Origin of the sequence: Dysgonomonas gadei ATCC BAA-286, from assembly GCF_000213555.1 — a bacterium.
In the GTDB taxonomy this organism is placed as follows: Bacteria; Bacteroidota; Bacteroidia; order Bacteroidales; family Dysgonomonadaceae; genus Dysgonomonas; species Dysgonomonas gadei.
Map to the genome: position 1 here is coordinate 1 of NZ_GL891981.1, position 57,671 is coordinate 57,671.

General features: G+C 39.4%; 35 protein-coding genes (1 of these 35 running past the window's edge). 24 read left to right on the plus strand and 11 right to left on the minus strand.

From position 1 onward, the window contains the following. Positions 1–427: 427 nt before the first annotated feature. The 10 genes from HMPREF9455_RS06875 to HMPREF9455_RS06920 form a co-directional block, all read right to left on the minus strand. Positions 428–841 carry an Abi-alpha family protein gene (locus HMPREF9455_RS06875; RefSeq protein WP_006798910.1) on the minus strand — a complete coding sequence of 138 codons (414 nt, stop codon included), beginning with the start codon at positions 839–841 and terminating at the stop codon, positions 428–430. 45 nt (positions 842–886) lie between these two features. Beyond that, positions 887–1,189 (minus strand): hypothetical protein, encoded by a 303-nt coding sequence (locus tag HMPREF9455_RS06880; RefSeq protein ID WP_006798911.1) that lies wholly within the window; start codon positions 1,187–1,189, stop codon positions 887–889. Further along, entirely contained in the window at positions 1,176–2,597 is a 1,422-nt protein-coding gene (locus tag HMPREF9455_RS06885; RefSeq protein ID WP_006798912.1) for a DNA modification methylase, read from the minus strand. Before HMPREF9455_RS06885 ends, HMPREF9455_RS06880 begins: the two co-directional genes overlap by 14 nt. A gap of 854 nt (positions 2,598–3,451) precedes the next feature. Continuing rightward, complete coding sequence (locus HMPREF9455_RS06890) at positions 3,452–4,123, minus strand: hypothetical protein (protein ID WP_006798913.1); 672 nt, start codon at positions 4,121–4,123, stop codon at positions 3,452–3,454. A gap of 59 nt (positions 4,124–4,182) precedes the next feature. Further along, a complete protein-coding gene (locus HMPREF9455_RS06895) occupies positions 4,183–4,938 on the minus strand; it encodes a hypothetical protein (protein ID WP_148401853.1) in 756 nt (251 codons plus the stop codon). A gap of 112 nt (positions 4,939–5,050) precedes the next feature. After that, positions 5,051–7,039 (minus strand): hypothetical protein, encoded by a 1,989-nt coding sequence (locus HMPREF9455_RS06900; protein WP_006798915.1) that lies wholly within the window; start codon positions 7,037–7,039, stop codon positions 5,051–5,053. A 3-nt stretch (positions 7,040–7,042) separates the two neighbouring features. Beyond that, the gene (locus tag HMPREF9455_RS06905; protein WP_006798916.1) at positions 7,043–7,957 is read right to left on the minus strand and encodes a S49 family peptidase; all 915 of its coding nucleotides are present in this window, start codon (positions 7,955–7,957) and stop codon (positions 7,043–7,045) included. Positions 7,958–8,011: 54 nt separating this feature from the next. After that, on the minus strand, positions 8,012–8,380 hold the full coding sequence (locus HMPREF9455_RS06910) for a hypothetical protein (RefSeq protein ID WP_006798917.1): 369 nt from the start codon (positions 8,378–8,380) through the stop codon (positions 8,012–8,014). Between the two features lie 115 nt (positions 8,381–8,495). Next, positions 8,496–8,978: a hypothetical protein gene (locus HMPREF9455_RS06915; protein ID WP_006798918.1), complete on the minus strand. Its 483-nt coding sequence runs from the start codon at positions 8,976–8,978 to the stop codon at positions 8,496–8,498. A gap of 283 nt (positions 8,979–9,261) precedes the next feature. Beyond that, entirely contained in the window at positions 9,262–11,274 is a 2,013-nt protein-coding gene (locus HMPREF9455_RS06920; RefSeq protein ID WP_006798919.1) for an AAA family ATPase, read from the minus strand. 499 nt (positions 11,275–11,773) lie between these two features. Here HMPREF9455_RS06920 and HMPREF9455_RS06925 point away from each other — a divergent pair, with 499 nt between their 5' ends. The 13 genes from HMPREF9455_RS06925 (at position 11,774) to HMPREF9455_RS06985 (ending at position 32,615) form a co-directional block, all read left to right on the plus strand. After that, entirely contained in the window at positions 11,774–14,872 is a 3,099-nt protein-coding gene (locus HMPREF9455_RS06925; RefSeq protein ID WP_395858095.1) for a SusC/RagA family TonB-linked outer membrane protein, read from the plus strand. Positions 14,873–14,891: 19 nt separating this feature from the next. Then, positions 14,892–16,625 carry a RagB/SusD family nutrient uptake outer membrane protein gene (locus HMPREF9455_RS06930; RefSeq protein ID WP_006798921.1) on the plus strand — a complete coding sequence of 578 codons (1,734 nt, stop codon included), beginning with the start codon at positions 14,892–14,894 and terminating at the stop codon, positions 16,623–16,625. A gap of 27 nt (positions 16,626–16,652) precedes the next feature. Further along, positions 16,653–18,056: a DUF4960 domain-containing protein gene (locus HMPREF9455_RS06935; protein ID WP_006798922.1), complete on the plus strand. Its 1,404-nt coding sequence runs from the start codon at positions 16,653–16,655 to the stop codon at positions 18,054–18,056. Positions 18,057–18,068: 12 nt separating this feature from the next. Beyond that, positions 18,069–19,658 carry a glycoside hydrolase domain-containing protein gene (locus HMPREF9455_RS06940; RefSeq protein ID WP_006798923.1) on the plus strand — a complete coding sequence of 530 codons (1,590 nt, stop codon included), beginning with the start codon at positions 18,069–18,071 and terminating at the stop codon, positions 19,656–19,658. A 49-nt stretch (positions 19,659–19,707) separates the two neighbouring features. Next, positions 19,708–21,924: a glycoside hydrolase family 32 protein gene (locus HMPREF9455_RS06945; RefSeq protein ID WP_006798924.1), complete on the plus strand. Its 2,217-nt coding sequence runs from the start codon at positions 19,708–19,710 to the stop codon at positions 21,922–21,924. A 12-nt stretch (positions 21,925–21,936) separates the two neighbouring features. Next, a complete protein-coding gene (locus HMPREF9455_RS06950) occupies positions 21,937–23,100 on the plus strand; it encodes an MFS transporter (RefSeq protein WP_006798925.1) in 1,164 nt (387 codons plus the stop codon). A gap of 32 nt (positions 23,101–23,132) precedes the next feature. Continuing rightward, positions 23,133–24,020, plus strand: a complete 888-nt coding sequence (locus HMPREF9455_RS06955) for a carbohydrate kinase family protein (RefSeq protein ID WP_006798926.1) — start codon at positions 23,133–23,135, stop codon at positions 24,018–24,020. A 91-nt stretch (positions 24,021–24,111) separates the two neighbouring features. Further along, positions 24,112–26,859 (plus strand): hybrid sensor histidine kinase/response regulator transcription factor, encoded by a 2,748-nt coding sequence (locus tag HMPREF9455_RS06960; RefSeq protein ID WP_044215670.1) that lies wholly within the window; start codon positions 24,112–24,114, stop codon positions 26,857–26,859. A 491-nt stretch (positions 26,860–27,350) separates the two neighbouring features. After that, a complete protein-coding gene (locus HMPREF9455_RS06965; RefSeq protein ID WP_006798928.1) occupies positions 27,351–28,748 on the plus strand; it encodes an RtcB family protein in 1,398 nt (465 codons plus the stop codon). A gap of 34 nt (positions 28,749–28,782) precedes the next feature. Next, positions 28,783–29,406 carry a peptide chain release factor H gene (gene prfH / locus HMPREF9455_RS06970; RefSeq protein WP_006798929.1) on the plus strand — a complete coding sequence of 208 codons (624 nt, stop codon included), beginning with the start codon at positions 28,783–28,785 and terminating at the stop codon, positions 29,404–29,406. Between the two features lie 12 nt (positions 29,407–29,418). After that, the gene (locus tag HMPREF9455_RS06975) at positions 29,419–30,012 is read left to right on the plus strand and encodes a hypothetical protein (RefSeq protein WP_006798930.1); all 594 of its coding nucleotides are present in this window, start codon (positions 29,419–29,421) and stop codon (positions 30,010–30,012) included. Continuing rightward, positions 29,966–32,065, plus strand: a complete 2,100-nt coding sequence (locus HMPREF9455_RS06980) for a hypothetical protein (protein WP_044215674.1) — start codon at positions 29,966–29,968, stop codon at positions 32,063–32,065. The genes HMPREF9455_RS06975 and HMPREF9455_RS06980 overlap by 47 nt, the downstream gene beginning before the upstream one ends. A gap of 1 nt (position 32,066) precedes the next feature. Next, a complete protein-coding gene (locus HMPREF9455_RS06985; protein WP_006798932.1) occupies positions 32,067–32,615 on the plus strand; it encodes an RNA 2'-phosphotransferase in 549 nt (182 codons plus the stop codon). A 490-nt stretch (positions 32,616–33,105) separates the two neighbouring features. Here HMPREF9455_RS06985 and HMPREF9455_RS06990 read toward each other — a convergent pair whose 3' ends face one another. Next, positions 33,106–37,182 (minus strand): hybrid sensor histidine kinase/response regulator transcription factor, encoded by a 4,077-nt coding sequence (locus HMPREF9455_RS06990; protein WP_006798933.1) that lies wholly within the window; start codon positions 37,180–37,182, stop codon positions 33,106–33,108. A 456-nt stretch (positions 37,183–37,638) separates the two neighbouring features. On the opposite strand from HMPREF9455_RS06990, the gene HMPREF9455_RS06995 reads away from it, so the two are divergent. The 11 genes from HMPREF9455_RS06995 to HMPREF9455_RS07045 form a co-directional block, all read left to right on the plus strand. Further along, a complete protein-coding gene (locus HMPREF9455_RS06995; RefSeq protein ID WP_006798934.1) occupies positions 37,639–40,767 on the plus strand; it encodes a SusC/RagA family TonB-linked outer membrane protein in 3,129 nt (1,042 codons plus the stop codon). Between the two features lie 14 nt (positions 40,768–40,781). Continuing rightward, on the plus strand, positions 40,782–42,440 hold the full coding sequence (locus HMPREF9455_RS07000) for a RagB/SusD family nutrient uptake outer membrane protein (protein WP_006798935.1): 1,659 nt from the start codon (positions 40,782–40,784) through the stop codon (positions 42,438–42,440). Positions 42,441–42,485: 45 nt separating this feature from the next. Beyond that, a complete protein-coding gene (locus tag HMPREF9455_RS07005) occupies positions 42,486–43,619 on the plus strand; it encodes a SusE domain-containing protein (protein WP_006798936.1) in 1,134 nt (377 codons plus the stop codon). Positions 43,620–43,684: 65 nt separating this feature from the next. Then, positions 43,685–44,881 carry a glycoside hydrolase family 76 protein gene (locus tag HMPREF9455_RS07010; protein WP_006798937.1) on the plus strand — a complete coding sequence of 399 codons (1,197 nt, stop codon included), beginning with the start codon at positions 43,685–43,687 and terminating at the stop codon, positions 44,879–44,881. 21 nt (positions 44,882–44,902) lie between these two features. Continuing rightward, entirely contained in the window at positions 44,903–46,102 is a 1,200-nt protein-coding gene (locus HMPREF9455_RS07015) for a glycoside hydrolase family 76 protein (protein WP_006798938.1), read from the plus strand. Positions 46,103–46,135: 33 nt separating this feature from the next. Next, positions 46,136–47,620, plus strand: coding sequence for a glycoside hydrolase family 125 protein (locus tag HMPREF9455_RS07020; RefSeq protein WP_006798939.1), 1,485 nt, complete (start codon positions 46,136–46,138; stop codon positions 47,618–47,620). A 74-nt stretch (positions 47,621–47,694) separates the two neighbouring features. Next, the gene (locus tag HMPREF9455_RS07025) at positions 47,695–50,337 is read left to right on the plus strand and encodes an alpha-L-rhamnosidase (RefSeq protein ID WP_006798940.1); all 2,643 of its coding nucleotides are present in this window, start codon (positions 47,695–47,697) and stop codon (positions 50,335–50,337) included. Between the two features lie 86 nt (positions 50,338–50,423). Continuing rightward, entirely contained in the window at positions 50,424–52,577 is a 2,154-nt protein-coding gene (locus HMPREF9455_RS07030) for a GH92 family glycosyl hydrolase (protein WP_006798941.1), read from the plus strand. A 542-nt stretch (positions 52,578–53,119) separates the two neighbouring features. Continuing rightward, positions 53,120–54,469 (plus strand): IPT/TIG domain-containing protein, encoded by a 1,350-nt coding sequence (locus HMPREF9455_RS07035; RefSeq protein WP_242052454.1) that lies wholly within the window; start codon positions 53,120–53,122, stop codon positions 54,467–54,469. Positions 54,470–54,491: 22 nt separating this feature from the next. Next, positions 54,492–57,569 carry a SusC/RagA family TonB-linked outer membrane protein gene (locus HMPREF9455_RS07040; protein WP_006798943.1) on the plus strand — a complete coding sequence of 1,026 codons (3,078 nt, stop codon included), beginning with the start codon at positions 54,492–54,494 and terminating at the stop codon, positions 57,567–57,569. A 13-nt stretch (positions 57,570–57,582) separates the two neighbouring features. Then, positions 57,583–57,671, plus strand: partial view of a RagB/SusD family nutrient uptake outer membrane protein gene (locus tag HMPREF9455_RS07045; protein WP_006798944.1) — the beginning only. Its footprint extends 1,996 nt past the window's final position; 89 of the gene's 2,085 nt are visible here — the first part of the coding sequence; its start codon is at positions 57,583–57,585; its stop codon lies beyond the right edge, outside the window.

Sequence of the window (57,671 nt, forward strand, 5' to 3'; positions counted from 1 at the left end):
ATTTTTCGTTCTTAAACGTAAACAAGAATATGTCAACTGCGTCGTCTGAAAATATACGATCCTATAATGTAAACAGCTTTTCACATGAGAGATAACACTATCGTCCTCGTGCAGCTTTAAAGTCTGCTTTGCAAAATCTGTGACTCTCGCCTATGTAAACTAATACAGGGATTTGCAGCTCCCAAACTATTGGAAGTCTGCTGTGGGAAGTCTGTTTACTATAGGATTAAAGATTGGGTTTTTCGAGCCATATAGACAATATCAGTAATACTGAAAAGGGAGATAGAAAATCCATCTCCCCCAATAGCATTACTGCATATCGTCAGGATGTTTATTGCTGACAGGTTGCTCCCCAGCAGTGCCTGTTTCCTCTTAACATCCTGACATAAAGATAAAAAATAAAAATTAATCATTAAAAAATTTGGATTTAAAATGGGAATCGAGGATGAACTTTATCTGCTGTGTTTTTATTCATTGACGTGGCTAATAGATTGGCAAACATTTCTCTTAGATTATCATTTTCTCCGGTAAAACGCATAGCTTCTATCATTGGTCCAGCAATATTTATAGGAGGTGTTGTTATATCTTCTTGAGGTATGTTTTGCAGTTTTTCAGACAATTTATTTTCTAACCATAGAGCAATTTTATCGTAACCCCACACAAGACCAGAAACAGGGGATAAAGCTATATTTACTAATTTAGTAATATTACCTAAAGCTTTTCCAATTTCTTTAGCAGCAGGTTGAACAACATCCTGATATATAGGAACAGCTTTTACTAATTCTGTGACTACTTCAACAGATTTATTTACCTTAGATTCATTAGCGCTATTATCTTCCATTATTTGTAAATTGAATAAACACAAATGTAATAAAAAATTAATCTATTAAAGTTGAAACCGCTCATAAATTGCCGCTTCTATTCTTTTACGTTGCTGGCGTTGGTTCAGCTTCTCATTCGAGTCCGAATTCATTGCCTTGGCCGAATCAAACAAGGCTTTGTCCATTGTATATTGACCTGTGATTTTACCTTTTTGGTATGCCTTGGATATCGGATGCTCCGGATCCTGAATATCCTTCAGGAATTGTTCCTCATTTTCCGGTTCTACCAGGTGAATGATTTCATGCGGTGGATAGCCCAGAACGCCGAAGGCCCGGACTTTTTCCAGAGTGGCGCTATTGTAATTCATATTCCTTTAGTTGTTCTTTGGTTAATACTACACCGTTCTTTTTCACTATACATGGTTTCCCTGCATTCCGGCAATAGCGGATATATCTTCGAACGTTCAGGTCACAATATCCAGGACCGAGATCTGCTACATAGGCAACACGTTCGGTCTGATCAGCTGCGATAATAGTTGTTCCGGATCCGGAGAATATGTCGAGTATGATGTGTCCGATCAGGCTGCAATCCATTATTGCATCCGCTACGAGTTTTACGGGCTTTGGAGTAGGGTGATCCTTGGTACTAACGTCTGCAGTCTTATTAAATGAACTCGCACCGGGATAATCCCAGACATTTGTCCGATATCGGCCTGTTTGTCCGAGCATGAAGTTATTTACATTACGTTCACGCCCATTCTTAAACACAAATATCAGTTCGTGATGTGCCTCATAGCCTGTTTGCTCAATATCTGTTATCCTGGCATCGAGTATTTCTTCCGGTAAATCCTGATTGTTTTGGAACATGAAGATCAGCTCATGTTTAGATCGGTAGAAACTACCCATCCCACCGTTAGTCTTATTCCAGACTATCATATTCTTATATTCCGAATAGACCTTTCCTGCAGCTCTGATCTCGAGTACATGCTTCCAGTCCATACAGACATAGTGAATAGAACCTTTAACAGAGTGCCGGATCAGGACTAAGAAGCATTTTTTCAGGAACTCTGTGAACTGTTCTTCCGACATTTCACCGACACCCATAGCGAATGTTTGTGCCTCATTTTTCCCGAATCCGGAGAATTGTTCCGGAGCCAGGTTGTATGGAGGATCGGTAAATACCATATGTGCGTATTGTCCTGCCATTAAACGGCCGATTACATTCACATCGGTACTGTCTCCACATATAAGCCTGTGTACGCCCAGCTCATAGAGGTCATCTACCTGAGTGATGGGATTCTTCGGAGGCAGATCGTTGAACTCGTCCTCTATGATTTCACGTTCTGCATCCTTACTCCGGGTTACCTGTTCAGCTGATGGGAGAGCTGTGTCCTCTATCGATGGCAGCTCATTGACCATAATATCTTTGTAGATATCCCCGAACTCTTCCTCCAGCTTCACGAGATCCCACTTGCCTGCATGCGTATTAGCTAGTAGCATGTATCGCTTGACTTCATCCTCAGTCAGCATCCGGGACGGAACACGAACGTCTATTTCTTCATCTATCCGGTTGCGCTCTATATAATACTCCAGCCTGCGATGGCCCGATATAAGGGCATTGTCCAGGTTGATGACCGGTGTATCTACCAGGCCGAACGCATCCATACTTTCCTCCAGGACTGTCTGGCCCTTCTGGTCCTTCAGCCTGGGATTGTAGTCCGAAGGGATGAGATCTCTCACCCTTCGTCTTTCAGTTGTCCATTTCAATTGATTCATTTAGCTTTATTTTATGATGTATTACAAAGCTATTCGAGGGGAGGGGAGGAATAAAGGACAACCAATCGAGGTGTTTTAGGATTCAATCCGATGCTTTTTGAGATATCCGATTTTAAGTATCGAAAAATGCAAATTTTCCGCTATTTTTAACATTTAAACGCGTGATATTTAACATATTGCGTCATATAACCCTTTTTTTGCCCTTTTTTGCATTACAAGCCGCCAACACAGCGGCACGGGCAGCGGGCGCATACTAATTTTTATTTTCAAAAAGTTGGAATATAACTTTGTTTGAAAATCAGGATTTTAGATATATAAAAAATATCATTCCTTTAAAATTGGAGTATTTTAGAATTAAAAAGAATACTAAAAGCAAAAAATAAGCCCAATTTTTTAGATTTATATATTTTACATCAACTCTATTATGATTTGACGCTTTATTTTGGCTTTTTCAAGGTTTTCGAGCCATGATTGAAGTTCTACTTCATCTTTGTACTTCTTTGTGTTTATTTGGCTGGTAATTCGTCTAATATTTTGATTTAAGTTGGTAATTTCATTCAGGAATGCTTCCGGGTTCTCTTTCTTTAATCTTATTAATTCATCACGCTGGGTTTGTTTATATCTGCTGTTGGCTGTTAATGAATGTATGTATAGAAATTTCCCGGTATCGTTGAATGATTGTAGTTCCTTGTGGGCCTGCTGGTTTCTGATATCAAGTAGAACAAATTCGTAGGCCTTTTCTGTCTGATCATCTAATATAGCATCAATCTCCTGCAGGCGATGGTAAGTGTTTACTCGGTCGTCATACAGGAGAATGCATAATTGAATATCCGAATCAGTGTAACTGGTCCAGTTTATTTTTTGGAATTCTTCGCTTTTGCTTCTTTTTTTTTATCAGCTGGAGCAGGTGTTTCGACCTTCGTTGATTTCACCGGTGTTTCCACTTTGGCTGTCTTTACTGATTTCGCTACTCCAGGTACTGTCTTTGGAATTTCTTCTTTCACTGGTGTGTCCAGCGCTTTACCTCCGGTACCATCTCCGGAACTGTTTTCTCCGGCAGTACTGTCACCATCGTTGTCGTTTTCATTTTCGCCTTCTTTGGCTGGACGAAGTGCAGCAAAGAACTTTTGTACAGCGACTTTTATATCTTCATCATCCTTAGTTGTAAGGAACTGGAGATAATCTTCGCCAATCTGTTCAATGTCTTCTTCAGTGAGGCCCAGCTGTTCGATTAGCAACGTTTTAACATCATCCAATGTTTTGACACCTGTAGATTCCGGTAACTTCACCTGTTCTTTTTCTGTCCGGTTTTCCAGTATTTCCTTCATTTCCACGACGCTCAGTAATTCGTAAAGCATCTGCCCATCCAAACGATCATATGAAAATTCATTAGCCCTTGCAAGTTCATTGATCAGTGCGTGAGAAGGAAAATGCTTATTGAATAATTCCAGGTCTTTAAAAAAGAACTTTTTATTTTTATGTCTTATAACAAGACTGTTTTTTTCTGCGAAAGATATTTTTCTCATATTTCAAATATTAAAAATAAAAGCCACATGATCGTGGCTTTTATATGTGAATACAATGGTTAAGCCCGGTGTACCTCGTAGAATGCATATCCGGACGAGCCGATTTTGCTTATATAGAAGCTGATCCGGTTACTTGAAGTCGCAACAAAATCAATCCCCTTCTGCAAAATAAATTTAGCTGAAGGACTTATTTTAGTTGCATTAGTGGATCCGGCTCCGAGTATTTCTATAACTCGCCCTACATCTGAATCAGACACACCACTGATATCAGTCAATACTTTTGCTGCAGTATTATCCGTCAATTGATATTGTGATTTTTCGGTTAACGTAAATGTTGTTGCATCTGCAGGCACATATGTCGGAGGTTCAAGGGGAAGCGGCCCTTTGTAAAACCAGAATGGATTTGGACATTCACCACCTGTTAATGCTGTAGCTATACCGGCAAGACCTCCTTCAAGTTCACCTATTGAGGTATAAGAGAGTTTTAAGCCCCCGGAGCATGGATCTCCTGCAATGAATCGTTGGCCATCAGAACAACGTTCCCAAACTACGAGAAAATCTAAACCAACATTGTCATATATCCATTGCAAGGTTTCCTCTGAAATACCCTCGATAATAGGATTAAGAACAATCTTACCATTAAATGGAGATTCTCCGGGTTCCGCATTCGGTTTTATAGATTGCGCTTTTGCATCCAAAAACTTAAAGAATGCACCGGGCTTCAAGACATTCGACAGAATTGCGCCTCGGATTGCCTGGGGGAAATTCAATATGTCTACATCTGTCATAAGAGCCAGGTAAATCCTGTATCTCATGGTATGCAATTGAGAATTTTTATCCCCTGTTTTTTCTAGATTATTTAATATCATATTTATTTAGTCTATTAAGAGATAGTAATATCCGGAGCCCTGAAGCTCCGGTATAAATTTAAGCTGAGACTTTACGTTCAAGCTCCAAGAAGTTTCCGGTAGGACGGGTCGCAGTGTAGGTTTCTCCATCTTCAGTCGTTTCCTGATAATCTTCCAGTTCAGCATATACTTTGATGTAATCCCCTACTTTGGTTGGAGCAAACTGAGATTGTATTTTTGCAAATTTGCCAGTTTTGTTGACTTTAGTAGCATTGTTCAAAGAGCCACACACGATTTTGTACACCCTGTCTTGCTCGAAGTTCTCTATATCAGTTATCACTGCAGCTGCAGTATTTTCTCCGGTAAGGAACAGTGTGTTCAGACTGCCGTCGATCTTCGATGCGTCCGGATCCAAATCTGTTGCCGGGAAGTTGGTGAATACATACTGATGCTTGAAGTTCGATTTCTTCAATAGCTCGAGGTCTTTATATCTCACTCCAGCCTGGCGAAGTCCGGACCCTTCTTTCCAACGAGACATAACGCCCAGAGACTCCCAGTCACGTTCAAAGTAGAACATTACCATTTCGTTCGGCCTATCCTCATAATTCTCCATATTACCCGGGAATGTAAGAATTACCTTGTAGTCGGTATTCTTCATATTTGGAACCCAGATGATTTTTTCCGGGGAGATATCGATAAGGCCTTCTTTTACTCCTGTGAAGTCATTGTCTTTACCATATTTGGCGCGGAACAAACGAGTGTAGGCTCTTTTGTGTTTTCCATTTGCATAGAAACTCATTCCTTCCATCGATGGCAGGATCTGTTCAACCCGATCGTATATTTCTTCGAAATAATCGAGTATTGTACTGTTATCATATGTTTTCATGTCCAGGAACGGAAGTACCTTGTATTGTTCTTCCACTCTTTCCACTGCTCTCAGGATACCATCTGCCCCAAACATGGCAGGATTGTCTTTTACATTTTGTTGTGGAACACGTACACCGATTACACGGCGCTGGTTACGTTCATTATGTAGGATCTGTCCGAAGTGAACCATGATCCATTCAATGAATGTCCACTTGATAACGTTGGAGCCTTCACGGTTCAGATATCCAATATATTGTTTCTCCAAGTCGATCAGGTCTTCAAATAAAAATTTGAACATCAGATCGTTTACTGCATAAATTTCAGCAGTAAAGTTTGCCCGGCCCTTATATATTTTGCCTTTACGGTATCCTTGGGATAGTTCCCCGAAGTGAGCTCCCGGAACAATTTCCTTGTTTTGCACATTGGAAACCATCGGGAAGATATGATCCACACTTGGGAGTGACCGCAAATAAGCCAGGATTATGTCGGTACGGCGAACGATGTATTCCCCAGCCTGTCCAAATAAGTCGGAATAATCGATTGATCCCTGGCCGGATACCAGCTTCTCAAAATCGAGAAGATCCAGCATATTATTCTGGTTCAGATAATCGACACGATTTCTCAACTCTGTAGAAAGTGCCGTTACAGCTTCTTTGAATTCAACACTTTGTTCCGGAGTGATATCGGCTTCCGATTCGTGTGCTTTTCTGGCTACCATCAGGTTGTTATACCACTTAGCCCGGGCGAAAGTAGGACTTTCAATTCCGAATAGGTATGCAGTAGAGTGTGCAGACAACCCTAAAGTGGTAGCAATAACCTGAGTAGATGGTTTCTCTGCCTTTACTTTCTCTAATGGGGTGTCGTCTTCAGGTTGCTTGCCAAGGTCCTCAATCGTCTGGCTCTGTTCCTTTACTTTTTTTGTTAGGGCAGGAACAGCTTCTTTTGCTGTCTTCGGAGCTTTGTCTTCTCCGAAGATTGAAGCCAGTTGCATTTGTTCTTCAGCTGAGAGAACACTCTGACTTTCTTCGTCATCATCTTCGTCTGCTTCTTTATCTGCAGCGAATGTCAGGCCATAGGTAGATTCGTACTCAGTGAAAAGCTGTTTTTGTTCGTCAGCTGTCAAAGAGCCGGCTTTCATCTTTTCACCGAATCCTAGTTTGCTAACTAAGGACATCAATCGCTTTTGCCATTTTTTTTTCATTTTCTATTTTTTAAAAGGTGAATAAATTGATTGTTTTTCTGTATGGAGAATTCTTAATAGTTTGACCGCACCTTCCAGATTGGTTATGGCATCTATCAGTCCGTTCTTTTCAGCATCCTGGGCATAAAAGTCTTTTCCTTCGATAATTCCTTCAACTGACAAATCCAGATTAGGTCTGTTTTGTTTGATAATGTTCTGGAAGTGGATGGCAAAAGGAGAAAGGGATTCTTCTATCAGTATTTTGGTATTACCATTCTTTGCTTCAGTATAAGCGAGGTTTTTATATTTGGATTCCGGAGGATAGACAGATATAAATTCCACACCCTGATTTTCGTACCACTTATCATCATTGATAATTTGATTGTAAACTCCGATATTTCCAATTACGCACATTGGATTGGTTGCAGTTAACCTGTCACAAAATGAAAGGGCATAGATACCTCCCGAACAACAATGCCCGTCAATAAGCCCGACACTTGGTTTTGTCCGGTTTCGCATAGCATCCTCCAGTTGGATGATAGATTGAGAAGTACCTCCGGGAGTATTGCAAAGAAGAATTGTTCCAATGATATTGGGTGATGCATCTGCTAACCTGATAAGATCTGCAATATCATCCATTCCATAACTCCACCATGAACTGTATTTAAACATTGAGCCGATAATGGGAATTATTGCTACAGAGTTTTCGTCCAGGTCAGCGAACGGATCTTTTTGGATATAGCTGTCAGCAGGAGTGACATATTTTGCACAACTGAGATTGTTTCCGGGTAGGAGGTTTACCCGGGATAATGGTTTGTCCGGTTTTTCTATTTTATCCGGATGCCTTAATATTTGAATAAGGCTATCCAAACTATTGAGTGATGATGGGTGCATCAATAGCTTGGATGATATGATTTCTTGTAAAAGGAGTTCAAACATTGCAATGAAGTTTTATGCAATGTTATCTATATAAGGAGGGGTTATAAAGGACTATTAAAGCGGTCTCGAAGCCTTAAAAGTAAGATTTACATATACCTTATCATCTTTGAATGTTAGTTCTGCAGGGTAGTCGAGAGAGCCGACTATAAATGCTCCGGCATCTGTGTAAAGCCGGATAACGTAATATCTTAGTGGAAACTTTATTATATATGATTCCTGAGTGAGCCTTATTTTGGCTGTTACAGTTTCATTTACTACTGGTCCGGCATCCGGAGTTTGCGATTGACTGCTATATTCAGCCTTTCCTTCAAGTATTAACTGGGTGAATGTTTTACCGGGTTTTAGCGTTACCTGGTCAGCATACATTTTATCGATGTCTTGAACATGGACGATCTCGAGCCTCTTACAAATTACCTTATTCATAGCATAATGTATTGTATATCAACAAACCCGCACTTTTGCCGCACTTTTGCCGCAAAAAAAAGGACAGGAAGGTAAGGTTTGTCGCTGTGTTTTAACTTTAATTAACTCACTCTTTTTATCTGGTAGCATAGGCCTTTTTTCTATTTCTTACTTTCTGTCTCCATCTTGAATAATTCTTTGTTACAGACTCCGAATCAAAGGACTCAATTCCTAGTTCAGCGACAAACATGAAGCCGGCGTCTTTGTAGGATATTCCTTCTTCGTGTTTTTTGTGATCCAGGTATTCATGTAAATCAGCGCGAAAGAAGAGTTTAAGTGACTTATTAAATAATTTTGCACCTTTCTTGCTGACATAGCTATATACTTCGGGTTTCTTGTTACCCTCTCTGCGGTGTGGAATAACTATTTCCAGATTCCCCTCTATTTCCTTAATATGACGGGGCCTTTTTATTGTTATAGAGGATAATATGTCATATAGATATATATTCTCTGGGATTCTAACTACGGATGTATGATTTCCATCCTTATCTTTCACTCCCCATTTACCTCGGAGATATTCGGCCAGATAATCTTCAATCGTAAATTTGGTAGTATGCATTTTCTTTATAATCTACTTAAAATATAATAATCAGTAAATAATAAAAATATCAATAGTTATTATTTTGTTGACATATACAAATGTAATAATTAATATAAATATTTTATAATCAATTTATTATATATTTAAAATATTAGGACTGAAAATCCTTGTGTCCCCGGTCCGATTCCTGGTGGCACCACTGAAACAAAATTGTAAAACGCTGTAATTGGATAAATTACAGCGTTTTACAATTTTAGTTGGGTAAACATAGGTTAAACATTTATTGGTGTGTTACACACTATTAATCCTTGTTTTTACTTTCTCTTAGTTGTTGCGCAATCTGGTAATGTTTATCTGATAATTCAAAATTACCAATAGCTGCATAGGCTTCAGCTAAATAATCGTGACAGGAAGCATGGCGGGGCTTCTGTTGGCAGGCTTTTATCAGGTCGGTAAGGGCTAACTCCGGTTCATCTACCTTAAGCCTGTTTTTTCCTCTGTTGTATAATGCCTTGAAAGATGATGGACTTAATTCTACAGCTCTGTTGAAACACTTCATGGATTCATAATAATCCTCCTGATCATAATAGGTAACACCTTTTCTAATCCATGCGTCAAGATAAGTAGGGTCTAAGTCTAGTGCTTTATTAAAGTTTGCCAGTCCTGCACGGTAATCTTTGTATGCGACAATACATTCATTACCCATCTGGTAATATTCTTGCGCCAATTTCTTTAAAGTCTCAGCCTGATTATATATCCTGTCTTGTAACTCCCTGTTTTTTGTTTTAAGTTTATTTATAATGCTCAGTTTTTTTCTTATATATCTTTGCTGTAATGGTTTCTCAATATCATAACGGGCATGGATGGCTTTAAAGAAGTGATTTAGGAAATCATCAAAATTTCCCTTATCAAATTGCTCTATTGCTTCTTTGTAAAGATAATTGGCACCTGATTCTTTCAGGGCTTTATTTATTAACTGCTGATTGTTGAATTGCTTACTGAATTCTACAATTTCAGGACGTATAAATATATCTGTCTTATTTATATTCTTTTTAAGTATAAGGCCTTCCAATGAAGTACAACGACTTAAAGCAACATAAGCTTGTCCTCCGGCAAATACCCCCCCGCTAAAATCCACAATCACATTATTAAAAGTAAGGCCTTGGCTTTTATGAATAGTGATCGCCCATGCCGCCTTCAGAGGCAGTTGTGTATAAGTTCCTATGATCTCTTCTTCTATCTTCTTTTCCTTCTCATTATACCTGTATCTGTAATTTCGCCATGTTTCCAGTTCCACTTTTACTTCAAAGCCATCGTCTTTGAGGACATATACATGCCCTTCTTCATCTATCCCCGATATAATACCGATAGTACCATTCACCCAACGACGGGGCCATTGCATATCGTTACGGATAAACATAACCTGTGCATGCTCCTTGAGTACTAATTCCTGAGCGGTAGGAAGTGATGATTCAGGGAAATCTCCTTCTTTTATACCATAACTTATAAACTCAGGAGTATTGAGTTCGCCCATCTTTTTTTCATTAATATAGTCGACATTGTCGCGTTTGGTAGCCAAAGTTATATACATATCCTCTTCCCGGGGATTAAAACCTGGGTTTACCCGACTATTGAGCAAAGTGAGGTCATTATTGTTCGATTTTCCATTTCTGATATTATTCAGAATAGTAATAAACTTTTCGTCTGTCTGGCGATAGATTTTAGTAAACTCGATGGGAACAAGATTTATCTCACGGAATACATTAGCTGAAAAGAAAAAAGCATTGTGGTAAAATTTGCTGATTATCTCTCTTGTATCGGGGGTAACAACTGGTTCGAGCTGAAACACATCTCCAACGAAGACGAGCTGTTTACCTCCAAAGGGAATACGCATATTATTTGAATAAACACGTAGTATCCTGTCAATACAGTCTACCGTATCAGCTCTTACCATTGATATTTCATCAATGATTATAAGTTCTACTTCCTGAATAATCTTTCTATGTTCTTTCCGGTACTTGAAGAATTCGAAGATACGACCATTAATCAGGCTTAAGTCGGCATCATCGGGAGCCATCGGCCTGAAAGGTAATTTGAAAAAGGAATGTAGTGTCGATCCTTCTGCATTTATAGCTGCTATACCTGTTGGAGCAAGCACAACATATTTTTTTCTTGTTGTCTGACAGAGATGCCTCAAAAAAGTGGATTTTCCTGTACCAGCCCTGCCTGTAAGAAACACTGACTGGTTGCTTCGTTCAATCAGGTCGAGAGCATTCTTAAATTCTTTATTGGATGTATCTATTGATGCTGTCATAATAATACAACAAAAATATACATAAAGTACAAAATAGGATTAAGATTGGCTGATTATTAATATCGCACAATTATACATAATTGCAATATTAAATTTAATCTCCTTGTTTATCAATTGTTAGTCACATATTAATGTATACTCATTCGTTTGATAATGAGTGTTTTATTTGTAAGCAATGCCATTGCTTTACAATGAAAAGCAACATTTTTGATAGCTTTTGACCATTTTTTTATAGCCCTAATGGTTTAATAAAAAGTTCTTTGTATACAGATTAATTTGTAATAGTAAAAAATAACCAATTTTCTAAATTCATACCATGATGAAAAAAATAAGAAAAATCTTTTTAATGTTCCTTTTCTCATACAGTGGGACTATTTATACCTGAGATCAGAGACAGAAGGAGTGTTAACGTCACAGACTAATAATAATCTTCTTAATAGACGTCGATCAAACTTAACTATTTGAAACATTAATATAACAGAATCTAAGAATGGAAGGCATGAAAAAATCACTTCTATGTGCACTCTTCCTTTTAATGTGCACGATTGTTCAGGCGCAAACCCTGACAGTACAAGGAAAAGTGGTTTCCAAAACTGATGGAGAACCAATTATTGGAGCTACAGTGCTGGATACTAATAAAAGAACAAATGGAACCATTACAGATGTTGAAGGTAACTTTACATTATCAGTTGAGAATGGTGCAGAACTTCTTATTTCTTATGTCGGATTTAAAGCCGTTCAGGTAAAGGCGGAGGCTATACTGAATATTGTTTTGGAAGAAGACCAGGAAATGTTAAAAGAAGTAGTTGTAACGGGATATACCACTCAGCGTAAAGCCGATCTGACTGGTGCTATCTCTGTAGTCAGTATGGATGAAATTGCAAAGCAGAATGAGAATAACCCGATGAAGGCTTTGCAAGGACGGGTTCCGGGAATGAATATTACAGCTGATGGTAATCCGAGCGGTAATACTACCATCCGTATCCGGGGTATAGGAACATTGAACAACAACGACCCTCTTTATATCATAGATGGTGTACCTACTAAATCGGGAATGCACGAATTGAATGGTAATGACATTGAGTCTATTCAGGTTTTGAAAGATGGGGCTTCTGCTTCTATCTATGGGTCTCGTGCTGCAAATGGCGTTATTATCATTACAACTAAGAAAGGCAAAAACGGGCAGTTGAAGATTAATTTTGATGCTTCTGTTGCTGCTTCCATGTATACCAATAAGATGAAAGTGTTGAATGCCGAAGGATATGGACGCGCTATGTGGCAGGCTTATGTAAACGAAGGACAGGATCCTAATACCAATGCTTTGGGTTATAAATACAATTGGGGATACGATACAAACGGTTATCCGCAGCTAAACAGTATCAGTATGTCTAAGTATCTTGACTCCGGCAACATAGTTCCGGCAGCAGATACAGATTGGTTTGATGAAACTACCCGTACCGGCCTCATCCAGCAGTACAATGTGTCAGTAAGCAATGGCTCGGAAAAAGGAAGTTCTTTCTTTTCTTTGGGTTACTATAAGAATTTAGGTATCATAAATGATACTGATTTTGAACGCTTTTCGGCTCGTATGAATACCGAATATAACCTGATCGGTAAAATGTTAACTGTTGGAGAACATTTCACATTGAACCGCACTTCGGAAGTACAGGCTCCGGGAGGATTCTTACAGAATGTATTACAGTTTAACCCTTCTCTTCCTGTTTATGATATCAATGGAAAATATGCAGGTCCGGTAGGAGGTTACCCTGACCGTGAAAATCCGGTTGCAAGATTAGACCGTAATTCAGATAACCGTTATACATACTGGCGTATGTTTGGTGATGCTTATGTAAATCTGAACCCATTCAAGGGATTTAATCTGCGTTCTACATTCGGATTAGATTATTCTCAGAAATCACAACGCATCTTTACTTATCCGATCACAGAAGGAAATGTTGCCAACAACAAGAATGCCGTGGAAGCCAAACAAGAACACTGGACTAAATGGATGTGGAATGCTATTGCCACTTATAATATAGAAGTAGGCAAACATAGAGGTGATGCGATGATGGGTACGGAACTTAACCGTGAAGATGATAGCTATTTCTCTGGCTATAAAGAAGATTTTTCTATTTTAAATCCCGATTATATGTGGCCAAATGCAGGTTCGGGTACGGCACAGGCTTACGGTTCGGGAGAAGGTTTCTCTTTGGTTTCATTCTTTGGAAAGTTGAATTATACTTATGATGATAAGTATCTGGCTTCTTTGACTCTACGCCATGATGGCTCTTCCCGCTTCGGGAAAAACAACCGTTACGCAACTTTCCCTTCTTTTTCGTTGGGTTGGCGTATGAGCAGTGAAAACTTTATGAAAGACCTCACTTGGATCGATGACTTGAAAATCCGTGGTTCATGGGGGCAGACAGGTAATCAGGAAATATCCAACATTGCCCGCTATACTATCTATGTCCCTAATTATGGTGTAACAGAATCGGGAGGACAAAGTTATGGAACGTCCTATGATATTGCCGGAACCAATGGAGGAAGTATTCTCCAGTCAGGGTTCAAGCGTAACCAAATAGGCAATGATGACATAAAATGGGAAACAACGACCCAAACCAATCTCGGGCTTGACTTTTCGGTTCTTAAACAGAGTTTATACGGATCATTCGATATGTTCTATAAGAAGACTACAGATATTTTGGTGCAGATGGCAGGTATTGCTGCAATGGGAGAAGGCAGTACTCAATGGATTAATGCCGGCGAAATGAAAAATAACGGCTTCGAGTTCAATCTGGGCTATCGCAATAAAACTTCTTTTGGTTTGAAGTACGATTTAAATGCAAATATATCTTCTTATCGGAATGAAATTACAGCATTGCCGGCTACTGTTGCAGCAAATGGAACTTTTGGAGGTAATGGTGTTCGGAGTGTGATTGGACATGCTAATGGTTCTCAGGTAGGTTATGTAGCCGATGGTATTTTCAAATCTCAGGACGAAATTGATAATCATGCAACACAGGAAGGTGCTGGTTTAGGTCGTATACGCTGGCGCGATCTGGACAATAATGGTGTGATTGATGAAAGAGATCAACAATGGATTTACGATCCTACTCCGTCTTTCAGCTATGGACTTAATATCTATCTGGAGTATAAGAATTTTGATTTTACTATGTTCTGGCAAGGGGTACAAGGCGTAGATGTAATTAGTGATTTGAAGAAAGAAACTGATCTGTGGAGCGGCCTTAATATAGGTTTCTTGAATAAAGGAGACCGTGTACTTGACGCCTGGTCTCCAACTAATCTCAATTCAGATATTCCTGCACTGTCACGTAGTGATTTAAATAATGAAAAACGCGTCTCTACTTATTTTGTAGAGAATGGCTCTTTCTTGAAGCTACGCAATATACAGCTCGGTTATAATGTTCCTGAAGACTTTGCTAAGAAATTGAAAATGAGTCGTCTTCGTTTCTACTTTAGTGCACAGAATGCATTGACTATTAAAAGTAAGACTTTTACAGGTGTAGACCCTGAAAATGCAAACTATGGTTATCCTATTCCGATGAATTTGACTTTTGGGTTTAATGTCGGTTTTTAATAAAATAAATCAGTTTCTTATGAAAAAAATAATATATACAGCAATTCTAGGACTTTCATTTATATATAGCGGTTGCTCCGGTTTCCTGGAGGACCAGGTGCCTCAGGGAACTATCAGTGATGAACAACTTAAGGACCCCGCGTATATTGATAATCTGGTTATATCAGCTTATGCGGTATGGATTACCGCCGAAGATATTAATTCTTCCTTCTCTATGTGGAACTATGATGTACGTTCCGACGATGCCTATAAGGGAGGTAACGGAACGGAAGACGGAGATGTATTTCATGCATTGGATGTTTCGCAGGGAATCATGACTACAGCCTGGAATATCAGCGATATGTGGCAACGCCTCTACAATTGCATATCGCGTGTCAATACATCTTTACAATTACTGGAACAAGTTGATGGGAACGCATATTCACTGAAACAGCAACGTATTGCTGAAATGCGTTTTCTGAGAGGACATGGTCATTTCTTACTAAAACGCCTATATAAAAATATTGTGTTTGCTAACGATGCCGGTTTGTCGCCGGAAGAATATAACTATCTGTCTAATACAGCTTATACAAATGATGAAGGTTGGCAGCTGATTGCTGATGATTTTCAATTTGCCTATGATAACCTTCCTGTCAAACAATCTGAGAAGGGACGTCCCACCAAAGCTGCGGCAGCTGCATATCTGGCAAAGGCTTATTTATATAAGGCATACCATCAGGACAATGCTAAAAGTCACGAAGTGACAAGCATCAAAGCAGAAGATCTGTTGCAGGTAGTGAAATATACAGAAAACAGTATTATGTCGGCAGGAGGCTATGCGTTAGAGCCAGACTTCCACAACAATTTCCGTCCCGAACCTCAATACGAAAATGGACCGGAATCCCTATGGGCAATGCAATATTCAATGAATGACGGTACTAACAATGGTAACTGTAATTGGTCTTATGGCTTGATTGTTCCCAATATTCCCGGAGTAACTGACGGTGGCTGTGACTTTTACAAACCAAGCCAGAACTTGGTAAACGCATTCAGAACAGATAATAACGGCTACCCTTTCTTCGATTCATTCAACAATAAGGACTATGATCCTAATTCCGATTATGCTGACCCTCGTTTATTCCTGACTGTGGGTATGCCGGGATTTCCTTACGAGTTCAATAAAAATTATATGATGGATGAGTCCACCACATGGAGCCGTAGTAATGGGCTTTATGGCTACTATGTAACATTGAAACATAATGTTGATCCTGATGGCGATTATTTGATCAAGGGTTCATGGTGGGGTTCGCCTATGAATCGTATTGTGTTGCGCTATGCTGATGTATTATTGATGCGTGCCGAAGCTTTGATCCAGCTAAACGATGGCCGTGTAAATGAAGCTATCAGTCTGATAAACCAGGTGCGCAGCCGGGCAAAACAGAGTACTGCGATGATCTCAGATTATGAAATGGAATATGGTGTTCGTTTCAATATTCAGACTTATACGGGAACTTATTCACAACAGGAAGCTCTTAATTTATTGAAGTTCGAACGCCGCGTGGAGATGGCTCTCGAATCAGAGCGTTTCTTCGATTTAGTTAGATGGGGAGAAGCCGCGGAGGTATTGAACAAGTTTTTTGCGCAAGAGGCTAATGATTGTACTATCTATTCCAGCGCTTCATTTACAAAGAATAAAAATGAATATCTGCCTGTCCCATTTGCTCAAATGAGTGCCAGTAATGGAAAATATACTCAGAACATAGGTGGATGGTAATAATAATCTTTTTATAATCGCTAATATATGAAAACGATAATAAATAAAATAAGCTTGCTTATTCTGGGCAGTGCAATCATGTTTGTTGCTTCAGGATGTAGTGATGACAATAAATCTGATCTCCAATTGGATGGAGATACATGGATTTCCTCTTTTACTCTGGATGACAATTATCCGGGAGTAATAGACCGTACTTCAAAAACGATAACAGTAGGAGTGCCTGAAGTATATGATACAGATGCCATGACTGTTACTGCTATCGAGTTCTCCGATGGAGCAAAAGCGTCTGTAAAGGCTGGCGATGTTCTGAATTTCTCTTTTCCTCAGGTCATAAAAATTACCAATGGCGATGTTTTTATGGACTATACCGTGAATATTAAGCATGATGAAGCCAAAATTCTTACATTCAAATTGAATGATATATATGCCGGAGTTATCGACCAGGTAAAACGTAACATAACAGTACGTGTTCCTGGCTCGGTTGATGTAAAGAATTTAGTTCCGGTAATAACTACTTCTGATGGTGCTGTTGTAACACCGGCATCGGGACTGGCTGCTGATTTTACCAATCCTGTCGATTTTACAGTGACATATAATACAGCATCAGCAGTCTATACCGTAACAGTCATCCCTACGGATGCACCAAGTGCTGTATATGTCGGTTTAGCTGCATCGATGGATCTGCTGAATGCTGAAGAGAAAGAGGCAGCTACCTGGATGCTCAATAACATTGCAAATTCACAATATGTCTCTTTTGAAGATGTACAGGCTGGAAGAGTAGACTTGAGCGAATGTAAGATCATGTGGTGGCATCTGCATATTGATGGAGGAATTGATTCAATGACCAAATTTGATGCAGCAGCTCCTGCAGCGGTCAACGCTTTGGTTAAGATGAGAGAACTCTATAATAATGGAATGAACTTGTTACTTACCCGCTATGCAACTTTCTATGCTGCAAAAATAGGTACGACCCTGGATGGCAATAATCCTAACAACTGCTGGGGACAGTCCGAAGAAACAGGGGAAATCACCGGTGGCCCATGGAGTTTCTCGATGAAAGGCCATGAAAACCATCCGCTTTATCAGAATCTGGTGATGGTGAACGGTGAAACAAGCAATGTATATACATGCGATACCGGATACAGGATTACGAATAGTACAGCACAATGGCATATAGGTTCTGACTGGGGAGGCTATGCGGACAATGAAATATGGAGACAAAAAACGGGAGGCGTTGATTTAGGTTATGGTGGCGATGGTGCTGTCGTAGCATGGGAATACCTACCGGCAGATACCAGGGGAGGTATTGTATGTATCGGTTCGGGATGTTATGACTGGTATGCTTTTGGTGTAGATGTTTCAGCGGATAAATACCATGGAAACGTAGCCCGGATGACAGAGAATGCAATCAACTATTTAATGAGTAAATAAAAAACATAATCTATGAAAACAATGATATATTCACTTGCTTTAACTGCCTTGCTGACTTCTTTTGCAGGTTGCAGTGACAACAATGATCCGGTGTTGACTCAGAAAGACTGGGAGGGAACAGCTACTTATTTTAAATCTACTGATGCGAAGGGTTTTGATACCTATTATAAGCCTTATGCAGGTTATGTGGGAGACCCTATGCCTTTCTATGATCCGGTTGCAAAGGATTTTAAGATAATGTATTTACAAGAATTCCGTCCTAATCAGGCAGGGACTTACCATCCGATTTGGGCGTTAAGTACTAAAGATGCAGGTAATTACACTGCTTTAGGAGAACTGATCTCTTGTGGTGGATTGGCCGAACAGGATGCTGCGATTGGTACAGGCAGCACTATTTATAATCCTGTAGATAAATTGTTCTATACTTTTTATACAGGTAATAAATATAGGCCTACGTCTGCGGAAAATGGTCAGGTTGTAATGGTTGCTACCTCTAGCGACTTCACGAACTGGACTAAAGACCATAATTTCTATTTGAAAGGTGATACCGATGGTTATAGCAAGAACGATTTTCGTGATCCGTTTGTATTTGAAGGGGAAGACGGGAAATACCATATGCTGGTATCCACCACCAAAGATGGAAGAGGCGTATTGGCCGAGTACACATCCACTGATATGAAAGACTGGGATCATGCAGGTGTATTTATGCCAATGCACTGGGATCGTTTCTATGAGTGTCCCGATGTATTTAAAATGGGTGACTGGTGGTATCTCGTTTATTCGGATATGTCCAAATGGTCGCGTAAAGTTCAGTATTTTAAAGGGCGCACATTGGATGAGTTGAGAAAATCATCAGATCCTCTTGCCTTTCCTGACAGCAAAGAAGGAGTTTTAGACTCTCGTGCCTTTTATGCAGGGAAAACAGCCTCGGACGGAACAGACCGCTATATCTGGGGATGGTGTCCGACTCGTCCGGGCAATGATAATACGGATGTTGGCGCCGATAATGAACCGGAATGGGCCGGAAATTTAGTTGCCCATAAGATTGTTCAACATCAGGATGGCACAATATCTTTTGGGTTGGTAGATGGTATTAGTCAGAAATATAATGTTGAATCTGCCGTGAAAGTAATGGAAAAGAGTGAAGGTGTATCTGAAAACGGTGGAAGTTATACTCTGGCCGGCAATTCGTATGCGCTTTTCAACCGCTTGAATGCGCATAATAAAATTTCATTTACAGTGAAAACGGCAAGCAATGCCGACAAGTTTGGTTTTTCTTTTGTCCGTGGTACGGATTCTGCAAAGTATTATACAATTGTTGTGAGTCCGGAAGATAACAACAATAAGAGAAAAATAAACTTTGAAGAAGAAGGTGAAGCGGGAAAAGGTTTCATTGCCGGAATAGACGGTTATCTGTTCGACACTCCCGCTGATAATGTGTATAATGTGACTATCTTCACAGACAACTCGGTTTGTGTAGTATATATCAATGATAACGTAGCTTATACAAACCGTATTTATGGGATACAAAAGAATCCTTGGTCTATAAATAGTTATTCAGGAACTGTCGACGTGAGCAATCTCAAAGTCAGTTATTATTAATTGGACATGAAACTTTGTTTGAAGTAAAACCTTTCAAAACAGGATATAAATGAATAATAAATTAAAAATATATAGTGGTCTTCTGGCTCTCACCCTTATTGGTTGTGCCACAAAATCAGATATTATTATAGAAGATTTTGAATCCGGGACTTATAATAAGTGGACAGTCGAAGGCGATGCTTTCGGTGCAACACCTGCTACAGGAAGTTATGCCGGGCAACAGAATGTAGAAGGCTTTGAAGGTAAACATCTGGCTAATAGTTTTAGCGGAGGAGATGACTCCCGGGGAACTCTTATATCACAAGAATTCACTATTGAGCGTGATTATATCAATTTCCTGCTAGGTGGAGGAATGAATCAGGACACTTATATCGAATTAGTTATAAATAATAAAAGTATTCATAGATCGCGTTCTGTTGTAGAAACCGAAACATTGCAATGGATGACATGGGATGTGAAGGAATATACCGGACAAAAAGCGGTTATCCGCATTGTTGATAATCAGCGCGGAGGATGGGGTCATATACTGGTAGACCAAATAGAACAAAGTAATACGGAAAAAAGTGTATTTATGGTCGATTATGAATTAACTTTTGATGCCGACAAGAAATATATTCTTGTCCCTATCGACGACGACAGTCCAGAGTCTGTTATAACACTTGTCGTAGACGGCGCAAGAATAGGTGTACCGATGTATATAAGAGTAGCTCAGACCGAAAAAATAGATTATTGGGTTCCCATTGACATTGACAAATATAAAGGCAAAAAAGTAACTCTGACATTTGCTCATGCAAAAAAGACGGATAAGCATTTGAATGATATTAAACAGTCCGATTCTTTTAATTTTAATTATGATGAAACATATCGTCCATCATATCATCATACTCCGCTGTACGGATGGATGAACGATCCTAATGGTATGGTTTATTTCGATGGTGAATATCATTTGTTTTTCCAATATAACCCATATGGATCGAAGTGGGCAAATATGCACTGGGGGCATAGTGTGAGCAAAGACCTTAAAAAATGGGAATATCTGCCGGTTGCTTTAGCTCCCGACTCGCTCGGTTCAATCTTTTCAGGCAGTGCCGTTATTGATAAAAATAATACGGCAGGCTTCGGTAAAGACGCAATGGTGGCTATATATACTTCAGCCGGGAAAACTCAGACACAATCTATAGCATATAGTACGGATAAGGGGCGCACATTCACCAAATATGACCATAATCCTGTATTGGCAGATCCTGATATTGCGGATTTCCGCGATCCGAAAGTGTTTTGGCATGATGCTTCGGGGCAGTGGGTGATGTCTTTGGCCACGTCACAAACGATTACATTTTATGGCTCAAAAAATCTCAAAGAATGGAATAAACTAAGCGAATTTGGTGAAGGTATAGGTTCGCATGCAGGGGTATGGGAATGCCCTGATTTGCTCCCTTTGACATATGATGGACAAACGAAATGGGTATTGTTTGTAAGTATCAATCCCGGAGGGCCTAATGGGGGCAGCGCTACCCAGTATTTCATAGGTAGCTTCGATGGTAAAACATTCCGGGCCGATGATCTCAGTTATCCTTTATGGCTCGATTATGGACGGGACAATTACGCAGGAGTGACATGGAATAATGTTCCGGCAAAAGATGGGCGTCATTTGTTTATGGGGTGGATGAACAACTGGGATTATGCGAATTCTGTTCCTTCGTTAAACTTTTCGAGCGCTAATACATTAGTGCGTGAATTGAAACTGGTACACAACGGTGAGCATTTAGTGGTGGCTAATCCTCCTATTGCAGAAATGGCGGCCCTAAGAAGAAACGGAGAAAAGATCGGAAACAAACAAGTGAATAAAACATACACCCTTGAGAAATTATTGAAAGACAACCAAGGAGCTTATGAAGTTGAATTTTCAGTAAAACCGAGAGGTGTGAATAGTTTTGAGTTTAAATTGGTAAACATCAAAGGAGAAAACATTCGTTTCATATTCGACCTGAAGAAAAATACCCTTTCTGTCGGCCGGGCGAAAAGCGGCCTGATTGATTTCTCCAATAATTTTGCTACGGCACTTATTAATGCACCGTTGGTTGCCAAAGATTCTTATAAAATAAGACTGTTTGTTGATAAAGCTTCTACCGAATTATTTGTTAATGACGGAGAGTTGGTGCAAACGAATCTTGTTTTTCCTACCGAGCCGTATAACTCGCTGGTATTCGCAACTGATGGGGGGGCATTTGAAGTAGAAGATATCAATATCTATAATTTAAAATAATAGCAATCTGAAATGAAACAAAAAAGTATATATACAAGCATATTGCCTGTGATGCTGGCCTTCTTCTGTATGGGGTTTGTTGACCTGGTGGGCGCTGCATCTAATTATGTAAAAGCAGACCTGGTACTGACTGATACCGAAGCGAATATTTTCCCGTCGATGGTTTTCTTCTGGTTTTTACTTTTCTCGGTACCTACAGGAGTATTGATGGGTAAAATTGGCCGGCGCAGAACTGTAATTCTAAGCCTCATTATAACGGCAACATCATTAGTTATACCTATTATCACTTATTCATACATTTCTATGCTCATTTCTTTCTCCTTATTAGGAATTGGTAATACCTTGATGCAGGTTTCATTAAATCCATTGCTGTCGAGCATCGTAAAGGGAGATAAACTGGCAAGTTCACTTACTTTCGGACAATTCATAAAAGCGATCGCTTCTTTTACAGCGCCTATCATAATGGCCCGGGCAGCACTTATGTTCGAGAATTGGCGTTTACTATTCCCTCTGTTTATGGTAATAGCTGTTATTGCAATCCTTTGGCTTGGATTCACGTCGATATATGAAGAAAAGGAAGATAGTAAGAATGCATCATTCAGGGAGTGTTTTGCATTGCTGGGTAATAAATTTATACTGCTTTGTTTTCTGGGAATAATGTGCCATGTGGGTATTGACGTGGGCGTTAATGTAACAGCTCCTAAGATATTGATGGAACGTTTGCGAATAACCCTTCAGGACGCGACTTATTCGACGAGTGTCTACTTTCTGTTCCGTACAATAGGGTGCTTTAGCGGAGCAATTATATTAGCACGTTTTTCTCCTAAAAAATTCTTTGGGATAAGCGTCATTTGTATGATTTTGTCAATGCTTGTATTTTTTACTTTCGATAATAAGATTGCATTATATATTGCGATAGCTTTGATCGGCTTCGGTAATTCAAACATTTTCTCTATAATCTTCTCTCAAGCCTTGCTGCACAATCCTGATAAGAAAAATGAGGCATCAGGACTTATGATTATGGGACTTTTCGGAGGGACCGTTTTTCCTTTCTTCATGGGACTAGCTACCGACACACTGTCTTCGCAGACAGGAGCGTTGGCTGTAATGAGCATAGGCATTGTTTACCTGTTGTTTATGTCGTTTAAACTGAAGGGAAGTGCAGCAACTGCATAATATAGAATTGAAATAATAATAGATAGAATAAAATGAAAAATATTGTAGTAGGATTAGGCGAAATCCTTTGGGATGTATTCCCGGAACGTAAAGTTCTGGGAGGAGCACCCGCTAATTTTGCTTATCATGTATCTCAGTTCGGATTTAATGGATATGCGGTCAGTGCTATTGGTGAAGACCTTCTGGGCAAAGAGATTTTATCAAGCTTGGAAGAGAAAAAACTCAACTATCTGGTAGAAAAAACCGACTATCCAACCGGAACAGTACAAGTTACGCTTAATAAATCGGGCGTGCCGCAATACGAGATTTGTGAAAATGTGGCTTGGGATAATATCCCATTTACGGCCCGTACCGAGAATCTGGCAAAGAATACACAGACCGTATGTTTTGGCTCTTTAGCCCAGCGAAGTGCTGTTTCGCGCGATACTATCCGTAAGTTTCTGGCTGCTATGCCCGAAGATAGTCTGAAGATATTCGATATCAATTTACGTTTAGATTATTACACCAGAGAGATCATAGAAGAATCGTTGCAGATGGCTAATATGATGAAGATTAATGATGAAGAGGTTATTAAAATCGCAGCCCTTTTCGACTGGAATGGAGAGGAGCAGGATATATGTAAGAGGCTTCTTGATGAATATGATCTTAATATTCTTATCCTGACTAAAGGAACTGAAGGCAGCTTCGTATTTACTCCCCGCCAGACATCATACCAGTCTACGCCGAAAGTCCATGTTGCAGATACTGTGGGTGCCGGAGACTCTTTTACTGCAGCTTTTGTTGCGGCATATTTACATGGAGAGCGTATAGAGGATGCCCATCAATTGGCAGTAGAAGTGTCGGCCTATGTCTGTTTGCAACATGGGGCAATGCCGAAACTTGCTGATGCTTATTTAGAGCTCTTTCACAATAGAGGTTGACCCCTCCTATATACTGTTAAAAAAGCACCATTACATATTAAATATAATAGTGCTTTTTGTATTTTTATTACCTTGTTCTATATTTGATGCCATGAAAATTAGAATCTTACTCTGTTTTATTCCTTTATTTCTTTTCTTCGCTTGTAAGCGAGACAAGGATGTACGCTATACCATAGGTGTATCACAGTGTAGTGATGATCTGTGGCGTGAAACGATGAATAATGAGATGCAACGGGAAATCGGATTTCATAAGGATGCAAATATCATCATCCGGAGCGTAAAGGATGACACACAAAAGCAAATAGAGGATATCGAATGGCTAATAGAACAAGATGTAAATCTCCTGATTATATCACCAAACGAATCGAAAGCCCTGACACCGGTAATACAAAAAGCCTATAAAAGCGGTATCCCTGTTATATTGGTCGATCGAAGAATAGATACAGAGGATTATACAGCTTATGTAGGTGCCGATAATTATCAGATTGGCAAAGAAGTCGGGCTTTATGCAGCGGGTATACTCAATGGAAGAGGAAATATAGTTGAAATAAGAGGCTGGAATGGCTCTACTTCCGATGCTGAACGTCATGCAGGATTTGTTGATGGGTTAAAGAATTATCCTGATATACGGATTATAGCTGAAGCCCGTGGTAATTTTCTGAAAGAGGAAGCTAAACTTCAGATGAGTAATATCTTAAGTGAATATGATCATATAGACCTGGTCTTTGCCATGAATGATCCAATGGCAGCAGGAGTATACGAAGCATCCCGGAAATATACCGGTAAAACTCCATTTATTATTGGGGTTGATGCCCTATCCGGTGAAGGCGGAGGCATTCAGAATATACAGAATAATATTCAGGATGCATCTTTCATTTATCCTACGGGAGGAGATAAGGTTGTTGATCTGGCAATGAAGATATTGAAAAGCCAGCCGTTTGATAGGGAAAACACACTCTACACTACTGTTGTTGATAAAAGCAACGTGCGGGTATTGCAGTTGCAGACTGAACAAGTCGCTGAACAGCAGTCGAAAATAGATTCGATAAATTCGTCTCTAAACGATAGTCTGGAGAGGTATACCAATCAGAAAACCTTATTTTATATTTCTATTATAGCCATTGTTCTTATTTCTTTCTTTTTACTCATTTCATTTCAAGCTTATCGGGCTAAAAGTAAAGCAAACCGGCTGCTTGCCCATCAAAACGAAGAAATAAAACGTCAGGCAGAAGAACTCAGGGAGCAGAAAGAGCAATTGTTGACTATATCGAAACAGTTGGAAGAGGCAACGCATGCCAAACTAGTCTTTTTCACTAATATTTCACATGAGTTCAAAACCCCGTTGTCACTCATATTGGGGCCTGTAGAATCTTTGCTCAGCGAAGGATGTCTGACGAAGGATCAGCACGAACTACTTACTTTGGTTAAGAAAAATAGTAACCGCTTACTGTATCTCATTTCTGAAATTATTGAGTTTCGGAGTTATGAAAATGATAAGATGAATATGCATTTTTCGGAAGGGAACCTGAAAGAATTTATAGAAGATGTAAATCCATTATTTAGTGATTGGATCAAACGGAAGCGGGTAAATTTCAGTTTTGTGACAGATGATAATTCGTTTGATATGGTTTTTGATAAGGAAAAAGTAGAAAAGATATACTTTAATCTCATATCAAACGCATTGAAGTTTGTAAACATATCAGGGGAGGTTAAGGTTGAGTTAAAGAAGAAGATACTGGAAAGTGGGGATTATGTCGAATTATCAGTATTTAATAGCGGGTCATATATACCACCCGAAATATTGAGAAATGTCTTCGATCGTTTTTATAAAGTAGATCAGAGTAATGAGGGTACAGGTATAGGACTTTCATTGACGACTGCGCTTGTAGATGCACATAAGGGAAAAATAGATGTGTGGAGCGACGAAGACAAGGGGACTACATTTTGTGTACTGTTGCCGCTTGCTTTGGACGATCTGACGATATCTGATTTGTATGTTCCAGGATTTATTGAATCCAGGCTTGAATTAGAGACAGATGAATTTGAACCAGGTCTGGAGCAAGAAATCTCAGGAAATGAAGATAAGCCAATAGTACTGGTTGTCGAGGATAATTATGATATGCGTAAATTCATAAAACACATACTCTATAAAGAATATGATATTATTACCGCAGATAATGGAGCAGATGGCATTAGCAAAGCAAAAAAATTCATTCCTGATATTATTATCAGTGATGTAATGATGCCTGAAAAAGATGGCTTTGAGCTATGTAGTCTGTTAAAAGAAAATGTGTCGACAAATCATATACCTATTATTTTACTCACAGCGTGTTCGTTGGATGAACAGAAGGCTATTGGATTTGAGAATGGAGCAGATGCTTATATACCCAAGCCGTTCAATGCACACCTGCTGAAAATACGAGTGCGTAAACTGATAGAGAACCGTCAGAAAATAAAAGAAGCCTTTGGTAACAACCTGATCAATGATTCAAAAAAAGAATCGTTGGGAGAGATAGAACAGAACTTTATCAATGATTTCCAAGCTTATGTTGAGAAATATATTACCAACCCGGAATTGAGTGTAGACGAGTTGGCGGATCATCTCAAACTTTCCCGTTCGCAACTCTATCGAAAGATAAAATCATTGACAAACTATTCTCCTAATGAATTAATCAGGATCGTAAGGCTTAAATATGCAAAGCAAATGCTCAATAGCAAAATTAAGTCGATCTCCGAAGTGGCATATGAGGCCGGATTTTCTTCACCATCCTATTTTGCTAAATGTTTTAAAGATATTTATGGTGAAAGCCCCACCGAATATCTCGAACGGTTGGAATAATTAAGCTGATAATTTGATCATCTGTTCGACGTAGTTCTAAACTTTACGAAAGTCTCCGGTTCTCCATATTTATTGAAGTAAATGATTATTCCTTTAACCCACGCTTTGTGGATAATATATCTTTTTATTCTAAATATTTGTTAATTGAAAAAGTCTTTATATATTTGCATCCGTAAAAAAGAATACTAACCCTTAAAAGTTTTAGAGAAAGGGTATAATTATGTTGGTCAAAAAATAGAACACAAAAGCACAGGAAACTAATTTGGGCTATCGGGATGATGACCCTTACAATATTTGAACAGATCTATCACAATCAACGGCTGCAAAGTTGATAGACATGGGTTAGTTTCACAATCACAATTTTAATTTTTTATTATCAATGCTGATTCATTGGCAGTTATAAATCTGTCCATGTGTCACTCAGGAATATGACCTGCCTCCGGCAAATATTGTTTGTCCGGTTCAGCGCGTATTCATATCATAAAACAATTATGGGCATACAACCAAAAGAATTAAGTAAACTGGGATATACCAACAACATAGCACGTAGCCTTGCCATAAATATAATAAACAAGCACTGTAAACACGATGGCAAAGAGCAGATCATAAGGGTGTTAAGTGATTTATTGGATAATCCCGAAAAATATAAAAGAGACGAGATATGGGGGAAATTGGCAGAACACTTTTCTCCAACTATTATCGACAAGCAATTTACAGTCTATAACCTGTTAGATACACCATTACCATACAAAACTTACGGTGGTAAGTTTATTGAAAGCCTGGCGAAGCAGCAGATGGAACTCGCTATGCGCCTGCCCGTGACAGTTGCAGGAGCCCTGATGCCGGATGCACATGCCGGATACGGATTGCCTATTGGCGGGGTGTTGGCAGTAGAAAATGCAGTGATACCTTATGCCGTGGGTGTGGATATAGGTTGTCGGATGAGTCTGTCGGTATTCGATGTAAATGTGGATTATCTGAAACGTTATTCACATCAGATTAAGGAAGCATTGAAAGAATACACACATTTCGGTATAGATGGATGTTTAGGCTTTCCTCAGGAACATGATATACTTGACAGAAACGAATTTCAACTTACTCCATTACTAAAAATGCTGCATGGAAAAGTTGTCCGTCAACTAGGCTCATCGGGAGGAGGAAACCACTTCGTGGAATTCGGAGAAATAGAACTGATTAACGACAATGTATTGAATCTTCCGGCAGGAAATTATATGGCATTGCTTTCTCATTCAGGTTCGCGGGGTATGGGAGCTGCTATCGCGCGTCATTACAGCGATATCGCACGCGAAGTATGCAGGTTGCCAAGAGAATCACAGCATTTTGCGTGGTTGAATCTTAATACCGAAGCCGGACAGGAATATTGGATGAGTATGAATCTGGCGGGCGACTTTGCACAGGCCTGTCATGAACGAATACATATCAATCTAAGTAAGGCTTTGGGTGTAAGAGTTATAGCCAATGTAAATAATCATCATAACTTCGCATGGCGTGAAGAAATAGCTCCTAACCGATATGCAATTGTACATCGTAAAGGTGCTACTCCTGCTGGTAAAGGTGCGGCAGGATTTATTCCGGGAAGTATGGCAACAACAGGTTATTTAGTCTGCGGAAGAGGAGAGAAAGAATCTCTTAATTCGGCCTCGCATGGAGCAGGCAGGGCGATGTCCCGCCAGAAAGCGAAGGAACAGTTCACACAATCGGCTTTGAAAAAATTACTATCGCAGAACGGAGTAACTCTTATTGGCGGCAGTGTGGAAGAAATGCCATTGGCTTATAAAGACATTGAGAGGGTAATGCCTGCACAGGAATCATTGGTAGATATTCATGGAAAATTTATGCCACGAATAGTGAGAATGAATAAAGATTAAGGGGTACAGGCCCTTTTATTAAACAAAACAGACGATGAGAAATTGTAAAATATACCTACAAATAACTTCAGGCCGTGGTCCTGCCGAATGTGGCCGTGTAGTGGCTTTAACAGTAGAAAAGATATTGACACAAGCTAAAAAGATAGGTCTTGATGTAGAAGTTGTAGAAAGAGAACCTGGTGAGATAAACCGTACACTATTTTCAGCTGTGATCTCTATAGAAGGACTAAAAGCAGACGAGATAGTGAGAGAATGGGAAGGCACAATTCAATGGATTGCTCAAAGTCCTTACCGCATTTACCATAAACGAAAGAATTGGTTTGTCGGCGTCAGATCTTTTACTATTCCCGATAAGCATAATGTGGATGAACGAGAAATTTCATACCAAACATTACGTGCATCGGGGCCGGGAGGACAACATGTGAATAAGACCGAATCGGCAGTAAGGGCAACGCATATATCTTCCGGCTTGAGCGTAACAGCTTCCGATCAACGTTCGCAATTACAAAACAAGAAATTAGCGGTCGAACGTCTTTTAATTAAGTTGGCTGCATGGAATATGGAACAAAACATGCAGAAAGCTCAGGAGAATTGGAATAATCATAATACCCTTCAACGGGGAAATCCTGTGAAAGTAATACAGGAGCCGTTGACTTAAAAAACGACAACTATGTTTGCGAGACGGACAGCGACCAGAGTAAAACAAGGGAGTGTGCAGAAGAAAAACAGGCATGCAAAAACTCCCAATTATTGGAACACGCATCAGGATGATATTCAAATAGATATTGAAAATCCGGGCAAAGGCTATAAACATTTTCTAAAAAAGAGAGATATAAAACAGTTTTTAGAAATACTTCCAAACAGGGAAGAAATAGATGTTGAATTTAATGCAGTATTGCTGGCACATGGAAGCTATTATACAGATGGATGGTATAGGAATGGTGTGATAGCTATCTGCGCCTGGAATAAAGATATGACGGTAGAATATGCCTTATGTCATTTCAATGCTCATAAAGAGATATTTGTAAAATTAGGTGTCGAATATAAAATAAAGAAAGATTATGTTATTTGCAATTTTACTGAAAATCAGATCAAAGCGTATTTACTTTTACACATATTCTTACACGAATTAGGTCATCACCATGACAGGATAAATACTAAAAGACGAAAAGACTGCGACAGAGGTGAAAATTATGCTGAAAGCTATGCTTTCAAGTATGAAGAAATCATATGGAATAAGTATTTCGAATATTTTCCATATTAATGAAAAGCAAATGATGGAACAAATAAAAACAGAACAATATAAAAAACACTTGTTTGATAAAAAAGAAATATTAAACAATGCTATCATACAACTGAAAAAGGAGTTTATTGGAATCGATCATGTTATCGATCAGATAGCCAATGCAATTACTTCATGGTTTTTCTTTCCCGAAATGCAAGACCGTCCGGTAATTATCAACCTGTGGGGATTGACAGGAATAGGAAAGACTTCTGTGATCAAACGGTTGACAGAATTACTCGGGTACACTGAACATTATTTTCGCTTCGATCTGGGAGAGTGTACAAGCCGCTATTTCGATATACAGGATTCATTCAAAGATATTTATACCAATTGCGATGGAGCACCTTTTATTATCGGACTGGATGAGTTTCAGCTGGCAAGGACGATCAACGAAGAGCAGGAAGAAATAGACCGGGCTTCAATCCGTGCCGTATGGGATCTGCTGGATAGTGGGAAATTCGACATTGTCAACTTCGATTACAATATGAGCTGGTTCAACAAACTGATAAAGAAGCTCGATCTGGCTTTGTATAAAGGGGTGGAAGTTGAAAAAGGTATCGTAACTGCAAATATTGAGATATATAAAGAAACGCTTAGTCTGCACAACAAACAAGAAGAGAAGAGAGGTAAAAAGGAAAAAACGTTCTTTATATCTGATGGTGATCTGGATACAATCTTCGATATGGTAGATCATTTGTTTATAGCAAAAAGCGATCTTCGGGATAAATTGAATGGAATGGATGGAGATCAGACAGTCGATTACCTGATCTGTTTGTATAAAGCATCGTTGAAACCGAAGACTGTGGATTGTACCAAATCATTGATATTTGTTATGGGGAATCTGGATGAGGTATATACGATGAGCCACAACCTTAATCCCGATATGAGTGCAAATGAATTTCATCGCCAGTCCACTGAAATTACCGTTACAGAAGTAAAGCAAGCCTTACTAAGTCGTTTTCGCAGTGAACAGATTGCGCGTTTGGGAAACAATCATATCATATATCCGGCTTTCGATGAACAATCATTTTATGGAATTATCCGTCTCGAACTGGATAAGGTGAAAAGAAAAGTGGCCGATACATATAACATAGAAATGCTGTTTGATACTAAAGTAGAGCAGTTGATATACGAAGAGGGAGTTTACCCCACACAAGGGACACGTCCATTGTTTACTACTGTTCATCAGATCGTGAATACGCGTTTAGGAAAAATACTGAACGAAATCTATCTGAATGGATATGAAGCAGATTCATTTCGGTTTACTATAAATGACGAGGCCTCGTTGAAAGATAATACAGCATTACAGATTGATTTTCTGAAAGATAATAAGGTAATTCATCACATAATAGATCAGCAGCCACTCGTACTAGGCAAACTACGCCGGGAGAAACAAAATGACGAACAGGCTATTGTTGCCGTTCACGAAAGCGGACATGCGATTCTTTCATCTGTATTAATGAAGACAATACCCGAAGTGATATTTTCGGTAACGGCCGATAGTAATAGCGATGGATTTGTCCTGTCTCGTCCCGAATGGAATTATATATCCAAGAAGGAGATTATAAACCGTCTGGCTGTATTATTGGGAGGCTTTGTTGCAGAACGTATTATCTTTGGAGAAGAGAATGTTACCATCGGTTCAAGTTCCGATCTGGGGAAAGCTACCCGATTGGCAACCTATGCTATTTATATTTGCGGGATGGGTAATACAAGAGCTTTTTTTGGTAATGAGAATATGAATAATACACCTTCTGTGATATTCGACAATAGCAGTGAAACTGTCAATGTAGAAGCAAAAGAACTGCTGCTAAAAGCCGAAGAACTAGCAGAAAAAACATTAAAAAAACAGGAAAAACTATTAATAAAAATGGCCGACTACCTGAGCGATAAGCGAACGTTAAACAAAGAACAAGTCAAAGACTTTATCAGGCAATATGCTATAGACTTCAATCTGAGTGAGGTCATAGAAGATGCCGAATGCCTGTTCTATCGCAAGCACTTAAAGGAGTTGGCAGAAAAATATAATTGAGATGACAGAACAAGATAAAAAGCGGATTGGTAAATTTCTTAGCCTGGTACTCAGGCATGATCCTGCAAAAATAGAATTAGAGCTTGACGAAAATGGATGGGCCAATGTAAAAGAGCTTATAGAAAAATGCAGAAAGCACCGTTATCATTTTTCGATGGAAGACCTTATAGAGATTGTTGAGACCAACGATAAACAACGTTATTCATTTAATGAAAAGCGGAATAAAATCAGGGCAAATCAGGGGCATTCCATTGATATAGATTTAGGCTTATCTGCTGTTGAACCGCCCGAATACCTGTATCATGGGACAGCTACACGCTTCCTGTCTTCCATTATGGAGCAAGGTATTGTGAAAGGTAGCCGCCGGCATGTCCATTTGAGTAAGGATAAAGAAACTGCAATAAAGGTCGGGGCTAGGCATGGTAAGCCTGTGATCCTTACTATTATGTCAGGAAAGATGTATCAGGATGGTATCCTGTTTTATCAATCGGATAATGGGGTATGGCTGACCAACTATGTAGATGTAAAATACATCTTGAAACAAATTTAGGGTAAACGCAGGAAATTTTATAATTAAAAAGGTAACAAAGGTAACACATATTTCAGCTATTAGCCGTTCTCTTTTAGAGAACCGTCATACCCTGTCATGCTGAGCCGAGCGAAGCATCTCCTTTATAAAAACTCCGTACTACTCCTTTTGGGCTCCGCTGGCCATTGGTTTTCCGTGTTTAAAAATCTGTTGCAAGGACGAAAAAAGGTAACAAAGGTAACAGGTTTTGCATTTTTGTAGGGGCAGGTCTTGTGCCTGCCCGTTATCCGAGAAATGGGCAACCACGAGGGATTACCCCTACATGAATTCCTAAAAGGTAACAAAAGTAACACCTTTCCCAGCTTTTTATTTTCCACTTTTCACTCTTTCTTTCCTCCCTCGGGAGCAGGGATCTGTTCAATATGTCAAAGAACTGTTAGCCAACAGTGAGAGACTATCAGCTATAATTCTATAGATAAACTTTTTCAGAAAAATAAGTGCCGGGCTCGTCCTATATGTCTTTAGATTTTTCTGCGTTCTTACGAACCTCTTCCCTGTATTTTTTAGGAGTTGTTTCAAACTTCTGGAAAAATATCTTGAAGAAGTTTCCTCTGTTAGCAAAGCCTGTTCTATCCATAATTTCATCTACAGATAAATTCGTACTGATCAACAACCTTTTTACCACATCCAGTTTATATTCCTTAATTATATCAACTGTTTTTTTGGGAGTAATATCTTTTAGTCTTCGATAAAACTGACGGGTGCTATACCCCAACGAAGAACTGATAGTCTCTACAGAAAGATCAGGATTTGCTATATTTGTTTCTATTATTTCATAGACTTTTTCCATGAATCTCCGGTCTTCCTCATGCGTAAGTTTCCCTTCACTTACTTCAAAAGAGCTTAAAGCCGAAGAGAAATACTGTTGCAAATCTTCTTTTCTTTTAATTAACCGCTCAACTACTTTTTCCAAATACTTCACATTGAAAGGCTTGGTGATATATACTTCAGCACCCGAATCAATACCTCTGATCTGGTCTTCCTCGGTATTTTTAGCCGACAAAAGAATTAAAGGTATATGGTTTTGGAGTTTATCTGCCTTTATGGAGGCTGTTAGTGACAATCCGTCGATATCAGGCATCATTATATCCGAAATTATAAGATCGGGAAGGTTCTTTTTCAGGCAAGGTATTACTTCCTTCGGATCATTTATGGGTATTACATTATACTGTTCTATAAAAATCTCCGTTACAAACCACAACATAGACGGATCATCGTCTACAATCATTATTGTTCTCTTTTCTTTATCATATCCGGGCAGTATATAATCATCTGGTACGGGTGAATTTTCCAGATTAACAGGCAGAGTTTCTTCTATGAGGCTTAGTTCTGTACTATCGTAAGCCGATGAATCGTCGGTAGCTTCCAAAGCAGGAAGAATTACCGTAAATACGGTCACTTCATTAGGAGTGCTGGATACATTTATCTCACCTTCAAGTAATTTCACCATATTATGGCAAATCGCCAGTCCCAAACCATTTCTTGGAGACACTTTATTCTTATTCAGTCCTTCAAAATTGTCAAGAATCGTATAGCGGTCGAAAATCTTGGCTATATCTTCTTTCTTAATGCCTTTTCCCGTATTTGAGACTGCAATATGAAGTTTTCTCCCTTTGACAAATAGCTCAAAACCTATTTTCCCATTGTCAGATGTATATTTAAATGCATTTGAAATAAGGTTGGTTACAACCTTGGATAAGCATCCCGAATCGGTGTTCCACAAAACATTTTCTTCAATGCTGACTTCATATTCGAAGCCTTTAGCTTCAGCTAGTTCTGTAAACGAATCTGTTATATTACGGGTTAACTCCGATACAGAAAGATTCCTTATCTCAAGGGTCTTATTACCTGTTTCCAATCGCCTGAATTCGATGAGCTCGGAAATCAGCCCATTTAGCTTTTCAGCATTGTGCTGAATGAGGGTTGCATATTTGTTTATATAATTATCTGTGTTTTTATAGGAAAGTATCTTTTCGCATGGGCCATATATCAGAGTCAAAGGAGTACATAGTTCGTGCGTAATATTAGTAAAGAAGCGAAGTTTAGACTCATAGATTTCCTCACGTTGCTGACGGTTCAGCCTTTCTATAATATTATCCTTTTTCATCTTATACCATTTGATAGAAAACCGTATAATAATGAACAGAATGCAAAGGGAAAGTATGGCATATACCAGATAGGCCATATTAGTAAGATACCAGGGAGGGACTATATCAATAAATAAAAATTGCACAGGGCTTTCCTTCCCGGTTATATTATTTCTGTACTTCACCAACAAAGTATATTTACCCGGAGAAATATTCGTAAATGCTGCTGTATTGGAAGTGCCGTTATCAATCCAGTTAGTACTCAGCTCATCCAATTTATAGAAGTAGGTGTAATCGTTGCCATGTATATAGTCCACGGCAGTAAAAGATATAGAGAAGAAATTTTGTTTGTAATTGAGTTTTAGTGTCTTATCTCCGTTTTTAGTTTCTAAAAAATCGAATATATTATTCTCTTTACCGAATATGGATAAGCCATTGAACTGTATAGACGGACTATAATCCTCTTTTGCCGGTTCATTGGCAATAATCGTTACAAATCCGTTAATACCGCCAAAGAATAAGACACCGGTGTTTTCGTGTTTAAAGTAAGCACCGTCACTAAATTCTGTCACTTCCAACTCGTTGTGTTGGCGGTATGTCTGAAATGTGTTTTGTGCTATATTAAATTTGATAAGCCCCTGATTTGTACTTAGCCACAGGTTGTTATAATAGTCCTGCAGGATACCGTGAATAGCATTATTCGGAAATCCGTTCTCTTTATCAAAAGTCTGCTTCTTTCCATCATCATACATCCGTGCCAGTCCATAGCTTGTTCCAAACCAATAGCCGTCTTTGTTTTTCAGAATTGAAAAAATATCATTCAATGTCTGGTTCTTATCGTTTTGGTCGAAGGTGAAAGTTTCAACATCTTCAGTATGGTTATTAATCCTGTAAGCGCCGTATCCTCTGTTTCCAAACCAGATGATAGAATCGTTTTCTTTATATGTGGTAAAAAAATAGTTTGAAGAAAATTTACCTTCATCAAACAAAAACAATTTTTCGCTGCTTATTACCGGATTATCGTTGTCTCCGCCCAGACGGGCTTTCACAATACCTTCACCTACAGTTGCTATCCAGAGCGTGGAGTCGTTAAATTCGCATATCGAATGAACATATTGTACCGGTTTCCCGTCTATGGATACATCTATATTCTTAATTTTCTTGTCTTTATATGAATAATAATTTATTCCTTTTTCGCTTCCTATCCACAAGATATTTTTTTTGCTGGGCACTATCGTATACACTGAGTTATCTTTCAACAGGCTATTCATTGTCTGAAAATGAGTCGATGTAGTCTGGCTGCCTGTTGCAATATCATAGCCCCCAAGAGAAACGATCCCGTCCCCCTTTGTCCCTATCCATAATGTATTTTTATCATCGAGATAAAATGTCCTTATAGGATTGTTTATATTATGGGGGATATCCCGAAACAATGTTGACTTTATTGTATACGAATCGGTATAATACATATATACTCCCTGCCCATCGGTACCCACCCATACAATATCCTGATACTTATCTTTCATCAGGCAAAAAATACCCGATTTTATGTCTACTTCATATATAGAGAACCGTTTTTTTTGTTCAGGTATGTGTTGCAGTATGATCAAGCCACTATTTTTGAATCCGATGAAATAGTTATCCTTATACTTGATGATAGAGGATATATCTCCATATTTGACCACCTCGGCAGATATATCATGTATATAGTATTTATTCTTCGAAATCGGGTCAAACTCATACAGCGCATAGGTGTCGTCTACAAAATAAAAGATACCATCCTCATAAAAACACCAGATAATATTTTCTTTATTAGTAAAATAGTTCTTTTTGATCAGGGTTGGTTTTCTATTCTCATCCGGATGGATGTTGTAACTGAAATATTTACCGTTTTTCATGAAAACCCATAAGGTATTTTCTTTATCAATAACAATTTGCAGTATATCGTCGAATACCAGATCCTCTATATATATGTTATGAAACTTATCTTCTTTTGCTACATAGTAGTAAAGGTAATTGTCATTTTTTACAACAAAAATATCGTTTGCCGTATTTTTAATAACCCAGTTTTTTCCCTTAAATTCCTTAAAGGTGCGGACTGTCTTAAGCTGTTTGTCCAGACGGTCTAATCCGTAATTTGTTTGTATCCACAGTGTATTATCTTCTGCCTCAAGAATACTTTCAATTATATTTCCGGACAGGATATTCTCTTCATTTGATGGCATAAAGACCTGAAACTTTAGACCATCAAACATATTTAAACCTTCGCATGACCCAAACCACATGAGGCCTTCTTTATCCTGATACATGGATAATATAGCACTATTGGAAAGCCCGTTTTTACTTGAATATTGCCGGAGGCTGTAAGCACATATAGAGTTGGATAAAATTATTGATATTGTAAACAATACAAGCCTGTTTATTTGTGAATTGTATTTCATGGTATTGGCTTTTATTTCGAACTAGTCCATCTTTAAAAGTAAGAGAGGAGTATTGTATAGTGAGATCACAAAGTGTTACAAATATAGTACTTTTTAGATATTGTTTAGTATAAAAACTGATATATAGAGACCCCTTCTAAATGCTTTAACATTCACGAAAGTACGAATTTGAGACTAAAAAGTACGAATCAAGCGCCAAAGCAACTTCCAGTATTTTTATGTCGTAAATTCGTATAAAGAAAAAAGTTATCGGGTCTATTTTTGTGTTAATTAAAGTTTAAAAATACCAAAGTAGACTTTTAAAAAGCACATTAATCTAATAATCCTAAAAAGGCTAATATTTATGGAAAAAGAAAGTTCGAGTTAACCTGTTTCTTTCTATCGTTTACTCAGCGATAATCTTATTTATTTACAGAATCTAATATTTTATCGAATAATTAATTAAATCAAACATGTATGACTTGCAAAAAGTGTGAATCTTTGATTTTTAGCTTGCTGCTGGCATTCGTTCTGTCCCTAACCACAGGAGGAGTGTATGCAAAGCAAACTGACAATTTAGTTACTCCGCCATCGACACAGGCTGCCGTAAAAGGTATTATCAAAGATGGAGCGGGAGAACCTCTGATAGGGGTAAGTGTGACTGTAAAAGGTACAACCAATGGAACAGTAACGGATATCGATGGTGGTTTTACTATCAATTGTAATGAAAACGATATTCTGGTATTTTCGTATGTTGGATTCCTTACTCAGGAAGTAAAAGCCGGAAGTACCTCATTCTTCAATATTGTAATGGAAGAAGATACTAAAATGCTCGATGAGGTAATTGTTATCGGGTATGGAACTACCACGCGCAGACACGTTGTAGGAGCTGTTGACCAGATAACTTCCAAAGCAATAGAAAACCGTCCTGTTGCAAATCTGACACAGGCATTGCAAGGGGCATCACCCAATCTTGTAATCCAGCAGAGGAGTATGAACCCCAATGACAACACGATGAATATAAATATTCGCGGGGTTAAAACCAAGACAAATAATACTCCTTTGGTTGTTATCGACGGTATGATCACTGATATCGATAATATGAACAAGTTGAATCCAGCCGATGTAGCAAACATATCTGTACTTAAAGATGCCGGTAGTACTGCTATTTACGGATCACGTTCGGCCAGTGGTGTCATTTTGATTACAACTAAACAAGGAGAGAAAAACGCTAAGCCGACAGTTCGTTTTAGCGGATCGGTTGGTTTCGAATCTCCTGAAATTTTGTATACGCCACTTGAGGGATGGCAAAACGCAACGATGATGAATCTGGCATTAGCAAATGGGGGAAACACCCTTGCTTATAGCCCTCAGCAAATTCAGGACCTGAAAGATCATCAGGATGCTGAATGGATGATGGATTACATTTTCAAAACAGCTCTTCAGCAATCCTACAATGTGAGTGTTTCCGGTGGAACAACAAATTCGACATATATGGTTTCCGGTGGATATTACAATCAGGGGAGTAACTTCATAGGCCCTGATTATGGTATTAAAAGATACAATCTGCGGACCAATCTCACTACCGAATATAAACGTATGAAGTTGAATGTAATACTCGGATATACAAGAAATGATATAAAAGGGGATGAAGCGAATTCCGGTTTCAAAATCGCCGATGCAGCCCGTACACCGAAATATTATTACAATGCACCAAGAGACGCATCGGGAAGATATATTCAAAGTTCTATTAGTACAAATTCTGCCGCTGCTCTCGAATTGGGGGGCTACAACAAGCATAATAATGACTTGGTAAATCTCGGTGTTAGTTTAGACTTTAAGATAATCGATAACCTTAAAGCCAAAGGTGTATTCGGTTGGGATATGACATCCAATTCCCGTTTTATACGCAGACTCCAGTATGATCTTTATAAACAGAATAGTTCAGAAATAGCGAGAACTGAAAATACAGACCGCGATACCGAAAATTATTCGTTTAAAGGTACATTCTTAAATGCACAGTTTCTACTCGATTATAATAAGCAGTTTGGCAAACATACACTAACGGCAATGGCCGGAGTTTCGCAGGAGTATTTGAATAACAAGGGAATAGACGTAAAAACAAAATATACTGATATCGACCTGGGAATACCGATTGCTGAAGGAGAGACGCAAACAGTATTTAATGATAGTAGAACTGAGGTAAATGGTACTACAGAACGTGTAATCCAATCTGTTTTCGGCCGTGTAAATTACAATTATGCAGATAAATATTATGCAGAAGCAACTGTACGTACCGATGGCTCGAGCCGCTTCCCTAAAGATAACCGATGGGGTACATTCCCTTCTGTCTCATTAGGTTGGCGTCCTTCCGAAGAATCTTTCATGGACTTTTATAAGGACAAAATAGGAGATATGAAAATTCGGGGTTCATGGGGCATACTTGGTAATCAGGAAATACCGGACTATCTCTATTTTACAACATATACAGCCTATCCGAACAGTGTAGGATTCAACAATAATGCCCTATCAGGAACCGGATTTTCAGAGGCTAGCCCTGACCTGAAATGGGAAAAGGTGAAAACATTCAATATTGGAGCTGACTTAACGTTCTTAAATAATTCTTTAACTGTTAATCTGGATTATTTCGATCAGAAAACCACGGATATGCTCGATAGGCCGATAACTCCGAGTACGTATGGCACGGAATTGCAATGGGTCAATATCGGGTCAATGATAAACCGCGGATGGGAAGTTACCCTGAATTACAGATTAAGTGCCGCAGGCTTCAATCATAATTTTTCATTCAATATAGCAAACTCAAAAAATAAAGTCACTGATATCCCACAAGAACAGATTGAAACAGTCGATGGTAATGTCGGATATATTACACGTGCAGGCTTGCCTTTAGGAGCATACTACGGATTAAAAACGGATGGATTCTTCCAAAGCTATGATGAAATCAAAAATTCCGCCATCCCTGATAATGTGAAAAATATCCAGCCGGGTGACCTGAAATTTGTTGACCGTAACGGCGATGGTATAATAAATGACGATGACCGTTTTTACCTGGGTGATGGTTTCCCTCACTATTCTTTCGGGTTTACCTACAATGTTGATTATAAAGGGTTCGACCTGTCAATGCTGATACAAGGTGTAGGCCAGCGTAAACAAGCGCTTCGCGGTGATATCTATGTACCGTTTCATAGCGGGGCCTGGTATCCGGTAATGTATAAGCACCAGCTCGATACATGGTCTCCTGTAAATACAGGTGCCAGATATCCACGTTTGACAGACGATTCTTCGGATTCATTTGCAAACAACTGGAAACGCGGTTCTGATATTTTTATTCTGGATGGAAAATACCTTCGTCTGAAAAATATCCAGATAGGATATACTATTCCTAAGAAAATCGTACAAAAAATAGGGCTGGGCAGAGTCAGAGCTTATGTAAACGCTCAGAATTTATTCACTTTGTCTGCAAATTCGTTCATCGACCCCGAATCGTCGGAGTATGACAACAACATGGGACGAAGCGGAACAAACAGCGGACGGAATTATCCTACTCTTAAATATTACGGATTTGGTATTGACCTCGAATTTTAAATAAGTATATGAATATGAAAAATTTATTATATATTGCAACCATACTCGCAGGGATTCTGTCATTCTCTTCTTGTGAAGACCTCGACAGGGAACCCCGCGATAAATTTACGGATGCTAAATACTGGACGTCCGAGTCCAAGGCCATGCTGGTCGTAAATATGGCATACAACCAAATGTACAATGCCGGCATCATGTGGCGGGATGAATACCTTAGCGATAATATGGTTCATACCTATGGCTCAAGTGATCCCAGCACTATACGCAGAGGTCAGGCTACCTCTTCCTTAGAGCTTTTCAAAAATGAATGGAAGGATTCGTACGCAGGAATCAAAACATGTCATGTATTCCTCAAAAATATAGACCGGGTACCGGGTTTAAGTGATAATGCAAAGAACAGGATGATTGACGAAATACGTTTTGTAAGGGCTTTCATCTACTTTAGAATGACTAATTACTATGGAGATATACCTTTCTTTACCTCCGAACTGTCTTTGGACGACTCTTATGTTATAAGCCGTACATCAAAAGCGACTGTAATGGAGTTTATACATGCCGAACTCGAAGATATCCTCAACAGGGGCTACCTGCCTAAGGTCGATAATCTTCCTGTTTCTGAAAACGGACGTATAACTCTCGGTGCCGTATGTGCTTTTCAGGCAAGGGCATATCTTTACGAAAACAATTACGAAAAGGTAAAATTATATGCAGGGCGCCTTATAAAAGAGCAGGATAAGTATGGGCAATACAAGTTGTTTGAATATTCAAAGGATCCTATGCAAAGCTATTTCAGGCTTTTTACTCCTGAAGAGGAATATAACAGGGAGGTTATTCTGGATATCACATATGTTCCCGATTTAAAGGCATGGACCGACATGAAGGGTATGGCTCCGATTTCTAAATATGCAGAAATATCTGCGGACAATCCTACACAGGAACTGGTAGACTCTTATCTGACAATGAACGGGCTTCCGGTAAAAGGCGCTGATAAAGACCCTGGTTATGATGAAAACAATCCGTATGTAAACAGGGATTCACGCTTGTGGGGAACGATAGTGTACGATAATTATGAGTGGCTCAATAAAGATGGCTCTGTTAGTATTATAAAAACAAAACTGGGTTCAGGAACAAGCGATTCTTACAAAGGAATGTTGGACCTGCAAACCAAAACCGGATATTATGTACGCAAGTATTATGACTGGAACATGGGAGCGAATATGAAAAACAGTACAAATATCATCATGTTTCGTTATGCTGATGTACTGTTGATGTATGCAGAAGCATGTAATGAATTAGATAAGATCAGTTCGGAAGACTGGGGGCTGACTATTAAACCTATCCGTGCACGGGCCGGGCATACAACTGCAGCTGCACTGGATTATCCTGGTGCAAAAAGTAAGCAACAGTTGCAGGACATTATCAGGAATGAAAGGCGTGTCGAGCTTGCTCTCGAAGGTTTGCGTTGGTTCGATATCAAACGCTGGAAAATAGGGGATCAGGTTCTCAGTGGATATCTGCATGGATTTAAGTTTGGAGGCTCTTCTTCAAGTATAGATGGCGGTTATCTGCGTGCAGGAGAATATAAATTTAATAATACCCGTGATTATCTATGGTCTGTACCATTGTCGCAAATGGATATAAATCCAAACCTTAAGCCGAATAATCCAGGATATTAATATTAGTTATAAGCTGTTTAAATAAATATTAAAATATAAAATAATATGAAAACTATAATATATAAAGCTCTTATCTTATTTTCTGCCGTACTTGTAATGGTTGGCTGCAAAAGTGATGATATGGAATATCATGACCCGAACGTAACACCTGTAGACAACTTATATGCGCCCGTAGACAATCAGAATCTGCAATTGAGCTCTCAACAAGGAGCATCATTCCGTTTCCAATGGTCTCAGAGCCATGCTCAGGACGGGCAACTTGTTGCATACGAAGTTGTATTCTATAAAGAATCTGATCTTCAGAATCCTGTTTATAGATTGGCCTCCGATAACAATGGCAAAGAACTGTATGCTAATATCTCGCATGTAGATATAAACAGGGCATCTTCTGCTGCCGGAATTGCGACCGGAGAAACAGGTACAATTTATTGGTCGGTTGTTTCCTGGCGTGGAATCAGCTCAGCCGTTTGTGTACAAAAGAACAAGTTGGTAGTAACACGTCTCGAAGGATTTGAGGTTATTCCTGATAATGTATATATTACCGGTGAAGCTACCGAAAACGGAGCGGATCTGTCTAAAGCTATATTAATGCAAAATTTGGGTGATGGTAAATTTGAAATGTATACAGAACTTGACAATCAGGGGACATATACATTCGTTGACAGAACTTCGGGCGAACCGGAAATATATTACATTGATGCTACCGGAAAACTGGCCGATGCAGATAATGGTGAAAACACAACAGTGGACACAAAAGGCATTTACCGTATAACTCTCGACTTCTCAAACAAGGGAACAACAATGACCCGTATAACAAAAATGGGATTATGGTTCTGTCCTAGTAATAAGGTTACCATAGATATGAATTATGTCGGATTAGGAGTTTGGTCAGGAACAGGTAATGTAGAGTTTAAACAAGAAAGTTGGGGTAGGGATGAACGGTACAAATTCCAATTGGAAACAGATAAGGGCACAAGACAGATCGGTACATTGAATGGTACAGATAGCGGTCCAAGTTCTAATTCGCCTGCATCATATTACTATGTTAAACTATTGGACAATGTGACTCAATGGGATGATAAATGGAAATTTGCCGGAGAAATGGATAATTCAAGTGTAACAGTTACCCTTTACATGCAGGGAGGAGCAAGTTACACACATACTGTAAAGAAAAATTAAATATTGAGAATTAAAACAAGGGCAGGTATATTGCCTGCTCTTGTAAATAATAAAAAGCTATATTTATGAAAAAAATATATATAATTCCTTTTATCATAGCATTGATTCTCTCGTCCTGCGTCGAATATGATGATGGTTACATTGATGGACAAACAAAAACAAGGGATGGGTTCTATACAGTAAACTGGACTGCGGCAGTAGATAGTAGTACCACTTCGTTTGTAAACAGATATTGGAATACGACGAGCCACTGCTTCAATAATACTTATGATGGACAGGTCGCAGGGAATGACTATTGGCCTGAAGCTCATGGCCTTGATGTGCTGGTGGATGCTTATCTGCGTACCAATGATAATAAATACAAGCAGGCTATTTATGATTGGTATGAAGGGGTAAGAAAAAAAAACTGGTATAGCAATAATTGGGAGAATGAATATTATGATGATATGGGCTGGCATGGCTTAGCTCATATGAGAGCCCTGGAAGCTACCGGAGACACAAGATACGAAGCATCTTCAAGAGACTTATGGAACTGGATTGCCAAAGGATGGACTGATTATGAAGGAGGTGGTATTCAATGGCGCAAAGATTCTGATATAAAAGGTGACGGTAAAGGAATTCCTGCCAATGGCCCTGCTGCTATTATCGCTGCCCGCAGATACAAGAAATATCCGGATGAAGTAGTAGAAGGGCTGAACGATCTTGAATGGGCCAAAAGGATATATAACTGGATGAAATATTATCGTACAATAATTTCTTCGGGTAGGGTATTTGAAAATGTAAATGATACCAATAGTGATTATTCTTACGATGTGGGCACATATCTGGGAGCAGCATTGGAGTTATATGATATTACGGGTGATAAGACATACTGGAATGATGCACTTAATATTACCAATTACCATATAACTTATAATATAAATGCGACAAATGGAATAATGAGGGATTATGGCGAGCAATCAGGTGATGGAGGAGGCCATGACTGTAACCTGTTCAAAGGGATATTTGTGCGTTATTTCACCATTCTGGTTCAGCACCCCGATCTTTCTCAGTCGGATAAAGCCCGCTATGTGGCATTCCTCAAAAATAACGCGGAATACCTGTGGATTAAGGGGACTCAAAAAACTCCGGATATTAAATTCAGTTATACATGGTGGTTAACACCGTCAGAAACAGAGGTATGGGGTGATCTTCGTTCAGCAATCAGTGCTGCAACTACAATCGAAGCTATGGCTTTGCTGCAAAAGAAAGGTATTTTATAAAAACATAATAAAACTAGCGTTATGCGAATTTCCTATGCTCTTCTCTCATCTCTTAGTGTTTTCACACTGATAAGTTGTGCAGGCAGAGTAAATGATACAGGTACTGGAAATAAAAATTTAGAGAGAGCCCAGGTTACACTGGACTCTCTTTATAAAAACTATTCAGCGCCCGATACTCATTTATTGCACGAGACCTTCCCCTTCGACAATAAGTATACTGCGACTTATCTTGCTGCGGATGAACAAAATAATAGACCGAATCAATATTCATATCTTTGGCCCTATTCAGGCACATTCTCTGCCGTCAATGTAATGATGGAAGCCGGCGATAAGAACAAATACCACGAAATTCTGGAGAAGCAGGTATTACTGGGGCTTGAAGAATATTTCGATACAAAGAGAACGCCCTATGCCTATGCTTCTTATATCAGTTCGGCTCCTGTATCCGACCGCTTCTATGATGATAATGTATGGTTGGGGATTGATTTCACCGATACCTATATGTTGACTAAGACACCTGCTTATCTTGATAAAGCCAAACTGATATGGGAATTTATTTTAAGCGGAACCGATGAAAAACTGAATGGAGGAATTTACTGGTGCGAACAAAAAAAGGAGTCTAAAAACACATGTTCCAATGCTCCCGGGGCTGTGTATGCATTTAAGCTTTTTCAGGCGACAAATGACAGCGCTTATTTCCATAAGGGAAAAGAACTATATGAATGGACTAAACTCCATTTGCAGGATACAGACTACTTATATTTTGATAATATCAGTTTAGACGGCAAAATAAGCAAAGCGAAATATGCATACAATAGTGGTCAGATGATGCAATCGGCAGCACTATTATATAAACTGACAAATGACAAAAAATATCTTGTCGAAGCGCAAAACATAGCGCAGGCCTGTTACAACTATTTCTTTTCAGATTTCACAGGTAAAGACGGCGAGAAATTCCGTATGATAAAGAAAGGTGATGTTTGGTTTACTGCAGTCATGTTAAGAGGATTTATTGAATTATATAATCTGGATAATAATAAAACATATATCGAAGCCTTCGACAAAAGCTTAGACTATGCGTGGAATAATGCCCGGGATGAAAACGGTTTGTTCAGCACAGATTTTAGTGGTGAAAATAAAGATGCAAAAAAATGGTTGTTGACACAAGCTGCCATAGTTGAAATGTATGGACGACTGGCTAATCTGAAAAAATATAAGTAACTTTATTAATAGCAATTAATCAAATCAAGCAAAATGAAAAAGAAAAAGCTTACACTATTATGCAGTGTAGTGGCAGCACTCTCTATGGCTGGGGAAGTACAGGCTTCGCATACGCTGGCTCTCCCTAAAGACAATACGAATATCGGGAATATATTTAATGTGGATAATAAATACAAGAGTAACCGTCCTCCTCAAAAAGACCGCTTTTTTAAATCGAACGCGGTGGAAAATGAAATTGTCCGCGTAAAAAAATTGCTCACCAACCAGAAGTTAGCCTGGATGTTCGAAAATTGTTTTCCTAATACGCTGGATACAACCGTGCGTTACCGAAAAACAGATGGTAAGGACGATACAGTGGTCTATACCGGTGATATCCATGCCATGTGGTTGCGCGATTCGGGGGCACAGGTTTGGCCTTATGTACAACTGGCTAACAGCGATACTGAGCTCAAAGCGATGCTTGCGGGTGTTATCCGCCGCCAGTTCAAATGTATTATAATTGACCCCTATGCCAATGCTTTTATAGATCCGCACGATCCTAATCCCGATCACCAGTGGATGAGTGACCTGACAGATATGAAGCTGGAGTTGCATGAACGAAAATGGGAAATAGATTCTCTTTGCTACCCACTCCGTTTGGCATATCACTATTGGAAAACCACAGGTGATACCAGTATATTTGACGAAGAATGGTTGCAAGCTATCACAAATATTCTGAAAACATTCAAAGAACAGCAACGTAAAGATGGAATTGGGCCCTACAAATTCCAAAGGAAAACCGAACGCCAGTTAGATACCTTAAACAATGGCGGATTAGGTAATCCTGTAAATCCTGTAGGACTGATTGTTTCATGTTTCCGTCCGTCTGATGATGCTACTACCTTCCAGTTTCTGGTACCTTCCAACTTCTTTGCTGTAACATCGCTCAGAAAAGCTGCCGAGATACTGTCCGAGGTAAGTAATCGTCCTGCACAAGCTCAGGAATGTCGCGATCTGGCTCAGGAAGTAGAGACAGCCTTGAAGAAATATGCAACTTACAATCACCCGGAATATGGTACCATTTACGCTTTCGAAGTAGATGGATTTGGCAACCAGTACCTGATGGACGACTCTAATGCTCCCAGCCTTTTATCTTTGGCTTATTTAGGAGATATGGATATTAATGATCCCATCTATCAGAATACCAGGAAATTTGTATGGAGCAAAGACAATCCATATTTTTTCAAAGGTACGGCCGGAGAAGGAATTGGTGGGCCTCATATTGGTTACGATATGGTTTGGCCAATGAGTATTATGATGAAAGCTTTTACCAGCAACAACGATGAAGAAATCAAGGCATGCATAGAAATGTTGATGAATACCGATGCAGGTACAGGTTTTATGCATGAATCTTTCCATAAGGATGACCCGAAGAACTTTACCCGCTCTTGGTTTGCATGGCAAAACACTCTGTTCGGAGAGTTGATTTTGAAGCAGATTAATGAAGGGAAAGTGGAACTACTGAATAGTATTAAATAAACAGAACACCAAAGTGGCAGGAGCAGGAAAAATCTCCTGTCACTCATTGTATAATACTGAAGACCTAAAATACCATGACAAATACCCGGTCGATACATCTGAATATACTAGCTATGTGTATAGCGCTTTTATTTGCTTCTTGTCAGAAAGATGCAACAGTATCAATAACAAATGCCCAATGCGAATACCTCGATAACCCGTTAGGTCTGGATACACCTCAACCGCGGTTCAACTGGAAACTCAATGATGCTAAAGACTTTCTCCAGGAAACGTATCGTATCAGGATCGCTACTGATTCCTCATTCTTACTGTCCGGTACTCCTGATATATGGGATTCAGGAATGACTAACGGTCAGTCTCTTTCTTCGGAATACTCCGGAGATAAAAAGCTTCAATCACATCAGCGTTACTATTGGGACGTCACTGTCTGGAGCAATAAGGGAGACTCTTGTATTTCGTCAATCAATATGTTCGGTATGGGAAAACTATCTCAATCCGACTGGGTTGCCAGTTGGATATCCGACACCCACGATAAAGAATATGAGCCGGCACCACTTTTCAGAAAAGAATTCAAAGTAGAAAAAAATATAGCCCATGCTACTCTCTATATTTCAGGAACTGCCTATTACGAGATGTTTCTAAATGGGGAGCGGGTAGGCAATAGTTATCTGGATCCCGGATATACACACTACAATAAACGTATATTATATGCGACTCACGATATCACGTCATTAATAAACAGAGGCGGCAATGCCATAGGCGTAGTATTAGGTAATGGCTTCTATAACTGTCAGAGCAAGGCTGTTTGGGATTTTGAGAGAGCCGACTGGCGTGGCCGTCCTCGTTTGTTATGCGAATTAAGAATTACTTATGCAGATGGTACTACGGACGTAATTGCCTCGGATGACACATGGAAGACCAATACAGGCCCGTATATCTATAATAATATATACAGTGGTGACAGATACGACGGTCGCCTGGAAGAGGAAGGCTGGAACAATACAGGTTTTGATGAAAAAAACTGGATAGCAGCTAAGATAACAGACAGTCCTGCACCATTAATAGTTTCCCAGCAGATGCCGCCGATACGTATAACGAAAGAAATAAAGCCTGCGTTATTAAAATCCTTTGGTGATACCCTCTTTGTTTTTGACTTAAAAGAGAATATAGCAGGTGTATGTCGTCTGAATGTAAAAGGAGAAAGAGGGACAACCTTTACTCTACAGCATGGAGAATTGCTGAAAGACGATGGCCGCTTGCAACCGGGCAATATTGATGTTTATTATCGTCCGGAGAAACCGGGAGAGGTTTTCCAAACAGATATATTCATACTGAAAGGCTCTGGTAAACAAGAAGAATTTACGCCACAATTTACCTATCATGGTTTCAGGTATATAGAAGTAAAAACCGACCGCCCAGTAACACTTACCGAAGATAATATAACAGGACTGTTCCTGCATACGGATATACCGCAAGTGGGATATTTCAGCAGTTCCAACAAGCTCCTTAACAAAATATGGGCTGCAACCAATCAAAGTTACCGGGGAAATATTCATAGCATACCTACCGATTGTCCTCAACGGGAGAAGAATGGATGGACTGCCGATGCACATATTGCCATGGATCTGGCTCTTCTCAATTTCGATGGTATTACATTTTATGAGAAATGGATGAACGACTTCATCGATAACCAGCGTCCTAACGGAGGTATATCGGGTATCATACCATCATCGGGATGGGGCTTTGGCGATTGGCCGGGTCCTGTGTGGGATGCCGCACTGTTTATCGTACCGAATGCATTATACGATTATTATGCAGACAAACGCTGTATAGAACGGTTGTATCCTACAATGCTAAACTATCTGGAGTATCTGAAAAATCAGGAAAAAGACGGGCTACTTACTTTCGGATTAGGTGATTGGGTATATTACAAAGCTCAGACCCCTAACGATTATACCTCCACGCTTTATTATTATCTCGATTATATGCTCATGGCACGTTTTGCAACTATATTGGGCAAAGATGCAAGCATGTATAAAGAAAAGGCGGAATCGCTAAAAAAAATAATCAACGACAAATTCTTCAACCCCGAAACGGCAGTTTATGCAAACGGTACTCAGACAGCACAGGCAATAGCTCTTTATCTGGAGATAGTTCCGGAAGGTAAAGAACAGGCGGTGGCCGATTATCTTCAAAAAATTGTGGCGGAGAATAATCATTTCCTTGATTTCGGATTGCTTGGAAGCAAAACAGTTCTTCGCATGCTCAGTAAATATGGCTATGTGGAAGATGCCTATAAAATGGCAACCAAAACAGAAGCTCCCTCATGGGGGTACTGGGTAGAGACTCAGGGTTATACAACACTTGCCGAAACATGGCTGTTAAGTCCCGAATTCCACGACGCTTCGTTAAACCATGTCTTTATGGGTGATATCAGTGCATGGATGTCCAGTTATCTGGCAGGAATTAATTACGATATATCCAGGCCCGGATTCGAAAATATCATTATAAAGCCATATTTCATCGCCGATCTGGAATGGGTAAAAGGCGAATATAATTCTGTACGCGGAAAAATATCCTCTGAATGGAAGGCTGACGGGAAAAATATAGAAATGACCGTGAAAATTCCGGCAGGATCTACTGCAACTATTTATGCCGGAGACAATAAATATAATGTAGGCTCAGGAGAGCATAAATACAGATTCGCTTTAAGATAAGAGGCAAAAGAGCCTGTTTGGATTTTTTTTAGAATTAAACAGGCTTTAAAGAATCTTCGGTTTTCACTTGTTTTTAATCAAAGAGTATGTATAAGAGAAATAAGTTTATCATTATCGGAGCAATAATGCTGATTGTAGTTGGCTGTTATGCTCAGGAGAGTAAAAAACGTCTGACCGATTATGTCAATCCGTTTATTGGTACTACCACCCTTTGGGACAGTATCGATCTTGGATATAAACCAACCCGCAGGGCATGGGGAGCCGAAGCTTATCCGGGTGCATCGGTCCCGAATTCGATGGTTCAGGTAACACCTGTCACCATGTGGCGAAGCGGCTCAGGTTACCAGTATGAAGATACGGTTATATATGCTTTTGCCCATACCAGCAAGGGGCATTGGAATTTGTGCTATGTTCCTCTTGTTGCTGTTAGCGGGGAGATTGCACCTAAGTCTTATTACTCGGCTTACAGTCATGACAAGGAGTCGGCCAGTCCGGGCTACTATCAGGTATATCTCCAAAAATATGATATAAATGCAGAAGTGACTTCTACGTTGCGATGTGCTTTCCATAGATATACCTATAAAAAAGGGAAGAACAAAAGGCTGCTAGCAGACCTGGCTCGTTCTAACGAACATGTAAGAGATTGGAAAATAGAAAAAACGTCAGACAATGTATTTACAGGCTATCAGCAAACCGGCCCTACATTCTATTTTTATGCTGTGACCAACCATAAGATAAAAGATGTGGAAAAGCTGAAAGAAGGTGATACGGAAGTCAGCATTGTCAATTTCTTCGACAATAAGGATATAAACGACCCGTTGGAGATGAAAGTCGGTTTTTCTTATGTAAGTATCGAAAATGCCAGAATGAATCTTGAGGCGGAGATGCTTGCCAAAGATTTTGACCAGGTGAGGAGTGAAGCAACAAATACATGGGATACCTTACTATCGAAAATACAGGTATCGGGTGGTACCGGTGAACAGAGGGAAACATTCTATTCTACTCTCTACCGTGCTTTCCTGTGGCCGATACTATTGAGTGACGTCAACGGAGAGTTTGTGAATGGCAGAGGTGAAGTAGTAAACAAAGGATTCCGTTATTACAGTGATCCGTCTTTTTGGGATGATTACCGTAATAAACTGATTTTATTGGGAATGATCTCGCCGGATGTTGCAGCCGATGTTATCAGCTCTATTACAGACCGGGGTGAGATCAGAGGGTTCATGCCGAGTTTCTTTCATGGAGACCATGCCTCTACATTTGTTACAGGAAGTTATCTGAGAGGTATACGGAACTTTGATGTGCAGGCGGCATACAAATTACTTCTCAACAATGCTTTTGTTGAGGGTAAGGGTGGACGTCCGCATATAAAAGAATATATGGAGCGGGGATGGATATCCGAGATGGATATTAAAGGCCCCAAATTGGAGACTGTAGCTAAAGCGGCTGTAACCAAGACCCAGGAATATGCTTATGACGATTATGCTACGGCATTGCTGGCTAAGGAACTCGCAGATAAGGAGAACTATGATAGACTGATGAAAAGGACAGATAGTTACAAACATCTGTTCGACCCGTCTACCCAACTTATGCGCGGACGTCTGGAAAATGGAGAATGGATAACCCCCTTCAGCCCTGAACGTCCTTTTTATGAATACATGTACCGTGAAGCTAACGGATGGCAGTCGACATTCTTTGCCTTGCACGATCCTGAAGGATTTATTGCTTTATACCCAAGTAAAGAGGCCTTTGAGACAAAGCTCGATTCTTTATTTGTTATTCCATGGAAAAACTATGAGGCCCATAATCTGACTACCTTCATCGGCCAGTATTGCCATGGTAATCAGCCGGGACATAGTATTCCGTATATGTATTATTTTATTGATAAACAGGAAAAAGCACAAAAAATACTGAATAAGATACTGAACGAACAATATCGTATGGGGCCCGAACGGTTAGCATACTGCGGCATGGATGACGCAGGTGAAATGTCGTCGTGGTATGTACTGAATGCAATCGGTCTATATACCTATTCTCCTGCAGATCCGCACTATATAGTCACTGTACCATTATTTGACAAGGTAGTGTTTAATCTGGATGGAAAGAATTTTACGATTAAGAGAAAAGGTACAGGAGAGAAGATTACCGATATAAGCTATGGCGGTAAGAAAATAGATGGTTATTTTATTACGCACCAACAATTGAAAGAAGGAAAGGAGCTTGTTGTTTCAACTAAGTAATCATCCGTTATTTACTGTTATAAATTTAATCTAGGACATTAGATAAACAATCCTGCCAATAGCATTATTGGCAGGATTGTTCTTTTTAGCGAATTGGAGATTCCACATCATTCCTTCCTGATAAACTTACTTCTATTTCATAACCGGAGTTTATCTACACCCAAACCCATACTTCCTTCCCACTTCTGATATTTATAAGAAGCTGAAAACGCAATACTTGCTCCCTTCTTAGTCCTATTTTCTGTCTAAAACGATGAATGGGAAAAATGTGCTATTTATAGCTACTTTTCTGTCATCTTTCTAATTTAAATTCCCATTCCTTTGTGACGTTAACAAATGATAAATTACAATCTATGAAATACCGATGAAATACGTCTCGCCCATTTAATTGAATTGGAAAAAGTCAGAGAATAAGGAAAATTAACAAATACTTAATTTACGATAAACATACAGACAAGACAGCTCATGCTGTCTTTGGATACAATTGTGAAATGTTTTAACAAACTAAATTCAGACCTATTCTTATGAAAATGAAAAACAGAATGAAAATTCAGCATTGGTTGATGCTGCTGATCGTTCTTTGCGTATCGTGCAAAGACGATAAATCCGACACGGATTCGCAAGCCTTCGATCCTTCGAAGCCTGTTGTGGTCTCTGATTTCGCACCGAAAGAGGGAGGAGCCAATCAGAAAATGATTATTTATGGTGAAAACTTTGGGAATGACCTCTCTAAGATCAAAGTTACTATTGGCGGGCAAAATGCAAGGATAATCGGAGTTAATCACCAATCTTTATATTGCATTGTCCCTGCGAAAGCTTACGATGGTGATATTGAAGTAAGTATCGTTGACGAGAGTGGAGAAAAGATTGCTTATGCAGAGGCCGGAGAACATTATGCCTATCAAAAGAAAATGCTTGTCAGTTCTTTCTTGGGGGAAACATATGAAAATAATACGAAGTTTGATGTAAAGGATGGCCCGTTTAACGATTGTGGAGGATTCGAAAAAATGGAGTGGTTAGTATTCGATCCTCTGAACCACAACCATCTGTATGTAGCCGGTTATGATAAATCATGCAGGCTTATTGATTTTGAGAAAAAATACGTAAGCACTTTCAATACAGGTATACCTAATCCTAATAAAAATGGAATTCCTTGTATTAACTGGACGTTGGGAGGTGATATGATTGTTACACATGACCAATCTAATGATACTCAGCCGGGAAATTATCTGCTCACCCGTGAATCGGGATTTAAAAGCCTGACTCCAATGGCTGCCGGTCGTGGAACCAGAGCTGCTGCTGTACATCCGATAAATGGAGAGTACTATTATGCATTCTATAATACGGGTATGGTATGGAGAGGTGTGGTAGGCACAAAAGAAGGTGTGAACATATTCAGGGTTCCGAATGCATCGGTAAGGATTTTTATTATCATTCATCCTACGGGGAACTATGCATATATAATAGTGAATAACAGGCAGTATATTATGCGTTCCGATTATAATTGGGCGACCAAAAATTTTACTGAGCCTTATCTGATAGCCGGAAAAGATCAAACTGCAGGCTATGCAGATGGAGTAGGTAGTTATGCCCGTGTAAATGAGCCTCAGCAGGGAGTCTTTGTAAAAAATCCGGAGTACGAAGGTCAGGAAGACGAATATGATTTCTATTTCTGTGATAAAGCGAATCATGTGGTACGTATTATGACTCCTCAGGGAAGAGTCTCCACATTTGCCGGTACACCTCAAGCCAGTGGATACAGAGATGGTGATCTACGTCTGGATGCCCGTTTTGCTTATCCGGCCGGAATAGCATATGATGAAGAAAGACAATGTTTCTATATCGGAGATTCCAATAATCGTCGTATCCGCAAAGTTGCTTATGAAGAATAATAAATGATAGACACATATTGATATGAGAAACTTTTTATTAACATGTATATTGGTACTCACGTTTTCGGTCAGTGCCTTGGCTCAGCAAACTATAGAAGTAACAGGTATCGTGACCGATACGAATAACGAACCTATGATCGGAGTGAGTGTATCCATAAGTAATATGCCGGGATTGGGGACTATTACCGATATAGAGGGAAAATATAAGATTAATATGACTTCTTACCATACACTGGTTTTTACTTATGTCGGCTTTGATAAAGTGGAGGTATTAGTGAAAGAACAGCGTGTTGTCAATATAGTTATGAAGGAGTCGGACAGAAGTGTACTTAACGAAGTAGTTGTTACCGGAACAGGAGTCCAGAAGAAAATTGCTGTGACCGGGGCTATTACAACTGTCGATGTTGAGGAACTGAAATCAAATCCGACCTCATCTATAGCAGATGGTCTGGCAGGCGTTGTACCGGGTATTATGGCAATGCAGACATCCGGTAAGCCAGGTAGTACTTCCGAGTTTTGGATACGCAGTATTTCTACGTTTGGCGGGAGTAATGCGGCATTGGTACTGATCGACGGTTTCGAACGTGATTTAAATGAAGTCAGTGTTGAAGATGTAGAGTCCTTTACCGTATTGAAAGACGCTTCTGCTACAGCTATTTATGGTAGTAAAGGAGCTAATGGTGTTATTTTGGTCAATACTAAACGGGGGAAAGAAGGGAAAATTAATATTAGTGCAAAGCTGGAAGGATTCTATAGTATGCTTACTAAGGTGCCGGATTTTGCAGACGGATATACATATGCATCCCTGGCTAATGAAGCCAAGACTACACGTAATCAGGATGTCCTCTATCAACCTGAAGAGTTGGAAATATTTCGTTTAGGACTGGATCCGGATTTGTATCCGGATGTGGATTGGATGGATGTTCTCTTGCGGGATGGATCTTGGAGTTCTCGTGCTACGCTGAATATGAGTGGAGGAGGAAGGACAGCGCGTTATTTTGTATCGGGAAGCTATCAGGATCAGCAAGGTATGTACAAGGTGGATAAGTCATTGAAAGATTATAATACGAATGCCAATTTCCGAAAATATACTTACCGTATGAATGTCGATATTGATATTACAAAAACTACCTTGTTGAAAGTAGGTGTTTCAGGTTCGTTGCGCAAGCAAAATGATGCCGGAATAGGAAGTGATGCTATCTGGACAGCATTAATGGGATATAATCCGATCATGGCTCCTATATTGTACTCTAATGGACTTGTACCTGCCTATGGTAATGATAACGGAGACCGTTTCAATCCATGGGTGCAAGCCACGATGACCGGATACAGGGAAAACTGGGATAATAATATTCAGACCAGCGTGGTTCTGGATCAGAAACTGGACTTTATTACGAAAGGCCTCTTCTTTACCGGACGATTTGGATATGATACCGAAAATAGTAATTGGATCAGGCGATATAAATATCCTGCAATGCATAAAGCAGAAAAATCGCGGGATATAAACGGAGATCTTGTATTTAATGAGATTGTAAAGGAGTCTCCTATGACACAATCTTCTGGAGCCGGAGGAAAAAGGAATGAATTTTTTGAATGGGAACTTCGTTACGATCGCAGATTTAACAACCATAATATTGGAGGAGTTTTAAAATACACCCAAGCATCTAAAACGCAAACAGTAGATATTGGAGACGATCTTAAACAAGGTATAGCCCGTCGTAATCAAGGTTTGGCCGGTCGTGTCCATTATAATTGGGCGAGTCGTTATTTTGTCGATTTCAACTTTGGATATACAGGATCTGAGAATTACCACAGAGATCACAGGTTTGGTTTCTTTCCTGCTGTTTCAGGAGCATGGAATATTGCTGGGGAGCCTTTCTTGAAAGATATCAGCTGGTTGGATATGTTCAAAGTACGTTATTCATGGGGAAAAACTGGTAGTGACAATTTAGGTAAAAAGGACAATAAAGATATTCGTTTCCCTTATCTCTACACGATTAATACAACGGCAAACAGTGCCTATAACTTTGGAGACTACGGCTATAGCAGGGAATATGCCGGTAAATATTATTCTGAGATAGCTTCTACGAATGTTTCTTGGGAGATTGCGACCAAGCAGGATCTCGGAATAGACCTTTCTTTTTTGGGAAACAGATTATCAGGAACAATCGATTATTTCTATGAACATCGTAAGGGCATCTATATGGAACGTGCGTATCTCCCATGGTCAGTAGGCGTAGAGAGTAATCCTTATGCAAATGTAGGTGAAGTGAAAGCCCGGGGATTTGATGGAAACTTCGTTTTCAAACAAAAAGCCGGAAATGTTGATTTTACTTTACGTGGCAATATGACCTACAGCAAAAATGAGATAATTGAAAGGGATGAGGAAAACTCTATTTATTGGTATAAGCTACAGAAAGGACATCGTGTGAATCAAGCCCGCGGGCTGGTTGCTTTGGGGTTGTTTAAAGATTATGAAGAGATACGGAACAGCCCGACACAAACTTTTGGCGATGTGATGCCCGGTGATATAAAATACAAGGATATTAATGGTGATGGAAGAATTGATGACAATGACAGGGTTGCTATCGGTGCAACAACGAAACCGAACCTTACTTATGGGTTTGGTATTTCTTCCAAGTGGAAAGGATTGGATGTGAGCATGCATTTCCAGGGAGTTGGGAAGTCGACTTTCCAAATCGGAGGCTCTTCCGTTCATATGTTTAGTTTAGGTGACGGGTGGGGTAATATATTGAGCGATTTGGCTAACTCGAATCGTTGGATACTAGGTGAGAATGAAGATCCGAATGCAGAATATCCACGTCTGACCTATGGTGCTAATTCGAATAATTACCAAAGTTCTACATATTGGCTCAGAGACGGCTCTTATTTACGACTGAAAACGCTGGATATCGGTTATACATTTCCTACGGCTTTAGTGAATAAAATGCATATGAGTAATGTCCGCATTTTCTTTATAGGTACCAACCTACTCACATTCTCCAAATTCAAGTTATGGGATCCGGAAATGGGAAGTTCTGATGGGAAAAAATACCCGCTTAGCAAAACCATTTCATTAGGAATATCAGTTAATCTATAAACATTAAATGCATATGAAGAAAATAATAATAATTTTATCTATAGTAACGGGATTGGGCTTGGCTCTTGGCGGATGCTCGGATTATCTGGACTCGGATTATCT

What these genes read in the sequence shown, in the direction of transcription:
- HMPREF9455_RS07025 (WP_006798940.1), top strand. Translation starts at nt 47,695, where the DNA reads ATGACAAATACCCGGTCGATACATCTGAATATACTAGCTATGTGTATA.
- HMPREF9455_RS06905 (WP_006798916.1), bottom strand. Translation starts at nt 7,957, where the DNA reads ATGTTTGAACTCCTTTTACAAGAAATCATATCATCCAAGCTATTGATG.
- HMPREF9455_RS06885 (WP_006798912.1), bottom strand. Translation starts at nt 2,597, where the DNA reads ATGAATCAATTGAAATGGACAACTGAAAGACGAAGGGTGAGAGATCTC.
- HMPREF9455_RS06895 (WP_148401853.1), bottom strand. Translation starts at nt 4,938, where the DNA reads ATGAGATACAGGATTTACCTGGCTCTTATGACAGATGTAGACATATTG.
- HMPREF9455_RS06910 (WP_006798917.1), bottom strand. Translation starts at nt 8,380, where the DNA reads ATGAATAAGGTAATTTGTAAGAGGCTCGAGATCGTCCATGTTCAAGAC.
- HMPREF9455_RS06900 (WP_006798915.1), bottom strand. Translation starts at nt 7,039, where the DNA reads ATGAAAAAAAAATGGCAAAAGCGATTGATGTCCTTAGTTAGCAAACTA.
- HMPREF9455_RS06935 (WP_006798922.1), top strand. Translation starts at nt 16,653, where the DNA reads ATGAAAACGATAATAAATAAAATAAGCTTGCTTATTCTGGGCAGTGCA.
- HMPREF9455_RS06980 (WP_044215674.1), top strand. Translation starts at nt 29,966, where the DNA reads ATGAAGAAATCATATGGAATAAGTATTTCGAATATTTTCCATATTAAT.
- HMPREF9455_RS06990 (WP_006798933.1), bottom strand. Translation starts at nt 37,182, where the DNA reads ATGAAATACAATTCACAAATAAACAGGCTTGTATTGTTTACAATATCA.
- HMPREF9455_RS06915 (WP_006798918.1), bottom strand. Translation starts at nt 8,978, where the DNA reads ATGCATACTACCAAATTTACGATTGAAGATTATCTGGCCGAATATCTC.
- HMPREF9455_RS07040 (WP_006798943.1), top strand. Translation starts at nt 54,492, where the DNA reads ATGAGAAACTTTTTATTAACATGTATATTGGTACTCACGTTTTCGGTC.
- HMPREF9455_RS06975 (WP_006798930.1), top strand. Translation starts at nt 29,419, where the DNA reads ATGTTTGCGAGACGGACAGCGACCAGAGTAAAACAAGGGAGTGTGCAG.
- HMPREF9455_RS06965 (WP_006798928.1), top strand. Translation starts at nt 27,351, where the DNA reads ATGGGCATACAACCAAAAGAATTAAGTAAACTGGGATATACCAACAAC.
- HMPREF9455_RS06875 (WP_006798910.1), bottom strand. Translation starts at nt 841, where the DNA reads ATGGAAGATAATAGCGCTAATGAATCTAAGGTAAATAAATCTGTTGAA.
- HMPREF9455_RS07010 (WP_006798937.1), top strand. Translation starts at nt 43,685, where the DNA reads ATGAAAAAAATATATATAATTCCTTTTATCATAGCATTGATTCTCTCG.
- HMPREF9455_RS07000 (WP_006798935.1), top strand. Translation starts at nt 40,782, where the DNA reads ATGAAAAATTTATTATATATTGCAACCATACTCGCAGGGATTCTGTCA.
- HMPREF9455_RS06945 (WP_006798924.1), top strand. Translation starts at nt 19,708, where the DNA reads ATGAATAATAAATTAAAAATATATAGTGGTCTTCTGGCTCTCACCCTT.
- HMPREF9455_RS07030 (WP_006798941.1), top strand. Translation starts at nt 50,424, where the DNA reads ATGTATAAGAGAAATAAGTTTATCATTATCGGAGCAATAATGCTGATT.
- HMPREF9455_RS06920 (WP_006798919.1), bottom strand. Translation starts at nt 11,274, where the DNA reads ATGACAGCATCAATAGATACATCCAATAAAGAATTTAAGAATGCTCTC.
- HMPREF9455_RS07015 (WP_006798938.1), top strand. Translation starts at nt 44,903, where the DNA reads ATGCGAATTTCCTATGCTCTTCTCTCATCTCTTAGTGTTTTCACACTG.
- HMPREF9455_RS07020 (WP_006798939.1), top strand. Translation starts at nt 46,136, where the DNA reads ATGAAAAAGAAAAAGCTTACACTATTATGCAGTGTAGTGGCAGCACTC.
- HMPREF9455_RS06940 (WP_006798923.1), top strand. Translation starts at nt 18,069, where the DNA reads ATGAAAACAATGATATATTCACTTGCTTTAACTGCCTTGCTGACTTCT.
- prfH (WP_006798929.1), top strand. Translation starts at nt 28,783, where the DNA reads ATGAGAAATTGTAAAATATACCTACAAATAACTTCAGGCCGTGGTCCT.
- HMPREF9455_RS06930 (WP_006798921.1), top strand. Translation starts at nt 14,892, where the DNA reads ATGAAAAAAATAATATATACAGCAATTCTAGGACTTTCATTTATATAT.
- HMPREF9455_RS06880 (WP_006798911.1), bottom strand. Translation starts at nt 1,189, where the DNA reads ATGAATTACAATAGCGCCACTCTGGAAAAAGTCCGGGCCTTCGGCGTT.
- HMPREF9455_RS06955 (WP_006798926.1), top strand. Translation starts at nt 23,133, where the DNA reads ATGAAAAATATTGTAGTAGGATTAGGCGAAATCCTTTGGGATGTATTC.
- HMPREF9455_RS06950 (WP_006798925.1), top strand. Translation starts at nt 21,937, where the DNA reads ATGAAACAAAAAAGTATATATACAAGCATATTGCCTGTGATGCTGGCC.
- HMPREF9455_RS06925 (WP_395858095.1), top strand. Translation starts at nt 11,774, where the DNA reads ATGAAAAAATCACTTCTATGTGCACTCTTCCTTTTAATGTGCACGATT.
- HMPREF9455_RS06985 (WP_006798932.1), top strand. Translation starts at nt 32,067, where the DNA reads ATGACAGAACAAGATAAAAAGCGGATTGGTAAATTTCTTAGCCTGGTA.
- HMPREF9455_RS06995 (WP_006798934.1), top strand. Translation starts at nt 37,639, where the DNA reads ATGACTTGCAAAAAGTGTGAATCTTTGATTTTTAGCTTGCTGCTGGCA.
- HMPREF9455_RS06890 (WP_006798913.1), bottom strand. Translation starts at nt 4,123, where the DNA reads ATGAGAAAAATATCTTTCGCAGAAAAAAACAGTCTTGTTATAAGACAT.
- HMPREF9455_RS07035 (WP_242052454.1), top strand. Translation starts at nt 53,120, where the DNA reads ATGAAAATTCAGCATTGGTTGATGCTGCTGATCGTTCTTTGCGTATCG.
- HMPREF9455_RS06960 (WP_044215670.1), top strand. Translation starts at nt 24,112, where the DNA reads ATGAAAATTAGAATCTTACTCTGTTTTATTCCTTTATTTCTTTTCTTC.
- HMPREF9455_RS07005 (WP_006798936.1), top strand. Translation starts at nt 42,486, where the DNA reads ATGAAAACTATAATATATAAAGCTCTTATCTTATTTTCTGCCGTACTT.